Raw genomic sequence first — 56,349 nt, forward strand, 5'->3', positions numbered from 1 at the left:
ATATTCCCTGAGGACTTCAACACCCTGGCCGCGCTTGAAGCTGACATCTTGATCACGCATGAAGCACCATCGACCCATAAATATGGGCACGCTGAGATCGATGACCTCGCTGAGGTGCTGGGCGTGAAGACCATTGTGCATGGTCACCTTCACCAGGACTACCGCGCTACTCTTCCCAACGGCATCAAAGTGATCGGCTTGCCGAAAGCAGGCGTTCTCGTCACCTCGTTCTCAGAGCTGATCTGATCAGTTCGTTCGCGCAAGCACCCTTGAGGGTTCATCCGATCACATGCGGAATGCTACAACACATTGCGGCCGACTGAATAAGGAGCAAGAATCGGAGATTGAATTCTCAATCGGGTTAGGTGAATGGCCGCAGATATTACAGCTGACAGTCTCCTTGGGCGATTTCTCCAAAGAACTTTAAATCAAGTCATCGAGGAGGAAGTTGTAGGGAAAACCGGTTTTGTCTCTCAACACCTAAGATCAATTCAAGGGTTGCTTTTCGTCTACCTCACCCGAGGCACCACAACTTGGTCTGAAATCTCAGACTCGGTCTTTCTTCACGATTCTTCTAGCTTGCTCTCGGTTTCCAAGGTACTTGAGAAAACGGGCGACAGTCTGATCAACGTGTTCTTCACGATTGGGCCACCGTTGGCAAATGATCAAGACATCTGGGACATCGTCAACAGAACGACAGCGGCAAGATACAGGCTGCTTCCGCATATCCTGGCGCAGGTATCTGAAAGTTAACTTTCGTTTGAAATGAGTGGCGGCTCAGGAGAGCCTCTATGTCAGACGATGAAAAATGGCTTGCTGCAGAAAGCCGATACAAAGCGTTCCGAGAGAATCGTGATGGTGCCTATCTGCTGCAAATTGTCATGCACGAGTTTCAAGATACGGGTCGCATTAGCGCTCATTTTGGACGTCTAGCGAATCAAATCATGGCCGCCAAAAATGCCGGGGACGATTACACTGGTATTGTCGAGTTGGCTGATTACATTGACGAGCCGTATAACGCGGAGCCATCGGAATTCGAGAACGTCGCCAGGCAATACTGGCGCTTCGAACGCCTCGCTCATGAGTACCAACGCGCCACTCGGCTGCCAATCTTTTATGACGCGATCTACCTTGCAGACCCGGAACACTACGAAGAAATCTTGTCTCCGTTCGGGAAGCTTAGCAACCGAGCCGATCATGAGGATGGCGAACTGAACGCTGTCTTCCGTTTCCTTGCCGGTAGGTTCAAGTCGCATCCCCACATGGTCTACTGGTTTGAGCGGTTCCGAAATGCTGGTGAACCGGGCGAAGTCGCTGATGCGTGAAAACCGAGACGGGGCGGCGTTCGCATCTCCGCTATGCGTTCAGCTATGGCCAAAAAGTTTGTTTATTCAATTTCGAACTGCCCAGGCAGGAAAAGCGCGGCGTCGCGGGGGAAGACAAATCTATCGGAGCGGATCACCCACAGCAGCGGTCACAGCGACGAATCAACGGAGCGCAATCAGCAGGGGCAATCTTGAAAGATCAATAAATGATTGGTTTTATGGCGCACCCGACAGGATTCGAACCTGTGACCTTTGGAATCGGAATCCAACACTCTATCCAGCTGAGCTACGGGTGCAGCGGTCACGCTTGAATCGCGTGCAGCGGTTGGTTCATACCCCAGCTTTGTTTTTGCATCAATGTCTAAAAATCAAAGATTTGCGAAACCTTGCCTGATTTTGGGTAGGGCAGGCATGGGACACTCCTGTGGAGCGGTCGCAAACTTTTATGGCGCAATGCGGATGATGTGTCATTTGAGGCGTTGCTTTTTTAACGAAATCGCTTTTCTCTTATAAGTAGTATCTTATTGCCCGGCCCGTCTGCTGTTTTCTCCCTTTCGCTCAGGAGTGGTCGGATTGCTGGAATGCCTTTCAGGCCCGGTGCGGGAGGCGGTTTTATCCCCTTAAAATTGGCGGGTAAATAGTGTTACTTTTTTTGTTCGGCGTATACTGCGTTTGAGTTTCGGTTTGCATTGACGGCGTTTAACTGTCAAATTATTATACAATATTAGTATCATCTACATTTATTAGGGATACAGTTTCGCAGCGTTGTCGGTTATAATTTCGACTAGGTAAAGGAACGAATCAGGCGGGGGATCGGATGGCTTTGCGACTGGCAGATAGCAACGGGCCGCGGACGGAAAAGAGCGAACGCGGCAGCGCGGAAGCCGCGCATGATACGGCAATCGACTATGGATTGCTGACGACTGCCATCAGCTATCATTTGCGGCACTCTCAACTTGCCGTGGCAAACGGTTTTGCCGATGCGCTGGCGGAGCAGGGATTGAGACCGGCAGATTTTTCCGTTCTCGTCATCGTCGGCGGCAATCAGGGTCTCAAACAGAGCGATGTCGCGGAAGCGCTCGGCATACAGCGCGCCAATTTCGTCGCGATCGTCGACAACATGGAAGAGAAGGGGCTGCTTGTCCGCCGCAAATCGGAAGAGGACAGGCGTGTGCATTTCCTTGACATAACGGAGGAGGGCAGCAGCCTTCTCGACCGGCTTTCCGATACATGGCGGGACCGCGAAGAAAAGCTGATCGACAGGATCGGTGGCAAGAAGGCCCGCGATCAGCTTTTGGCTCTGCTGGGGCGCCTGCGGGACTGAAGCCTGAAGGGCAAATGGCAGCGAAGATTCTGGCGGCTGCCCGGTTGGGCCTGTGAGCGTTTTCGCGCCGTTTTCCGATCGCCTCCGATCGCGATGATGATATTCCCGCCCTGCTTTTCACGGTAGCCTGATCGGCGGCGGGGCTGAATTGCGTTGCAATTTGCCTGCGAAACCGCCAAGACGCATGGATATCTTCGCGCTGCGGCACAAAAGCTGCAACCATGCGATCGACTGGAAAGGCCCGGGACGGGAACGCCATGCTGAATATCGATACGAGTCACCCGCTTTATCGCCCGCTGTGGGTCCGGTTGCTCATCGTCGGCTTTTGCGCCGCATGGGCCGTCATCGAATTCGTCAATCGCGAGTTTTTCTGGGGAACCATTGTCGGTGGCATCGGCGCTTATGCGGCCTATGAATTGCTGCTGAAGTTCAAACCCGTAAACAACACCGCCGCGCCCAAGGATGAAGCCGGGGAGCCTGCTGCCGAAAGCACCTCCGCTGATAAAGATGATGCGGGCTGAAGCGGCTCCGATCTTCCGTTTGAAGCGTTTCCCGGATCAGTCTTGTTGCCCGCTTTCAGCGGAAATGGTCCCGGGTCCGCACCATGCGAAGCGCCTGATCGATCAGAAGGTTGGCCGCCGTCATGCGCAGTGTCGCATTGTGCCGGAATTGCGGTTTTACCCGGTCAGGATGGTTGAGACGGGCAAAGGCCCGGCGCTTTTCCGCAAGTGTTGCGGCTGTATCTGTTTCCTGGATCGCCAGTTCCGCAGACACATCGGCAAGCGTGGTTTTTTCGAGATAGGCCGGCATCCGTTCCGGTTCGGGCTCGGGTTGAGGTTCCGGCGGTGGCGCGGGATCGGCCAGGAAGGCGAGATAGGCATCGAGATTGCCATTCGTTGGCTGCGGCGCTTCGATATGTGTATCGACCACGAAACCGGAGCTGAAACCGGCAATGCGGTGGCCTGCGGATGTTGAAGGCTCCGCGCCTTCTTCTTCTTTTTCCTGTTTCAGTCGTTCGACGACCGACTGGAAGACGGATTGTCCGAAGAGCATGCGGCTGTTTCCTGCGCCGGCCTCAATGATCCGGCTTCTATAGAGGATGAAGGTGGTGTCGGGCTTGCCGTCGTCACTGGTTGGTCAGCTTGCGGCTCTCATCCAGCACCAGATCATAAAGCAGGCGGGCGCTGGGCGGCAAAACCCGGCCCTTGGTGGTGATGATGCTGTAGGGCTTGACCACGAGTTCGAAATCCGTCGGCAATATCCGGGTTCGGCCGATATCGGCCTGCTGGCCGGCGACGAATTCGGCCATGTCCTGGGCGATTGGCGCAATCGCATCGGTGTTGCAGATCAGGGCGAGCGTTAAAAGCATTGAGGGCGTGTTGATGATGTTGCGCGGCATGGCGACGCCGTGGGTGAGGAAGACATCCTCCATGGTTCTGCGCAAAAGCGCGCCGGGCGGTTGGAAGACCCAGTCATATCCGGAGAGATCCTGCAGGGTCACGGGCTCCCCGCGCAACAACAGCGGGTGCCCCTCGCGTACCACCAGACAGGCGCGCTCTATACCGATTTCGTGGATGGAGAAGAGGCCTGGATCGAAATCATCGGGAATGCGGCCGATGATGAAATCGTGACGCGCCGCCAGTAGTTCGCGCGCCAGCACGTTGCTGCTTTCCACCTGCACGTTGATTTCGATGCCGGGATAGGTGTCCATGGCGCGCCTTATGGCGGGAACGACGAGGCTGATCGCTGGTGCGGTGACGGCGCCGATGAAGACCGAGCCACCGCTGCCTGACTTCATCTGGTTCAGTTCACGGCTCGCTTCGCGCAGTTCCAGCAATATAGTGCGGGCCCGGCGCGCCAGCGCCTCGCCGAACTTCGTCAGCACCACGCCGCGCGAGGCTCTCTGACAAAGGGGTGATTTGACGATCGCCTCCATTTCCGCGAGCATGCGTGAGGCTGCCGGCTGCGTCATATTCATCGCCGCCGCGGCTGCGCTGACCTGTCCGTGCTCCTCGATCATGACCAGCATGCGCAGATGGCTCATCTTCAATCCGGCCCGCAGCAAAGGGTTGTCTTCGAAGACGAAAAGGGCCTCTGTTGTTTGCGCCTGCTCATACACTTTTTGGTTGCTCATTCGTCGTTTTATACCCCTCATCAGTTTTTGTATCGATTTAATATATCATAATTGATATATGGAAACTGATTTATTCTATTTGACAGTTATATGGATTCAGAACAATTTGCGGAATGCCGGGGAGGAGCGGCAGCTGTTCCATTTCGCAGGTGCGAAAGGGAACGAGCGCAACGCGGCTTCTTCCTCTGACGGCATGAATTTCGTGGTGCACCGCAGCATGCGGGCTCCATAGAAGGGCTCAAGGGAGAGAGTTAATGAAGTCCATTATTTCGCTGATGGCAGCTTGTGCCATCGGTGCTGCGTCTTTCGCAGTGCCGGCTTTCGCACAGGACAAGGGTTCTGTCGGTATCGCGATGCCGACCAAGTCGTCCGCACGCTGGATCGATGACGGCAACAACATCGTGAAGCAGCTTCAGGAAGCTGGTTACACGACCGACCTGCAGTATGCCGACGACGACATTCCGAACCAGCTTTCCCAGATCGAAAACATGGTCACCAAGGGCGTGAAGGTCCTCGTGATCGCTTCGATCGACGGCACGACGCTGTCGGACGTTCTGAAGCAGGCTGGCCAGCAGGGCATCAAGGTCATCGCTTATGACCGCCTGATCCGTAACAGCGGCGACGTCAGCTACTACGCGACCTTCGACAACTTCCAGGTTGGCGTTCTGCAGGCGACTTCGATCGTTGACAAGCTTGGTCTGAAGGACGGCAAGGGTCCGTTCAACATTGAGCTCTTCGGCGGCTCCCCTGATGATAACAACGCCTTCTTCTTCTATGACGGCGCAATGTCGGTCCTGAAGCCTTACATCGACAGCGGCAAGCTGGTTGTAAAGTCCGGCCAGATGGGCATGGACAAGGTCGGCACGCTGCGTTGGGATCCGGCAACGGCCCAGGCTCGTATGGACAACCTTCTCTCGGCTTACTACACCGACGCCAAGGTTGACGCCGTTCTGTCGCCTTACGACGGTCTTTCCATCGGCATCATCTCCTCGCTGAAGGGCGTTGGTTATGGCACGAAGGACCAGCCGCTGCCGGTCGTTTCCGGTCAGGATGCTGAAGTCCCCTCCGTCAAGTCGATCATTGCAGGCGAACAGTATTCCACCATCTTCAAGGATACCCGCGAACTGGCGAAGGTTACCGTGAACATGGTCAACGCTGTTCTGCAGGGCAAGGAGCCGGAAGTTAACGACACCAAGACCTATGAAAATGGCGTCAAGGTCGTTCCGTCCTACCTGCTGAAGCCGGTTGCAGTGACCAAGGAGAACTACAAGCAGGTTCTCGTTGACGGCGGTTACTACAAGGAAGACCAGCTGAAATAAGCTGAAGACACATGCGGGGATGACTTGGCGTCATCCCCGTTTTTCCATAAAAATAAAAACGCCTGAATTAATCGGGCGCTGGATTGCGATATGGCCAATACCATTCTCGAAATGCGGAACATCACCAAGACGTTTCCGGGCGTTAAAGCGCTTGAGAACGTTAACCTCAAGGTAAAAGAGGGTGAGATCCACGCACTCGTCGGTGAGAACGGCGCGGGGAAGTCGACCTTGATGAAGGTCCTTTCCGGTGTTTACCCCGCCGGCACCTATGAGGGCGAAATCCATTATGAAGGCGCCGTCAGAAACTTTCGCGCCATCAATGACAGCGAAGATATTGGTATCATCATCATTCACCAGGAGCTGGCGCTCGTGCCGCTTCTGTCGATTGCGGAAAATATTTTCCTCGGCAACGAGGTCGCCAAAAGCGGCGTGATCAACTGGCAGCAGACCTTCAACCGTACCCGCGAACTCCTGAAGAAAGTGGGCTTGAAGGAATCGCCGGAGACGCTGATCACCGATATTGGCGTGGGCAAGCAGCAGCTGGTCGAAATCGCCAAGGCGTTGTCGAAGAGCGTGAAACTGCTCATCCTCGACGAGCCGACGGCTTCGCTGAACGAAAGCGATTCCGAGGCGCTCTTGAACCTGTTGATGGAATTCCGCAAGCAGGGCATGACGTCGATCATCATCACCCACAAGCTCAACGAAGTGCGCAAGGTGGCCGACCAGATCACCGTTTTGCGCGACGGCATGACGGTGAAGACGCTCGACTGTCATAAGGAAGAAATCAGCGAGGATGTGATCATCCGCAACATGGTGGGCCGCGATCTCGAAGATCGTTATCCGCCGCGCGACGTGCCGATCGGCGAAACCATTCTCGAAGTGAAGAACTGGAACGCCTATCACCAGCAGCACCGCGACCGCCAGGTCCTGCATGATATCAACGTCACGGTCCGCAAGGGCGAAGTCGTTGGCATTGCCGGTCTGATGGGTGCCGGGCGCACCGAATTTGCGATGAGCGTGTTCGGCAAGTCCTATGGCCACAAGATCACCGGCGACGTGCTGATCGACGGCAAGGCCGTTGACGTCAGCACCGTGCGCAAGGCGATCGATGCCGGTCTTGCCTATGTCACCGAAGACCGCAAACATCTCGGTCTCGTGCTCAACGACAACATTCTGCACAACACCACGCTTGCCAATCTGGCCGGCGTGTCGAATGCCAGCATCATCGACGACATCAAGGAAATGAAGGTGGCGAGCGATTTTCGCACGCGTCTTCGCATCCGGTCTTCAGGCATTTTCCAGGAAACGGTCAATCTTTCGGGCGGCAACCAGCAGAAGGTTGTGCTCTCCAAGTGGCTGTTCTCCAACCCTGATGTCCTGATCCTCGATGAACCGACCCGCGGCATCGACGTTGGCGCGAAATACGAAATCTACACCATCATCAACCAGCTCGCTGCCGATGGTAAAGGCGTTCTGATGATCTCATCGGAAATGCCCGAACTGCTCGGCAATTGCGACCGCATCTACGTCATGAACGAAGGCCGCATCGTCGCTGAATTGCCGAAGGGAGAGGCGAGCCAGGAAAGCATCATGCGCGCTATCATGCGCTCAGGGGAGAAGAACTCATGAGTTCGGCAAACACCACAAACGAAGAAAGCAACGTCATCTCGGTCGGAACCTATATTCGCTCCAATATCCGCGAATACGGCATGCTGATCGCGCTCGTCGCCATCATGGTTTTCTTCCAGTTCTACACCGGCGGCATTCTGTTCCGCCCTGTGAACCTCACCAACCTCATCCTGCAGAACTCGTTCATCGTCATCATGGCGCTTGGCATGCTGCTGGTCATCGTGGCCGGTCATATTGACCTTTCGGTCGGCTCCATCGTTGCCTTCGTCGGCGCGATCGCGGCCATATTGACCGTGCAATGGGGCATGAACCCGTTCCTGGCGGCGCTGATTTGTCTCGTGATCGGCGGCATTATCGGTGCGGCTCAGGGTTACTGGATCGCCTATCACCGCATTCCGTCGTTCATCGTGACGCTGGCGGGCATGCTGGTGTTCCGCGGCCTGACGCTGTTCGTGCTCGGCGGCAAGAATATCGGTCCGTTCCCGACCGATTTCCAGATCATCAGCACCGGCTTCCTGCCTGATATTGGCGGTATCGAAGGTCTCAACACCACCTCGATGATCCTGACGGTGCTGATTACGGTCGTGCTGTTCTATCTCGCATGGCGTCGTCGCGTCGTGAACGTCAAGCACGGCATCGATGTCGAACCCTTCGGCTTCTTCATCGCCCAGAACCTTCTGATCGCCGCTGCCATTCTGTTCCTCGGCTACCAGCTGTCCACCTATCGCGGCCTGCCCAACGTGCTGATCGTGATGCTGGTGCTGATTGCTCTCTACAGCTTCGTGACGCGCCGCACGACCATTGGTCGCCGGGTCTACGCCATGGGCGGCAACGAGAAGGCAACCAAGCTTTCCGGTATCAACACCGAACGCCTGAGCTTCCTGACCTTCGTCAATATGGGCGTCCTGGCCGGTCTTGCCGGCATGATCATCGCGACCCGCCTCAACTCGGCAACGCCGAAGGCTGGCGTGGGCTTCGAGCTTGACGTTATCGCGGCCTGCTTCATCGGCGGTGCTTCGGCTTCCGGCGGCGTCGGCAAGATCACCGGCGCGGTCATCGGGGCGTTCATCATGGGCGTCATGAACAACGGCATGTCGATCGTCGGCCTCGGCATCGACTTCCAGCAGATGGTCAAGGGCCTTGTGCTGCTCGCCGCCGTGTTCTTCGACGTTTACAACAAGAACAAGGGCTGATCGGCTCACCCCCATCGCAGTCCAAAAAGTGGCCGGTTTCCGGCCACTTTCATAAGGTGCAGGCGCAAGGCGCTGCGTAGAAGAGATAAAGGCGCTTGGCGCCGGAGGAAGGAAATCCCGTGCTCATTTCACAGATCAAAGATGCCAGTGGCAACATCATCGTAGCGGTTCGCGAAGACGGCGGAGAGGCACGCGCGGTCAAGAGCGCAGAGTCCGTTTATGCGCTTGCCATGGAAGCAGCCAATGGCAGCAAGAGCCTCGCCGATGTCATTTCCGCGCATGGTCTGGGCGATGCCGTCGATCTTGAAAAGGCCTATGCCGAAGGTCGTTTCCTGCCGCCGATCACCCATCCCGATCCGGCGCATCTGCATCTGACCGGCACCGGCCTCACCCATCTGGGTTCGGCCGCGACCCGTGACAGCATGCACAAGAAGACCACGGAAGCGGCGGAAGAAAGCCTGACGGACTCCATGAAGATGTTCCGCATGGGTCTCGAAAACGGCAAGCCGAAGGCCGGTGAAAAGGGCGTTCAGCCCGAGTGGTTCTACAAGGGCAACGGCCATGTGGCGGCAGCACCGGGTGCTGCGCTCACCTCTCCGTCCTTTGCGCTCGACGGCGGTGAAGAGCCTGAGATGGCCGGTATCTACGTGATTTCTGACAAGGGCGAAGCCGTGCGTATCGGCTTTGCCGTGTCGAACGAGTTTTCCGATCACGTTACCGAGCGGATCAACTATCTGTACCTCGCCCATTCCAAGCTCCGCCCGGCAAGCTTCGGCCCGGAAATCCGCATCGGCGCTCCGCCGTCCGATATTCGCGGCACCTCACGCATCCGCCGCGGCGATAAGGTCATCTTCGAAAAGCCGTTCGTTTCGGGTGAAGACAACATGTCCCACACCTTCGCGAACCTCGAATATCACCACTTCAAATACGGCCTGTTCCGTGCGCCTGGCGATGTGCATGTGCACATGTTCGGCACGGCAACGCTTTCCTTCGCCGAAGGTATCAAGCCGGAAGAGGGCGACGTCTTCGAAATCGAGGCCGCCGGTTTCGGTCTGCCGCTGAAGAACCCGCTTGCTGTGGATGCGGAAGAAGAGATCGTGGTTCGCCAGATCTGATCTGCGGGCGATCTTTGAGAATGATAGAGGGAGCAATTGCTCCCTCTATTCGTCATACCGACCTTGAGCCGGTATCCAGCCAGCCCGGGTCTTTGGGGTGAGAAGAGCCTTTTCTCCGCGCAGACGCGCGGCGGCTGGTTTCCGGCTGAAGGCCGGAATGACGCAGGTCATATTGTCTGCGTCAGCTGATCACGCGCAACTGTCGCTATCGTTATCGCGAGGCAAGATCCTGCAGATGCGAAACATCCGCCAGTGAAACGACGGCGCGGTTCTGCCAGTAATCGTCTTCCTTCAAATGGGTGATGCTGCCGGAGCGGGCCGGGAAGCTGACATAGCCGGCGCTGTCGATCGGCATCTTGATCCACGCCGCGATGACGAAGGTCAGGGCAAAACCATGGGTTACGATGATCTGCGTGGCACATGGCCGCGCGACGATCATGTCCACGGCCCGATACACCCTTTCGGCAAATTCGCGTCTTGTCTCGCCATCAGCAATACCGGCGCGATGGTCAAGGCGATTATGATGCGGTGCCGGGATTTGACGTTCATCGAGCCATTGCTGCGGCATGCCTTCGGCCTCACCGTAACTCATTTCCCTGAGGTCGCGCATGGTCTCCATTGGCTGCCCGAAGCGTTCCGCGATGATTTCTGCGGTCTGGGAGGCGCGAAGCAGGTCGGAGCTGAAGATTTCCAATGGCTCACCACCGACAAGCGTCGTCAGCCTGGCAGCCGCCGCCCTGGCATCGGTTCTGCCGTGCGGCGTCAGTCCAGTATCATACCAGCCGCCAACCCGGTTCTCGATATGATGGACCGACTGGGGGTGCGTTACGACGTAGATGTTTCTCACGGTTGTATCCTGCTTCCTTGCGGTCAGCCCTGTGTAAATCCCCAGAGCTTGCCTTCGCCCACTTCCACCGAGTTCCCGGAGGGATCGCGGATATAGACGGAATAGCTATCATTCGGCCAGCGGTGATAGTGCTCGATAGGAATCCCGAGCGTTTCGAAGTGTGCTTTCCAGCCGTCTACCTCCGATCTGTCCCTTGCGTAAAAGCAGAAGTGGCCTTCACCTGCCGTGCCATGGCGAGGTATGGGATTATCGGGATCGGCCTTGCGTGACTTCTCGGGGTCGAAAACCAGCAATACCTGCTGCCCGCATTTGAAAAAGACGAAGCTTCCGGGCACCTTGCCGATGATCTCCAGCCCGAAGACCTCGCGGTAAAAAGCCTCGGCGGCTTCGAGATCATTCACATAGATCGCGGTTTCCATGATGGCTGTGGGCGGGCGCATGATGCCTCCTATGGGTCCAGACGTGGCGACGAATGATGGGAAAGGGCCGGCTGCGTCACGTCTTGTAGGTCAGCACCGTCAGATCGTGCTTGCCGACGCCCCGTTCGAGGATGGTCCAGCCGCAGTTGATGTAATAGTCCTCAAGGCCTGCCTCGCAGCAGAGGTAGGTCGTGTCGTAACCGAATTCGGCGGCTCTCTTTGTTGCGGCCTGCATCAGGGCGCGCGCGACGCCTGATCGCCGGCGGCCTTCTTCCACCCAGAGCGCTGCGACCCAGGGAAGATATTGTGGGCGCTCCTCAAGATCGCAATGAATGAGAAAGGCGGAGCCGACATAGGCGTCGCCATCATGGGCGACGAAGCCCGTGGGGAGGGCTTGGGGATCGGTCATCTCTTTGAGGTGCTCGAGGACATCGCCCACCTTGAGGCCGCTATCCTGCCACCAGGCGGTCCAGACCCTTTCTGCTACGATGGGTCCATGCGACTGGCAGTCGCGATAGTCGGAAATGCTGTACAATGCCGTCTCCCGGCCGGTTTTGTCCTAAAAGGATAAACCGGATCATGCTTTTGAATTGAGAGCGGCGATTAAAACGGGTGCTGCACCTTTTTGCAACCGTCAACTTGTCGCGGTGGTCAGCGCTTTTTGCGCTGTAACATGCAGCCAGTCTGTCGGCAGCTTGTCGTAACCGCTTCCCTGCCGGGCTTCGATCTCTACGCCCGTCCAGTCATATTGCCCATAAAGCTCCTCCAGCCACGACCTGGAAGGATAATTGTAATAACGGCCGAACGTGTCGCGACCCTCCGCTTCTCCGGCCTTGAAGCTCGCATAAAAGACGCCGCCCGGTTTCAGCGCGGTGTGGATGCGGCCGATGATGCCGGGCAAGGCAGGGCGGGGCACGTGCAGCAGGCAGGCATTGGCCCAGATGCCGTGATAGCGCCCGACCTCATCGATATCTTCGAACAGCAACGTTCTGACAGGAATGCCGAGCCGGGTTTGCGCCGCTTTGGCGATGTCGGGTGTTCCATCGGTCGGGTGCACGTCGAACCCGGCTGCCAGCATATATTCGCTGTCCTGCCCACCGCCGCATCCCAGCTCCAGGATGCTGGTGCCCTTTTCCAACTGCGAGAGGAATGTCTCCAGATGCGGGCGGTCTGCCGCCTGTCCGCGGGTGGCGTAGGCGGTCGCGTTGTCGGTATAGAAACCGATCGTGTCGTCGTCTTTGGCGACCATGATCTCAGCTTTGCGACTGGCTCTGGCTCTGCGATTGCTGCACGGTGACCGAGACATTCAAGGTCTCACCGGCCGGGCCGATGCGCATGCCGGATATAGGCGCGCAATCGCGGTAGCAGAGGCCAGATGCGATGCGGACGTAACGGTCATCGGGGCAGATATTGTTGGCGGCGTCGAAGCCGACCCAGCCAAGACCCGGAAGATGCACCTCCGCCCAGGCGTGAGTGGCCGTCTGCTCTTCCACCTCTTCCATCATCAGATAACCGGAAACATAACGCGCCGGAAGGCCCATTAGCCGGGCTGCGGAAATCAGGATATGGGCGTGGTCCTGGCAGACGCCCTTGCCTGCCTCCAGCGCCGCTTCCGCCGTGGTTTCAATGTCGGTTGCACCCGGCACATAGTCCACCTTGCGGTGAATATTTTCCATGAGATCGTGCAGACGGGAGAGTTCGGTGTCGCCAGTGCTTACCTTTACCAGTTCGCGGACGAGCTTTCCCGGCTTGGTGCGCGGCGTCTCGCGCTGGAAGAGCCACAGCGGCGCATTGCCGACATGAGGGCCGACCACGCCCGCCTTGTCTTCTGTGGTGACGAGACCGCTTGCCACAACCTTGACCTTGCGTTGCGGGCCCTCCGTTTCCACCAGCGCGACCTGGTTGCCGAAATGGTCGTCATAGGTCACTTCGACGGTAGCGCCATCGACCGAGACATCCCAGTCCTCAACCGTCTGGCATGGGCCGGTCTGCGGTGTCAGTCGCAGCCGTTGCAACGCATAGGGCATCGGCTCGTCATAGACATATTCCGTCGTATGGGTGATTTTCAGACGCATCAGCTGTCCCCGTCCACGCGCTTATTGATAGAAGCGGTAGCCTTCCGTGATTTCCTGTCCCAGTTGGCCGTTGCGGTTGACGAACCTCTCCAGAAATTCGTGCAGACCTTCGTCCATCACCCGGCCGATGGTGGTTGCGCGCAAGCTGTCGCGAATGCTCTCGGCCGTATCATGCGCCTTGTGCCTATCGCCGTAATCTTCCGCTATGTAGTTGAGGTTGCTGGCAATCTTTTCATAGCAATAGGCCAGCGAACGCGGCATGCGGCCGTTGAGAATAAGGAAGTCGGCAATATTGGCCGGCTTGTATTCCGCATCATAGACCCAGCCATAGGAACGGTGCGCCGAGACCGAGCGCAGGATGGATTCCCATTGCGCATTGTCGAGCGACGAGCCCACATGCGCCACGGCCGGCAGCAGCACGTAATATTTGACGTCGAGGATGCGCGCCGTGTTGTCCGCCCGCTCGATGAAGGTACCGATGCGGGAGAAATTATAGAGATCGTTGCGCAGCATCGAGCCGTGGAAAGCGCCGCGCACCAGACCGGCGCGATGTTTGATGACATCGATGGTCTGCGGCAGCTCGGCGTGGCTAAGCTTGCGGCCGAGGATGTTCTTCAGCTCGATCCAGAATTCGTTGGTGGCTTCCCACGTCTCCCGGGTCAGCGCCGTGCGCACCATGCGGGCATTGTTGCGGCCCGCTTCGATGCAGGACATGACGCTGGAAGGGTTCGATTTTTCGCGAAGAAGATAATCGATAGCATTTGCCGCCGTCACCTTTTCGCGTGTTTCGAGGAATTCCTCGTGCACGCCCGCGCTTTGCAGCACGCCGTCCCAGTCCTCATCACCGCTGCCGGAACGCGTCAGTGAAACGCGCAGGCCCGCGTCGATGAGCCGGGCGATGTTTTCAGCGCGCTCGATGTACCGGAACATCCAGTAGAGCCCGTTTGCCGTTCTGCCCAGCATGGCTTAATCCTCCAGTACCCAGGTATCCTTGGTGCCGCCGCCCTGGCTGGAATTGACCACCAGCGAGCCCTGCTTGAGCGCAACGCGGGTCAGGCCGCCGGGGATGATCTTCACCTTGTCCGACACCAGCACATAAGGACGCAGATCGACATGGCGCGGCGCGATGCCGTTCTTGACCATGATCGGCACGGTGGAAAGCGACAGCGTCGGCTGCGCAATATAGTTGGAGGGGCGGGCTTTCAGCTTTTCGGCAAACAGCGCCCGTTCCTTTTTCGATGCGGTGGGACCGACCAGCATGCCGTAACCGCCCGAACCGTGGACTTCCTTGACAACGAGCTCGGCGAGGTTGTCGAGAACGTATTTCAGGCTGTCCGGCTCGGAACAGCGCCAGGTTGGCACATTTTCCAGGAGCGGCTTGCGGCCCGTATAAAATTCGACGATCTCGGGCATGTATGAATAGATCGCCTTGTCATCGGAAATGCCGGTGCCGGGGGCATTGGCGATGGTGATGTTGCCGGCGCGGTAGACATCCATGATGCCGGGAACGCCAAGCGCCGAATCCGGCCGGAACGTCAGCGGGTCGAGGAAATCGTCGTCGACACGGCGGTAGAGAACGTCGATGGCTTCGTAGCCACGTGTCGTGCGCATCTTTACCTTGCCGTCCATGACGCGAAGGTCGGAACCTTCCACCAGCTCCACGCCCATCATGTCGGCGAGGAAGGAATGTTCGTAATAGGCGGAATTATAGATGCCGGGGGTCAGCACCGCGACGCGTGGTTTGCCGGTGCAGCCGGGAGGCGCGAGCGAGGCAAGCGACTGGCGCAGCAGATAGGGGTAATCCTCCACACGGCGCACGCGGTTTTCGTGGAAGAGTTCCGGGAACATCTGCATCATCGTCTCGCGGTTTTCCAGCATGTAGCTGACACCTGACGGCGTGCGGGCATTGTCTTCCAGAACGTAGAACTGATCTTCGCCGGTGCGGACGATATCCGTGCCGACAATATGGGTGTAGACACCGCCGGGCGGGGTGAAGCCGATCATTTCCGGCAGGAAGGCTTCGTTCTTCTCGATGATCTCCCGGGGGATGCGACCGGCGCGGATGATTTCCTGCTTATGGTAGATATCGTCGAGGAAAGCATTGAGGGCGAGGACACGCTGTTCGATGCCCTGAGCCAGTTTGCGCCACTCACGGCCGGAGATGATGCGCGGGATAATATCGAAGGGTATCAGTTTTTCTGAACTATCGGCATGGCCATAGACTGCGAAAGTAATACCGGTTTTTCGAAAGATGTTTTCCGCGTCTTTTGATTTCTGGATCAGGTGCGCCCTGTCCTGCCGGCTGTACCACTCGTTATAGTTTTCGTATGGGCTTCGCGGCGTTTCGTCCGCATTTATCATTTCGTCAAATGCCAACTTCGATGTCCCCTTTTTTGCCATTTGAATACAACGAGAAATGCAATGCAAGAACTATGCAGGCCTCCCCGAGAAGATTTTTTGTCGCCCTAGAGTTTTAAAAAAGAAGCGTTTTTTGGGTTTCAGCCTATAAATGCGGCATTCGCAAATTGGTTGCGCGACGGCGAGGGGTGTAACGAGGTGGCTGTGCTGTGTACGCCGTGGGCGAATGCACAAAATTCGTTCGATCGCTTTCGATTGAAGAAGATCGGATATTGCATCAGAAAATCTGAAAGATGCGATCACCAAAACACTTTTGACCTTTCGTCGGGATGCGGATACCGCCTTCCTAATACTCAGCTCGATCACGCGCGGGTTTTGCGTAAAGTCGCAGAAGTGCCAATTCGCCGCCTTTCCTGCACCGCGTTCGGTTACGGGCATCATGCGGCACAAGGGATGTTCCCATGTCGCTCGACCGTCTGGCTCCGGCCATCTTCGTCTTTCTCTGGTCGACCGGCTGGGTCACCGCCAAATATGCCGTCTATTATACCGGGCCGCTGACCTTTCTGTGTCTTCGCTATCTTCTGGCGGGGGTGTTGCTGTGGGCGATCTGCCGCTTTTCCTCCATCCAGTGGCCAGAAAGGCGTGTCGATGTTTTCCGGGCCATCTTCTCGGGCGTGTTCCTGCACGGTCTTTATCTCGGCATGATCTGGTGGGCGATCGGACAGGGTGTGCCGGCGGCGATCGGCGGCATCATTGCCGGTTTGCAGCCGCTGATGACGGCGGTCGCCGCCCGCTTCATGATCGGCGAAAAAATATCGCCCCTACAGCGCGCCGGCCTGCTCATCGGCTTTGCCGGCATCGCCATTGCCGTGCTGCCGAAGGTCATGGCCGTCGGCGCTGCGGGCCTGTCGGTGCCACTCTATGCCGTGGCGGTGAATGTTCTCGGCATGACATCGGTCACCTTCGCGACCCTCTATCAAAAGAAATATGTGCAGGGCGGAAACATCATGGCGATTGCCACGCTGCAATATGTCGGGGCGCTTCTGGTGACTGTTCCCTTCGCCCTGCTACTGGAGGACGGCCACATTGACTGGAGTCTCGGTCTTGCCGCGACGCTTGCCTGGTCGGTTGGTGCCATTTCCATTGGCGCGGTTGCGCTCCTTCTTTATCTGATCAGGCGTGGACAGGTGTCGCGTGCCGCATCGCTGATCTATCTCGTGCCACCGCTTGCGGCGGTAGAGGCAGCACTTCTGTTCGGAGAGACGCTGACACCCGCGATGATCGCGGGGACGGTTCTTGCGGTCACGGGAGTTTACCTGACGAACCGTAAGACATCGCAAGGGGTTGCAACGCGTTAATTTCCACAACCTCATATTAGAGGTTTGTTAACCATAAAATTATACCTCTCGTTAATCACATGATTTGGCGGGGGTTATATGTCTATTTCACGTCGTGGTGTTCTGTTCGGATTGCCGCTGTTTCTGGCCGGCTGCGCACACACCGGTATTGGCGAGCAGAGGCTCAATTATGCGGCGAAGCCGGAAGAAAAGTTTCCGCTTCCCGCCATGCATCTCGATAAGGTCAAGCCGGAGCTTCGCCGGCAGGAAGTCGCCTATGACACCAGCCATCCCGCTGGAACGGTGGTGGTGGATACGCCAGCACGGCGGCTCTATTACGTTCTGGGCGATGGTCGCGCCATGCGTTATGGCGTGGGTGTCGGACGGCAGGGCCTTGCATTGAAGGGCGACGCCTATATCGGCCGCAAATCCGAGTGGCCCTCCTGGACGCCGACAGCGAACATGATGCGCCGTGATCCGCGCAACCTGAAATTCGCCGGCGGTATGCCTGGTGGCCCGAACAATCCGCTCGGTGCGCGTGCGCTTTATCTCTATCGCGGCGGAAACGACACCATGTTCCGGCTGCATGGCACTAACCAGCCGCAATCCATCGGCCACGCCATGTCGAGCGGCTGCATCCGTATGCTGAACCACGACATTATCGATCTTTATAGCCGTGTGCCTGTTGGCTCTCGGGTCGTCGTGTTGCAGGCGTGAGTGAGAGGCGGATTTTTCCGCCTTTGCCACGCAAAGAAATGCCTGTACCCTTGAGTTGATTTTTTCGGCAGAAGGTCAATTTTGTGCTGGAAAATCAACCATGTGTAGAATGCCTCCCTTTCTGTATTTAAGGGAGTTCTGCTATATCGGAAACGTGATTTCCAGTGTTCGAGACGTGTATCCATAAAGGGTTGAATGCACTGTATCGAGCGCGGCATCACTTCAACGGGGACACATGAACATGGCAATTTTCGACAATCTTTCTCGCTATCGCCCGCAGGCGCTCGGCGCGCTGCGCATCATGACGGCGCTGCTTTTCATTTCGCATGGAACGCAGAAGCTTTTCGGTTTTCCGGCATCGCAGATGGACGGCTCTTTGCCGACGATGCTGCTGGTGGCGGCGCTTCTGGAGTTCGTCGGCGGCATTCTCGTGCTGATCGGCCTGTTCACGCGTCCGGTCGCCTTCATCCTGTCCGGTCAGATGGCTGTCGCCTATTTCATCGCGCATGGGCCGAAGAGCTTCTTCCCGGCGCTCAACGGGGGCGATGCCGCCATCCTGTTCTGCTTCATCTTCCTTTATCTGTTCGTTGCCGGTCCGGGCGCTTTCTCGGTGGATGAACGCCGCGCCTGATTGGCCGGTACGGTCACTGATCTTTATCGAGGCCCCGTATGGTTGGAACCATGCGGGGCCTCGTGTTTTGAAGTGGCGGAAACTTCGGTCGTCGCCGAAGCATTGGCGCTTGTTTTCGGGTTAGGAACGGGTCATCCCGAACGACGTTGGAAAATCGATCCGTGACCCCCCAGAACACCATAGCTCGCGAATTGCTGCTTCTCGCCCTGCTGTCCACGCTGTGGGCCGCATCCTACACCTTCATCAAGATCGGGGTGGAGACCATCCCGCCCATCACCTTCATCGCATCGCGCACGCTGATTGCCGGTCTGTTGCTTCTCGCGGTCATCCGGCTGCGCGGGCTGCGCCTGCCCACGGATTTTGCGACGTGGCGGCTGTTCTTCATCCAGGCCTGCATCAACAGCGTGCTGCCCTTCACGCTGATCGCCTGGGCCGAACAGAGCATTGATGCCGGGCTTGCCGTCATTCTCAATGCAACGACGCCGATCTTTACCTTTCTTCTCACCGCGCTGGTCATCCGGCACGAGGCGGTGAGCGGGCGCAAGCTGTTCGGCACCATTGCCGGCATGACGGGCGTTTGCCTCATCATCGGCATGGAGGCGCTGGATGGTGCGGGCGAGGCGATATGGAGCCAGGTCGCCGTGCTGACGGCGGCGTTTTCCTATGCCTGCGCGGCCATTTTCAGTAAAAATTTCAAAGGGCTCGATCCGATCATGCCGGCTGCCGGCTCGCTGATCTGCGGTGCGGTGCTGCTGTTGCCCGTCAGCCTGGTCGTTGACCGACCCTGGACCTTGTCGCCTTCGGCGGCCTCTTTGACGTCGCTTGTGTGCCTGAGCGTCTTTTCAACGGCGCTCGCCTTCATGATCTATTTCCGGCTGATGCAGACGCTGGGCTCGGTGGGCACCACCTCGCAGGCTTATCTCCGGGTGCCGGTTGGCGTCGCCATCGGTATGGCGTTTCTCGGGGAGGTACCGACATCGGCCATGTGGGTGGGGCTCGTCTGCGTGATCGCCGGCGTGCTGGCGATGACCTTGCCGCGCCGGCGTCGATCGGTCGAGCAGGGCGGTTGACGGCAAAGAAAAACCCCGCTGGCCGTGATGGCTGCGGGGCTTGATTGGCGAGCGGTGGCCGCTTGTTTCTTCTCCCCGGCGGGGAAAAGAAAGGCCGCGGCGTCCTCAATCCATTCAGATGGTCTTAACGGTTACGGCCGCGATTGCCGTTGCCGGAGGCGCGCTTTTCCTGGCCGTTGCCGCCAGCAGGGGCGTGGCGGTTGGCGCCGCTGCCACCGGGCTTGCGGGCCGGGCGGCGGTGCTTGCGGGGGCCGGCCGGGCGGCCTGCGTCGCCTTCAGCCTGCTTCACACGCTTGAAGTCGGAGGTGACTTCCAGATCATTGTCCGCCTCGCGCGGCGCATGGTTGCGGGACGGGCGGGATTCGCCGTTATGGCGGCCGCCTTCGCGGGGACCACGCTGCTGGCCGCCATTATTGTTGCGGCCGCCACGGTTGTTATTGGGGCGTGTCGGGCTGGCAAGCACGGACGGACGTTCGCCCGAGGCAACCGGAATATCGATTTTCATCAGCTTTTCGATGTCGTGCAGCAGGCGGGTTTCGTCCGGTGCACAGAAAGCGATGGCGATGCCGTCGCGACCGGCGCGGGCGGTACGACCGATGCGGTGAACGTAGGCGTCAGGCACTTCCGGCAGGTCGTAGTTGAAGACATGCGTCACAGCCGGGATGTCGATGCCGCGGGCGGCAACGTCGGTTGCGACCAGAACCTTGATATCACCGTCCTTGAAGCCCTTCAGGGCGCGCTCGCGCTGGCCCTGGCTCTTGTTGCCATGGATGGAGGCGACCTTGAAGCCGATATGTTCGAGATGCTTGTAGAGCTTTTCCGCGCCATGCTTGGTGCGCAGGAAAACGATGGCGCGGCCATCCGGGTTTTCGTTCAGCGACTTTTTCAGCAGGTCGGTCTTGTCGTTCTTGCCGGCAACGAAATGCACGTATTGCTCGACCTTGTCGGCAGCCTTGCCCGGAGGCGTGACTTCGACCTTGACCGGATCGGTCAGGTAGCTGTGCGACAGATCGGCGATTGCCTTCGGCATGGTGGCCGAGAACAGAAGCGTCTGGCGCTTGGCCGGAACCATTCTGGAAATCTTGCGCAGATCGTGAATGAAGCCGAGGTCGAGCATCTGGTCGGCTTCATCAAGCACCAGATAGGTGACCTTGGACAGCGAGATCGCATTGCGGGCGATGAGATCAAGCAGGCGGCCGGGGGTCGCCACGAGAATATCGGTGCCCTTTTCGAGCTGAAGCTGCTGCTTGTTGATCGACGCGCCGCCGACAACCTGGTTGATGCGCAGCGGCGTCTTCTTCACGAAGGAACGCAGGTTGTCGCCGATCTGGTTCACGAGTTCGCGGGTCGGTGCGAGAATGAGGGTACGGGTGGTACGGTTTGCCGGCCGGTCGGCCTGCTTCATCAGCATTTCGATGATCGGCAGGCCGAAAGCGGCGGTCTTGCCGGTGCCGGTCTGTGCGAGGCCGATGAGATCGCGGCCTTCAAGCAGCAGCGGAATGGCCTTTGCCTGAATAGGAGTAGGAGCGGTGTAGCCAAGCTGGGTAACGCTGGCCACAATCTTTTCAGAGAGGCCGAGTTCGCTAAAACTGGTCAATAGTATAGCCTTTCGGGGCGCCAAAAACCAATCGTCCGGAACAGGGCTGCTGTCCGGCGGTTTCGGCGTCAAGAACCCCGCGTGAATTGGGAACTTGTGGGTTGGAATAACTTTCTGCGCATCAGTGCGGCAAATGCCGTCTTCTGTATTCGTTGCGCTTTTCCTTCATGCGGTCCAGGTGATCCTGGTTCATACGCTGCAGCTCACGCGGCTGCCGAAGGTGAAAGCTTGACGGGGATGTGGGCGTTTTGTCGATCAAAGTCAAGCGATAGTTTTGTAACGATCCCGCCGGAAGGCGCATGGCAGCCATGCGCATCGGTTGCCGGCTACTATCGGAACGCACGCGCGCAAGCGAAGAATTATGGTTAAAAAAGGGTGACGCGACCCGCGGATACATAGCAAAGATCGATTTTCTAACATAACGTTTTTTGTGACGGCATCCGGAAATATTTGATTCGACAGGGATGGACTGCAGGGTGTGGAGTATCGATTGACCGAGGGCTGCGGGTTGCTGGATAAAGCGTGCAGGGCCGTTGCCGCCTTGGACCTGCCCGCGTGCATCAAGGACAGCGAGCTGCGCTATGTCGTGGTCAATGCCGCCTATGGCCGGGTGATGGGGCGTGCGCCTGCGGCATTCGAAGGCCGCACCGGCCTTTCCCTTTCCGGCGATATTCGTGACGCCGAGCGCGAGGACAGGGAGCGCCGCTCGCTGGTCTTCGCCACCGAGGAGATGATTGCCTGCCATGTCGCGGGTTCCCCGGTGCCGCACACGCTGCGCTGCGAGCGTTTTATCGGCGATGACGGCAATATTTTCCTCTTCGAGGTGTTCGAAGACATGCCGTCTGCCGTGGTGGCGGAGTTTCCGGATGCCACGGGTACATCGGATCTGTTGTTCGGCAGTGGCGTGATCGATCTCGTGGACGCGGGTATCGTCATTTATGACGGCGAAAACCGGCTGGTTTATTGCAACGCGCGCTTCCGTGAGTTCTATGGCGCCTTCGGCGTCCAACTGATGCCCGGTGTCCGGCTCGAAACGTTGATGGAAGCTCTCTATTTTTCGAGTGGCTATCGCGACACGAAGAAGGATGATCCTGCCTTTGAAAGGTGGATGCAGGCGCAGCTCAAGGATTTTTCCCTACCCTATTTCGAAAGGGTGGAGCAATTCGCCGATGGCCGCTGGGTACGCGTCGTTAACAAGCGGCTGGAAAATGGCATGCTGGTCGGGCTGCGCGTCGATGTGACCGAGTTCAAGGCGCATGAAACGCTTCTGAGCACCCAGATCCGCGAGACCTGGCTGCTGCGCGCCGCGCTGGAACAATTGCCTGTCGGCGTGTTTCTGAGGGATCAGGAGAGGCGGCTGACCTTTGCCAATGCGGCCTATGAGAAATTTCTGGACGGCAATCTTGCTGATCAAATCGGCAAGACGGAATGCGAGATGTTTTTGGAGGAAGGGCCGCAGTTCCGGCGGGAAAACGAGCATATTCTGCAAACCGGGGAGTCGTTTGAAAAGACGGCAAGTGTTCTCCTGCCGGATGGCAGCACCGTTCCCATCATCACCCGGCTCGGCCGGGTTGCGACGCCTGACGACGAATATTATCTGGTGGGTTCGGTCACTGATGTCAGCCTGCTACAGGACCGGGAAAACGCGCTGATCGCCGCGCAGGCCGAAGCCGAGGCGCTGCACCGGCAGCTCCAGGCGGTTCTCCACGCCCTGCCGGTGGGCGTGCTGCTGCTCAACGCCGATCTTGTCATCGAATATGTCAATCCGTTCTTCTACCAGGTCTGGGGCGAGATCGGCGGCGAGAAGTCGCTGGTCGGCAAGAGCTATCGCGAATTCATGACGATGAATTTCGACAGCGGCCTTTACGACTATGGCGACCGGTCCTTCGACGAGGTCTATCAGGAGCGGGCGCAGCGGTTGGCCGAAGATGCGGTGTTCGCTCCCCGCGAAGTGCGCAGCAAAAGCGGCAAGGTGACCGTTATCTCGAAAACCCGCCTCGAAGGCGGTAAAATCCTCAGTACCTATGCCGATGTCACCGATGTGCGCATGCGGGACGCCGAGATCAGCAAGGCGAAGGCTGAACTGGAACGCGTCGGCGAATATATGCAGGGCGCCACACGCGCCATGGCGCAGGGGCTGGTGCTGGTCGAGCAGGGCACGATCATCATGTCCAATGAGGCGATGGCGCGGATGTTCGACGTGCCGCCGCATCTCCTGGAAAAGGGCCGCAACTGGTCGGGCTTCTTCGCTCACTGCGCCGGGCGCGGCGATTTCGGGAGTGCTGACGAGGCTGCCGTGACGCTTGCTGCCTGGAAAGAGAACATTGCCGCCAACCGGCCGTTTTCCTGGCTCATCCATGTCGCGGGCAAAACCTGGCTCAATCTGGAAGCCACCAATAGTTCCGGCAATTACTGGCTCATCATCGTCACAGACGTGACCGAGATGAAGATGCGCGAGGAAGAGTTGCAACGATTGCTCGCCCGCGCAGAAACGGCCGATCGGGCGAAGTCGGAGTTTCTGGCCAATATGAGCCATGAAATCCGCACGCCGATGAATGGCGTGCTCGGCATGGCGGAGCTTCTGGCCAAGTCCAAGCTCGATACGCGCCAGAAGACTTTTACAGACATCATCGTCAAGTCAGGCAATGCGCTCTTGACGATCATCAACGACATTCTCGATTTCTCCAGGATCGAGGCCGGGCAGATGAAGCTGCGCAGCGTGCCTTTCGATCCTGCTGAAGCGGTGGAGGATGTGGTCTCGCTCCTGTCTTCGGCAGCGCTGGAAAAGGACATCGAGTTGATCGTCCGCATCGATGCGTCGGTTTCCGGCAAGGTCATCGGCGATGCCGGCCGTTTCCGCCAGATCGTCACCAATATTGTCGGGAATGCCGTCAAGTTCACCGAAACCGGGCATGTCCTGGTCGAGCTTTCGGCGCATCCGGCGGAGGCGTCGGAAAGTATGTTTTCGCTGCGCGTCGAAGACAGCGGCGTCGGTATTCCGGCCGACAAGCTCGAGACCATCTTCGACAAGTTCAGCCAGGTCGACGGTTCGGCGACGCGGCGGCACGAGGGAACGGGGCTCGGCCTTGCGATCACGGTCGGCCTTGTCGGCCTGTTCGACGGCAAGATCGATGTCGTCAGCGACGTCGGCAGGGGCTCGGCCTTCGAGGTCAATATTCCGTTTCAGGTGATGGAGCAACGGCGGGACGTGCCGCTGTTTTCCGTGGCGATCGACGATATCCGGGTGCTGGTCATCGACGATAACGACGTTAACCGCCGTATCCTGACGGAGCAGCTTCGAAGCTGGGGCATAGACGGCCATGCGGTGGAGGATGGGCCCTCCGGCATTGCCGTGCTGGAGGAAGCGATGTCGCTTGGTTTTGCAATCGACGCCATTATCCTCGATTACCATATGCCCGTCATGAACGGGCTCGACGTGGTGCAACGGATCCGGGCGGACAAACGCTTTGACGATATCGCCATTGTTTTCCTGACCTCGATGGATATCGTGGGCGACGAGACGCTGTTTACCGATCTCAACGTGCAGGCGCATCTGATGAAACCGGCGCGGGCGCGGCTGCTGCGCGCCACCCTGTTCGACGTGGTGCGCGATGTGCGGAAGGGCCGCCGGCAGCATCCACTGACGCAAGGGACAGGTGGGGAGAATGTCCCGCCGGAGAGCCGCCCCGCCGAAAGGAAACAACGGACCGAACCTGCGGCCGCTATTCCCGAACGCAGCCGCCCGTGCCTTCTCGATGTGCTGGTGGCCGAGGATAACGATGTCAACCAGATTGTCTTCAGCCAGATCTTGCAGCAGGCGGGCCTGCGCTTCCTGATCGTCGGCAATGGCAAGAGGGCCGTTCAGGCGTGGGAGGAGTATAATCCCGCCCTCATCCTGATGGATGTTTCCATGCCTGTCATGAACGGTCACCAGGCGACGCTGGCGATCCGCGCTGCTGAAAAATCCGCAGCCGACGGCCGGCATGTGCCCATTATCGGCGTCACCGCCCATACGCAGGAGGCGGACCGGGAACGCTGCCTGGAAGTGGGCATGGATGATTATCTGTCGAAGCCGATCAGCCCCGAAAGTCTCGAGGACAAGATCGCGCAATGGCTGGGCCAAGACAGGCTGCGGCGGGATGCTCCGGGCATCTGAATATCCGGCCTCACAATTGTTTTCCCAATGGTTTTCCGCGTTGCCTCAGGCGGAGGGTTTGGTGCCGCAGAGCATTTCCCGCTTTCCGGCAAATCCCTTTCTGCGCTCCAGGTCAAAACCGGCGGCGATGAGATTGCGGCGGACGAAGCCGGCGGCGGCGTAAGTGGCGAATGTGCCCCCCGGCGCCGTTTTCGCAAACAGCGCCTGCATGATCTCCAGTGACCACATGTCCGGGTTACGCGCTGGCGCAAAGCCATCGAGAAACCAGGCGTCGAAACTCTCATCGCTCCTGGAAATGCCGGCAAGTGCCTCTCCGCAGACCACCGTGAGGCGGGTTGCATCGTCCAGTTCGATATCGATGCGGCCTTGCGGCTCGGCCGGCCAGCGGGCGACAAGCGCCTTGCGTTCGGCGTCCACTTCGGGCCAGCGGGAGAGCGCCCGGTCGATCTCGTCCGCTTTCATAGGGTAAAGTTCAAAGGAGATGAAATGCAGCGTGGAGCGGCCGTTGTGGACCTCTTTCCACTGGCGCCAGGTCTCGCAGAGATTGAGGCCGGTGCCGAAGCCCAGCTCGCCGATGCGGAAAACGCCGTCGCGTTCGAGCCAGCGTTGCGGCAACCCGTTTCCGGACAGGAAGACATGGCCGCATTCCAGCCTGCCATCCGTCTGGCAATAAAAATGATCGTCAAAGGCCAGCGAATAGGGCATATCCCCGTTACGCCAGTCGAGCGCCGTCTGGCTTTTTCCGGCTGCCGAACCGGTTTCTGCGCCAGTCTCTCTGCCAGTCTCTTTGATAGTGTCGTTGGAATTTTTCATGGCTAAAGCCGATAATCCCGCTTTCGAACAGGGTCAATCACCAAGAACACCTTTGCCGGGTTCGGTGCCGCTCCTCATCGTCGGCGGCGGCATCATGGGCCTGTGGGCTGCGGTGAAGGCGGAACGGCTCGGTATCGATAGCCTGCTGGTGGAGGCGGGTCGTTTTGGTGGCGGCGCGAGCGGCGGGCTTCTGGGCGCCCTGATGCCGCATATGCCGGACCGCTGGTCAGACAAAAAACAGTTTCAGTTCGATGCTCTTGTCGCGCTGGAAGAGGAGATCGCCGGGCTGGAGGCGCAAACCGGACTTTCCGGCGGTTATCGACGCTGCGGCCGTATCATTCCGCTGCCCAAGCCGCATCTGCGCAGCATTGCCGAGCGCCATGAGCGGGATGCGGAAGAGAACTGGCGATCGGGCGAACGCCGGTTCCATTGGCATGTGGACGAGAGGCCGTCGGTCTCAGGCTGGGTGGGTGATGCGGCGGGCGAGGCGGGCTTTGTCTTCGACACGCTGGCGGCAAGGGTCTCGCCACGCGCCATGATCGCGCTGCTCTCGGCTTTTCTCCGCAAGGCGCGGCATGTGCAGGTGGCGGAAGGCTGCCGGGTTGTGTCCCTTGATGCGGATGTCGGGCGGGCGGCGTTGTCTTCGGGAGAGGAGCTAAGCTTCGGCCATGTCGTGGTCGCCAACGGCCATGATTCCTTTCCCCTGATCCGTGACGCTCTCGGTCTGGAAGCGGGGGTTGCACTCGGGCAGGCGGTAAAGGGGCAGGCGGCGCTGCTTGATGCCGCCGCTGATCCGGCCATGCCGGTCGTGTTCCTCAATGGTCTTTACATCGTGCCGCACGAGGATGGCACCGTTGCGATCGGCAGTACCAGCGAAGATTGTTTTTCGGAGCCCTTCAGTACCGATGAGAAGCTTGAAAAGCTGCTTGCCGACGCCTGCGCCATCGTGCCTTCGCTTGCCGGCGCCCCGGTGCTCGAACGCTGGGCCGGGCTGCGCCCGAAGGCGGTAGGGAGAGACCCGATGGTGGGTGCAATGACCGGCACTCCGAAACTCGTTGCACTCTCTGGCGGTTTCAAGGTGAGCTTTGGTCTGGCACATTTTCTGGCGGATGCGGCGTTACAAACCGTGTGCGGTCACACGCCTGTCATCCCTTCGGGCTTTCGCCTTCGAGAACACGTGAGTATTGCCTCAGCAGACTTTAGAAAGTTCTGATCAGGCCTTTCACGTCGTTAATCTGTCACGCAAATCACTTATCTGCTGGCCTGCAAAGAGGCCGGTTTGTCCGCATTCGCGGCGAGGTGACAGCGCATGCGATACGCCATTCATTTCACGCCTTCCCCCAATGACCCGCTGACGCTGGCTGCCGCCGCGTGGCTGGGGCGCGATGCCTATTCCGGTCATGCGGTGGAGCCGCCGGGCATGATCGATCTCGGCATGCAGGAGATTTCCTACCATACCGCCTTGCCACGCCGTTATGGTTTCCATGGCACGATAAAGGCCCCTTTCCGTCTTGCGGAGGGCCAGTCCGAGGCGGCGTTGCTGCGCGACCTGATGTATTTTTCCGGCAGGCAGGATCCCTTTATGCTGCCGCAACTGGTGGTGGCAAGACACGACAATGTCTTCAGCCTCGTTCCCGAGCGTCCCTGTGAAGTGCTGCATTTCTTTGCGGCCCGCGTGGTGCAGGAATTCGACCGCTATCGGGCGCCGCTCTCTGAGGCGGAAATCGAGCGTGCCGATCCGGATCGGCTGTCGGCCTCGCAACTCACCAATCTGCATCGTTGGGGCAGCCCGCATGTTATGGATGAGTTCCGTTTCCAGATGTCGCTGACGGGTGGCGTGGAACCTTCCAGCAGCCAGAGGATCGAGCGGGCCGTACGCAAGGTTTTCGAGCCGTTGTTGACCCGGACGCTGCCATTTTCCAGCCTGGCGCTTTTCATCGAGGATGAGCCGGGTGCGCCTTTCCGCGTGCATTCGCTGCACCCCATGGGCCGCGTTTCTGCCCGCAAGATCGCCTGAGGGGCGGTCGCCTATAATCGTATACAAAAAAGCATCGAAATGTCGGCAAGATTGTCTCGACATTCCGGATGCGAATGCTACCGTTCGGCATCGCATATCCGAAACGCGCCTGCCTGTCCGGTCCGGCAAGGTTCGGAGGTTTGTCTCATCTCCCGGAACCGGCTTGCGCCCCGGGAGAGATGTTCTGGGTGGCTGAATGATTTCTGAAAACTATTCCCGCAATCTGGTGGGCTATGGCCGCAATGTTCCCGATCCAAAATGGCCGGGCGGCGCGCGCATCGCCGTGCAATTCGTCATCAATTACGAGGAAGGCGGCGAGAGCTGCATTCTCGACAATGACAAGGCGTCGGAATCGCTGCTGTCGGAAATCGTCGGCGCGCAGCCCTGGCCCGGCCAGCGCAACCTGAACATGGAATCGATCTATGAATATGGCTCGCGCGCCGGATTCTGGCGGCTGTGGCGCATGTTCACCGGGCTTGGCGTCACCACCACCGTTTACGGCGTGACCGCCGCCATGGCCCGCAACCCCGAGGCCGTAGCGGCCATGAAGGAAGCGGGCTGGGAAATCGCCAGCCACGGTTACCGCTGGCTGGAATATAAGGATTTTTCTGAAGAGGAAGAGCGCAAACATATAGTCGAGGCGGTGCGCCTGCATACGGAACTGACGGGTGAACGTCCCTATGGCCTGTATCAGGGCAAGCCATCCGACAACACGCTGCGCCTCGTCATGGAGGAGGGCGGCTTCCTGTATTCTTCCGATTCCTATGCCGATGATCTGCCCTATTGGGTGAAGGGTGTGAAAGACGAACCTTTCCTGATTATTCCCTATACGCTCGAAACCAACGACATGCGTTTCGCCACGCCGCAGGGGTTCAATTCCGGCGACCAGTTCTTCACTTATCTGAAGGATGCCTTCGATGTGCTTTACCAAGAGGGTGTCGAAGGCGCTCCGAAGATGATGAGCATCGGCCTGCATTGCCGTCTTGTCGGCCGACCCGGTCGTGCGGCGGCACTTCGCCGTTTCATCGAATATGTACTCGGCCATGAGAAAGTTTGGATCCCGCAGCGCATCGAGATTGCCCGTCACTGGCATGAACATCACAAGCCGGAGACGCTCTGATGGTGACGCGTGATGACTTCGTCACCCGTTTCGGCGGCGTTTTCGAGCATTCGCCTTTTATCGCCGAACGGGCCTATGATGCCGGCGGAGCGGGCCTGGAGCTAACGGCGAAGGCGATTCACGCCGTGTTGAGCGCTCAGTTTCGCGCGGCTTCGGAGGCGGAAAGGCTCGGCGTATTGCGGGCGCATCCCGATCTGGCCGGCAAGCTGGCGATTGCAGGCGAGTTGACGGCGGACAGCCGCAACGAGCAGGCAGGTGCGGGGCTGGACCGGCTTACCCCTGAAGAACATGCCCGTTTTACCCAATTGAATGGCGCCTATACCCAGAAATTCGGTTTCCCCTTCATCATCGCGGTCAAGGGACTGAACAGGCACGATATTCTCTCGGCCTTCGAGACCCGCATCGGCAACGACGCGGCGCAAGAATTCGCGACCGCGACGGCGCAGGTGGAAAAGATCGCCTGGCTGCGCCTTTCGGCGATGCTGCCGGAAGGCTGAATTGGCGAGTGGTGGCCGTTCTGCTAGAATCGCGTCATCTGGAGATCGAGAGAATGAGACCTTCCGAGGTACTGGAAAAGAACAGGGAAGCGATCCGCGAAGCGACGAAGCGCTTCAACGCGGCAAACCCGCGCGTGTTCGGCTCCGTCGCCCGTGGCGAGGACCGGCCGGATAGCGATCTCGATATTCTGGTGGATGCGCTGCCGGGCACGACGCTGTTTGATCTCGGGGGATTATTGGAAGAGCTATCGACCATCATGCGCGGCACAGACATTCATCTGTTAACGCCGGGGGACTTTCCCGAGCGCGTCCGTGTGAAGGTTCTGCAGGAAGCGAAGCCTGTATGAGTGTCGAGCGGCTGCACGTTTATCTTCAGGATATCAGGCAAGTTGCTTTAGAAACCATCGACTTCGTCCGGTCGAACACAAAGGATGAGTTTCTGGCTGATCTTGTCCGTCAACGCGCCGTCGCGATGAACCTTCTGATTATCGGGGAAACGACCGCGCGAATAATGGAAGAGTTTCCCGCTTTCGTGGCCGATTTCCCCGATATTCCATGGGTGAAAATGCGCGGAATGCGAAACAGGATCGCGCATGGCTATATGAGCATCAATCTGGAAACCGTGTGGGATACAACACAGACGGCAATACCTGATCTTCTGGACAAACTCTCCCTTCTCCGAAACTGGCATGCCCAAGGTGAATGACATTTGACTGATTTTCTCGACATAAAGCCCCTTACCAAGCAAGCATTCGCATCCTTCGGCGATGTGATCGAAAGCACACCTTCGTCCATGCGCTACATCAATGGTGGCCAGACCGAGCGGCATCACGCGCTTGCAGCGCCGGAGGCTGCGGGCGAGGGGGGGCGTGTCATTCTCAATATCTTTCGTGGGCAGCCGCGCGCCTTTCCGCATGAAATCGAAATGATGGAGCGGCATCCCCTCGGCAGTCAGAGTTTTTCACCGCTCTCGGGCCGGCCTTTCCTCGTTGTCGTGGCGGAGGATGAGGGCGGCAAGCCCTCCCGGCCGCAGGTGTTTCTGGCGCGGGGCGATCAGGGCGTAAATTACCGCCGCAATGTCTGGCATTATCCGCTGATGCCGTTGCAGGCGGTTTCGGATTTTCTGGTTGCCGATCGCGAGGGGCCGGGTAACAATCTGGAAGAGTATTTTTTCGATGAGCCCTTTATGATCGCGGAGCCCAGCCTATGACCGGTTTGACCACCCATGTCCTCGATGCCGCCCATGGCACGCCGGCGCAAGGGTTGACGATCGAGCTCTACCGGCTCTCCGGTGATCGCCGCGAGAAGCTGAGGACGGTGCAGACCAATAGCGACGGCCGTGTCGATGGCGGGCCGCTGCTTGCCGACGACAGTTTCAAGGCCGGGGAATATGAGCTGGTTTTCCATGCTGGCGATTATCTGCGCGGCAAGGGCGTTGTGCTGCCGGAACCGGCCTTTCTCGATATTATCCCGATCCGTTTCGGCATTGCCGATGAGAGCGGCCACTATCACGTGCCGCTTCTGCTTTCGCCCTATAGCTATTCCACCTATCGAGGAAGCTGACGCTTATGATCTTTGCCGCCATTGCTGATATTCATGGAAACTGCGCAGCACTGGAAGCCGTGCTGGAGGATATTGCGAAGCTAGGCATTACGGATATCGTCAATCTCGGAGATTGTTTCAGTGGTCCGCTGGAGGCGGGGTTTACCGGTGACGTGCTTGTTGGCAAATGGATACCCAGCATTCGCGGCAACCATGATCGCGAACTGATCGAGCGCGCGCCGGAAGAGATGGGCAGCTGGGAACGGCCGGCACATGCGCAGCTGACCGCCGCGCATCTGGACTGGCTGCATACCCTGCCGTTCAGTATGGTGTTCAAGGATATCGCCTATTGCTGCCATGGTTCGCCGCTCGGCGATCTTGACTACTGGCTGGAAACGCTGTCGCCGGAAGGTGTGCTGAGACTGCGGCCACTTGCCGAAATAGAGGAGAGGGCGGAAGGTATCACACAGCCGCTGATGCTGTGTGGCCATACGCATATCCCCCGCGCGGTGCAGCTTTCCGATGGCCGCCTGATCGTCAATCCCGGCAGCGTCGGCTGCCCCGGCTGGAAGGATGACACGCCTTTTGACCATCATGTCGAGGCCGGGCATCCGCTTGCCACCTATGCCGTGCTGGAAGAGACCGGGCGTGGCTGGCAGGTTCATTTTCGGAATATCCGCTACGACAATCTTGCCATGTCGGAAATGGCGCGGGTCAACGGCATTCCCTATCTCGCCGATGCGCTGACGGGCGGGTGGCTCAAGCGCTGAATCACCCCTCGCTCGTCATCACCACGCAGGCATAGGACTGAGCCTTCAGTTCCTTGCAGGCCGAGACCGCTGAAGACTGGTCTTCGAAGCCGGTGAAACGGGCGCGGTAAAGCGTTGCCGAGCCGCTTTGCACGGCTTCGGTATAGGGGGCGATCCCGCCATAGCTGCCGATATTGGAACGGGCACTGGCAAGCAGTGAGCGCGCCGCAGCTTCGCTGTCGGTTGCGGCAATCTGCACTTCCCAGCGGCTTCTCTGGCCGGTCGTAGCGGCGGCGGGGGCAGGCCTTGGAATGGCGGAGACCTGCATCATATCGGCCATCTGGCTGTTGGCCGTGGCGATTTGCATGGCAACGGGGTCGGCGCGGCGTTCGGCAAACATGGGGAGCGGTACGGCCGCGGGCGGCACGGCGGCGGCGGCGACATCGAAGGTGCGGCTGACATTGGCGCTGGCGACGAGCTGTTCGCTGTTGCGGCTTCTCGATGCCTGCGGCATGGCCTTGTCGAGAAGGGCGGCCATCTGCGCATCGCGGCTGCGCGCAGTCTTGCCCCCCAGCACGACGCCGACGACGCGGCGGCCATTGTGATTGATGGCGCTGACGAGGTTGAAGCCGGAGGCATTGGTGTAACCGGTCTTGATGCCGTCCATGCCCTGATAACGATACATCAGATTGTTGTGGCCGCGGATGCGTTTGCCCCGGAAGCTGAAGGATTCCATGGCAAAGAGGCCGTACTCCTTGGGAAAGTCGCGCTGCAGCGCCAGGCCGAGCTTTGCCATGTCACGCGCTGTCGTCACCTGCGACTTGTTGGGCAGGCCGGACGCGTTGCGGAACACCGTTTTGGTCATGCCGAGCTGGCGGGCCTTGCGGGTCATCATCTCGGCGAACCGTGCCTCGGAGCCACCGAGGTGATCGCCCATACCTTCGGCCATGTCATTGGCGGATTTGACGATCATGCCGTAAACGGCCTCGCGCACGGTGAAGGTCTGGCCCTGGCGCACGTAAAGCTTCGAGGGGATGACCGATGCGCCGTTCTTGGACATGGTTATCTTCTGGTCCCAACGAAGCCGGCCGGCGTGCAGCGCCTCGAAGGTCATATACAGCGTCATCATTTTGGTGAGCGAGGCGGGGTGGTTCAGCACATCCGCATTGCGGGCGGCCAGAACCTTGCCGGTATTGGCATCCATGATGAAATGGGCATAGCCCGCCTGCGCAGGCGATGCCTGCAATGAGAGGATCGCGCAAAAGAAGGCGAGTGCGAAAACCCATGCACCCGCCATTCCCCGTTTGATCGTTCCCAACATAATACACCCCTTTTTGTTCGATCGCCGCGATGGGCGAAGTTTTACTGACACTTTCCGGCAACAAAACCGCTAAAACTTTAGAGATCGCTTTCATGCTTAATTAAGTATGAATTTCAAGCCGGCCGTAGCCCTCACAATTTCCTTGCAAAGAAACCAACCATCCGGTATGTTTATGCCCATGAAAAATGCACATGAGCGAAAAAAGCAGCCTGAAATCGTTCGCCGCAATCTTCTCGATTGCGCGGCGAAACTCGCTGCGGAGCAGGGTGTTGCGGCGCTTTCCGTGCAGGCGGTGGCCGATGCCGCCGGGGTGACGAAGGGTGGGTTGTTTCATCATTTTCCCTCCAAGCAGGCACTGCTGGAAGCCGTGATGACTGACCTTCTGTCGGCTCTGGACGCTGAGATTGACGACCTCGTCTCACAGGATTGTGAAGCTTTTGGGAGCTTCACAAGGGCCTATGTGAACGCGGTTTTCTCGGATCGGGGCAGGGATTCGGGCAGGCAATGGGCAGCGATCTCGGTTTCCATGGTCGGTGAACCGTCGCTTCGGCGCATGTGGAACAGCTGGATTGAGGGACGTCTTGCCCGTCATAAAGATACGGATGACGGGGTGGTACTGGAGATGGTGCGGCTTGCAGCTGACGGCATCTGGTTTGCCGATCTACTGGCCGATGATGGCAAAGCGGGTGGCGACAGGGCGCCTCTGAGGGCCAGGATGATCGCCCAGACGAAAAAGGAAGCGGAACGATGAACGCGGCTGTTTTGACCTATGGGGCGCTTGTCGCGGCCATCGTCTGCGAGGTCATCGCAACTTCCTTTCTGCAGCAATCGCAGCAGTTCACCAGGTTGTTGCCAACGGTGCTGATGGCGCTGTTTTACGGCGCAGCCTTTTATCTCCTGTCGTTCACGTTGCGGGCGCTGCCGGTCGGTGTGGCCTATGCGATCTGGAGTGGGCTCGGCATCGTGCTGATTTCGGCCATCGGTTATTTCGTTTTCCGCCAGACGCTGGATATCGCCGCCGTCATCGGCCTCGGCTTCATCATCACCGGTGTGGTGATCGTGAATGTGTTTTCGAAGACGGTGGGGCACTAGGCTCTCTTGTCCTCATCCCTGTGCCTGTCATAGGGATGAGGGAGGCAGCGTATAATGCACTTTCTGGCACGGTCGGCTCTGAGGCTCCGCCCCATCCACTCCACATCACCATCACCATCACGCCAGAATGCTGCGATCCACGTCCGTAATCAGCCTTTTGCCGCATAGCGCCATGCTGACATCCATTTCCTTGCGGATGATCTCGAGCGCGGTCGTCACGCCCTGCTTGCCATCCGCACCGAGACCATAAAGGAAGGGTCGGCCGATATAGGTGCCCTTGGCGCCGAGTGCTACCGCCTTCAGCACGTCCTGGCCGGAGCGAATGCCGCCGTCCATATGTACCTCGACCCTGTCGCCGACAGCATCGACGATCTTCGGCAGCATGGCGATAGAGGAGTGTGCGCCGTCGAGCTGGCGACCGCCGTGGTTGGAGACGATGATGGCGTCCGCGCCGGTATCGAGCGAGGCGCGTGCATCTTCCTCGTCGAGAATGCCCTTGAGGATAAGCTTGCCGCCCCAACGCTCCTTGATCCATTGGACATCCTTCCACGACAGGCGCGGATCGAATTGCTCGGCCGTCCAAGAGGAGAGCGACGAGAGGTCGGAGACGTTCTTGGCGTGGCCGACGATGTTACCGAAGCTGCGGCGCTTGGTGCGCGCCATGTCCAGGCACCATTTGGGCCGGGTCGCCATCTGCCAGATGTGTTTCGGGGTGAATTTCGGCGGGGCCGAGAGGCCGTTGCGCAGATCCTTGTGGCGCTGGCCGAGAATTTGCAGGTCGAGCGTCAGCACCAGCGCCGAGCAACCGGCTGCCTTGGCGCGGTCGATTAGATTATTGACGAAGTCGCGGTCCTTCATCACGTAAAGCTGGAACCAGAAGGGTTTCGAGGTGACGGAAGCGACATCCTCGATGGAGCAGATGCTCATGGTCGACAGCGTAAAGGGCACGCCGAATTCCTCAGCGGCCTTGGCGGCCAGCATTTCGCCATCGGCATGCTGCATGCCCGTAAGGCCGGTGGGGGAGAGTGCGACCGGCATAGACACCTTCTCGCCGACCATTTCGGTGGCGAGCGACCTGTCGGTCATATCCACCAGAACGCGCTGGCGGAGCTTTATCTTCGCAAAATCGTCCTCATTGGCGCGATAGGTGCTTTCTGTCCACGCGCCGCTATCGGCGTAGTCGAAAAACATCTTTGGCACACGTCGTTGCGCCCGGTTTTTCAGGTCCGCTATGGTCAGGATTTTGCCCATGGATAAAGCCTTCACATTTGAATGATGGCTTCACCTAGCATATTCTATTTGGATGCGCGAGTTCGTCGATCGCAGTTTTAGGTTTTTTTGGATCGCTTGCATCTAGAAATCAGAGTTGAGTTTTCATTGGAAACCGGCAATCTGTAGTTATCTTATCTCCGTGGAATTGTTGCTCATGTCATCTTCCTTTTTTAAAATTCTTGCAGCCGCTCTTATATCTCCAAATATTGCTCTCGCAGCAGAGTGCCCTACGATTAAGAGCGACAAGAATGGATTTGTACTCAGTCACAGTGGCGTGCAAAGCGCGTTCAAAACAGCGGGGCCTGTCGTTTCCGTAGAACATGGCTTTGCTGACGGCGGAAAACAAAAGGCATTTCTTTATCAAGGCCTTATAGAAATTTCTCGTTCAGGAAGTGACGACGATTACAATGCTTATTTTACATCGAATCTTTCTTCGTTCTGGCCTCTGAAAGTTGGTGCTCGCCGGACTTTCGACTTCATTCCGCTGAAGGCTGATGCCTTTAAGGAGAAGTGGACTCTGAGTCTTAACGTTACAAAACGGCGATCTTTTTCTATTGGCTATTGCAGTTATGATGTTTTTAACGTGGTTTACGACGTCAGGAGAAACGACGAGGAAGTCGAGCGGTGGACCGCGGTCTATGCGCCTGATCTGCTTGCAACGGTTGCAAAGATCTACGACGAAGGTACCAATAACGAAGAAACTGTGAGCTACACTGCGATCAAGCCGCTAAAATAAGGTTCTTGCCGGTTTGGCCACAGCACGGGTTAACTCCAGAAAGCTCGAAAGAATAATTCAGCGCCCAACACGAGCAGGCAGATAAGGAACCAGCGCCGGAACGTTGTCGGGCTGACGATATGGCGTATTTTCTGACCGAGCCACATGCCGGCAAGTGCTGGCAGGACGGCCAGTGCAGAAAGTGACAGATGCTCGACGTGAAAAGCATTCTGAGAAGCAAGGCCAGCGGCGAGCGCGATGGTTGAGACCGTAAAGGAAAGGCCAAGCGCCTGCACCAGATCATCGCGGCTAAAACCAAGCGACTGGATATAGGGCACGGCGGGTACGACGAAAATTCCGGTGCCGCCTGTCAGAAGGCCCGTCACCAGCCCCATGACGGGGGAGAGTTTTGGTTCCAGCCTTGCCGGAACCGAGACGGGTTTAGCAAGCAGGCTATAGGCGGCGTAGGCCGCAAGGCACAGGCCGAGCGCCGAGGTGGTCCAGACGCCGGTGCCTGATGTCATCAGCCGGATGCCGATGAGGGTGCCGAGGGTGATAGCGATCATCATCGGCCACAGCCGCTTCACAATGGCCCGGAAATCAGGCCCAGCCAGCAATTGCCAGATATTGGTGATGAAGGAGGGCAGGATAAGCAATCCGGCGGCGATGACCGGAGGCATGAAAAGGCCGAGCACGCCCATGGCGACGGTGGGCAGTCCCATGCCGGTCACCCCCTTGACGATGCCTGCGATGATGAAGGTCGCGAGAACCATGAGCATGGTGGTTGTGTCTAGGTTCGGCACCGGGCACTCCAGAGGTCATTCGCACTCGGCCGAAATGGCGTCAGGCAATCATCTGGAGCGAGCGAGTGCCGCTTGTTTCTTCTCCCCGCCGGGGAGAAGGTCGCGGCAGCGGGATGAGGGGGCAAGCTCTCCGAAATCCGGCAACGTTGCCCCCTCATCCGACCCTTCGGGCCACCTTCTCCCCGGCGGGGAGAAGAAAGACGCGGCACCCGCTCGATCCAGTATGTGACGGATGTAAACGAGTTAGCAGCTTTATGTTTCGGCCGCAGCCGAACTATGCCAGCACGCTCTTCATCGGCTGGCCGGCCACATAGGTCTCCACCACCGTGCGGTCGTCGCCCATGGTTAGCATCAGGAACAGTTCTTCCGTGAGGCTGTTCACCACTTCCATCTTCAGGGCCATGGCTGACGTCGAGGAGGCGTTCAGCACGGTGATGTCGGCATCCGTGCCGGCCTCCAGCGTGCCGATGCGGTCGACCATGGAGAGTGCTTCGGCATTGCCGCGGGTCATCAGATACCAGCTTTCCAGCGGGTTGAGACGTTCGCCCAGCAATTGCTGGATTTTGTACGCCTCGTCCATGGTGCGCAGCATGGAATAACTCGATCCGCCGCCGATGTCGGTGGCGACGGCGATGCGAACAGGCTTTTCGCGCCGCTGCAGCTTTTTCATCGGGAAGAGGCCGGAGCCGATGAAGAGGTTCGAGGTGGGGCAATGCACGGCTACCGCGCCGGTTTCCGACAACACATCCGCCTCGCGGTCAGAGAGGTGGATGGCGTGGCCGAGCAGGGTCTTTTTGCCCATCAGGCCGTAACGCACATAGATGTCGGTATAGTCGGTCGCTTCGCGGTAGAGCTCGCAGGTATATTTTATCTCGTCCAGATTTTCGGACAGATGCGTCTGGATGAAGAGATCGGGAAATTCCTGCGCCAGCGCCTGTGCGGCTTCCATCTGCTTCGGTGTGGAGGTGATGGCGAAGCGTGGGGTGATGGCGACGTGGTTGCGGCCCTTGCCGTGCCAGTCGGCGATGACGGCGCGCGTCTCGTCATAGGAGGTTTCCGGTGTGTCCAGCAGGCCCTGCGGGGCGTTGCGGTCCATCATCACCTTGCCGCCGACCATCAGCATGTTGCGCTTCATCGCTTCAGCGAAGAAGGCGTCGGCGGAGGTCTTGTGTACGGAGCAATAGGCGGCGGCCGTGGTGGTGCCGTGGCGCAGAAGCTCGTCATAGAAGTGTGTGGCGATGCGTTGAGCGTGTGCACTTTCAACGAAACGGCATTCTTCCGGGAAGGTATAGGTGTTCAGCCATTCCAGCAGGTTGGCGGCATAGGAGCCGATGACCTGCATTTGCGGGAAATGCAGGTGCATGTCGATGAGGCCGGGCACGATGAGATGCGGGCGGTGGTCCTTTTCCTCGACGTCTTCGGGTGCTGTCTTACGGATATCGGCGTATTCGCCGATGGCGGCGATCTTGCCGTTTTCGAGAAGCAGGCCGCCATCTTCGATATAGAGATAGCTTTGCGTATCGTCGATTGCGAGCGGCGCGCGGCGGAAGCTCAGCAGGCGGCCACGCAGCAGAACCAGGCTCATTCAGTCTTTCCTTCGGCTTTTCCAGCCCCGGAGACCGCACTCTCATACCAGGCGGTCAGCACCTTGCGCTCATCCGGGGTGATGGCGGTGATGTTGCCCGGAGGCATGGCATGGCTGCGGCCGGCTTGCAAATAGATTTCGCGCGCATGGGCGGCGATCTGTTCGTCGGTTTCGAGCTTTACGGATTTCGGTGTGAAGGGCACGCCTTCCCACACCGGCTCGACCGCATGGCACATGGAACAGCGGCCCTGAACCACTTCACGCGCCTTGGCGAAATGGGCGTCGACGACGAATTGCTGCTGCATCGGCGACAGTGTCGCGGCCTTCTGTTCTTCTTCGCCGGTCAGCACCTTCGGCACAGTGGAAAGCCACATGATGACGATGAAGATCAGCGCGGTCAGCAGCCAGGTCCAAGTCGGCTTGCCCTTGCGGGCATGGGTGGTGTTGAACCAGTGGCGGATGGTGACGCCCATCAGGAAGACCAGTGCGGCGATGATCCAATTAAACTGCGTGGCAAAGGCCAGCGGATAATGGTTCGACAGCATGAAGAAGATGACGGGCAGCGTCAGGTAGTTGTTGTGCAGCGAGCGCTGCTTGGCGATGCGGCCATATTTCGGGTCCGGCGTGCGCCCGGCGACGAGGTCGGCCACGACGATCTTCTGGTTCGGAATGATGATGAAGAACACGTTCGCCGACATGATGGTGGCGGTGAAGGCACCGAGATGCAGGAACGCGGCGCGGCCGGTGAAGACCTGCGTATAACCCCATGCCATCGCCACCAGCGCGACATAGAGCACGATCATCAGGCCCCAGGTATTGTTGCCAAGCGGCGATTTGCAGAGGAAATCGTAAAACAACCAGCCAATGGCAAGCGAGGCGAGCGACAGACAGATGGCCTGGAACTGGGTAAGCGCCAGCACCGAATGATCGATGAGGAAGAGATCCGCGCCGCCATAATAAACGATGCAGAGCATGGCGAAGCCGGAAAGCCAGGTGACATAGCTTTCCCATTTGAACCATGTCAGGTGCTCGGGCATCTGGGCAGGCGCGACCAGATATTTCTGGATGTGATAAAAGCCGCCGCCATGCACCTGCCATTCCTCGCCATAGGCCCCCGGCGGCAGATGCGGCCGTTTGACCAGCCCGAGATCGAGCGCGATGAAATAAAAGGATGAGCCGATCCAGGCGATGGCGGTGATGACGTGGAGCCAGCGGACGGCAAAGGCCATCCATTCCCACGCAATGGCATATTCGTACATGCGGTTCCCCTGATCCTTGTGCAGCGCACCTTGCGAGAAATTTGACCTTTAGGAAAGGGAAAAGCAGAGGGCGGGAGGTGATTGTTCACAATCCGGTTCGCTTGTGTCCACAACATCGGCCGAAGTGGCTCGCCTCTGGCTGCAAGCCCGGTAAAGTTGCAGCGGAGGTTTGCTGTCGCATAGTTTGTGCTTAGCTGGCTAACGCGACTCAGCTATTATCCTTTGTGCAGCCTGCCAATGTGCTAAAATAAAAGGCTGCGGAGCTTTGGAGTGCCCTGTGTCCGAAAGGACCCGGCAGAGGACGCTCTAACTTTTTAAGTGGCGCATCGTCCCTGTCGAAAATCTGTCTCGATTTTCGGGGTGATGCGCAGGGCTCCCATGACATGTTTCGCTGGCGGTTCATGCCGAAAGCGGGTGCTGCGAACCCTGGGGCGGGGGCAGTTCAGGGGGCAGTGTCGCAGTTCCCGGTGCCATCGCGTCCGGGTGCGTGTTGATGTGTGGAATTTGAATAAAGGGACGCAATGACCTTCCGGCAACCGCCGTTGTTTCAACGGAGACCATGCCGATGCGCCTTGTTCTGACGGTTCTCTTCCTGCTTTTGGCGTTCACCGCCACAGCGCTTGCCCATGAATCCCACAAGGGGTTCAAATATGAAAGCTATTGCTGCAACGGCGATGCCCAGACGGGAGATTGCCAGATGATCCCCACGCGAAGCGTTCGTGTCACGCCGGATGGTTATGAGGTGTCGCTGGCCCCCGGCGATCATCGCATGGTCACGCGGCGGCATGTCTTCAACTGGTCGCAACGCGAGGCGAGACGGTCTGAGGACGGCGAATATCATCTCTGCCTCTTCCCGGATGAAGACACGCCGCGCTGTTTTTATGCGCCGGACATGGGGTATTGAGATGGCCGCGGCCGGCTTTCCTCGATCCGCTGCAATATCCAGTCGCGAAACAGCCTTATCTTGCGGATATTCCTGCGATTTTCAGGGTAGACCAGCCAATAGTTCTGTCCTTCGCTGCTAAGATGCTCGAAGGGTTGATACAGCCGGCCGAGTGCAATTTCGTCCGCATAAAGTTCAGGGGTGAGCATGGCCACGCCCTGGCTGGCGATGGCCGCCGCGGCTTCGAATGCCTGGACGTTAAGGCGGCTGCGCGGATAACGGTCGAGGCCCGGATTTTCGACACCTACTTCCTGAAACCATTGGCTCCACCAGATGTCGCCGGGATCGATGATGCGCAGGCGCAGAAGATCCTCCGGCTTTTTCAATCCGCCGATGGTTTCGGCAAGGTCGGGATGCAGCATCGGCGTATAAACGCCCCTGACAAGCCGGTGATAAATCAACCCCTTGCCATCGTCGTTGCTCCAGCGGATGGCGACATCGCAGTCGGACTGCGCAAAATCGATCAAGGCGTTGGAGGTCTCCAGCCGGACGGCGATCGAAGGATGTTCAAGCTGGAAGGCACCCAAATGTCGTGAAAGCCAGCGTGATGCGAAAGTGGCGGTGGAATGAATGGTCAGCGTCGTGTCTGACGTGTCACGCACATTGTCGACGGCTTCCCGCAGGCTGTTAAAGGCCTCGGCCACTCTTGGCGCCAGCTTCTGCCCGGCCTCGGTCAGCTGAACCTGGCGCGCTTTGCGTATGAACAGCGGCTCGCCGATATTCTCTTCCAGCAGCTTCACCTGATAGCTGACCGCCGTCTGCGTCATGCCCAGTTCCTCGCCAGCCCTGGTGAAACTCAAATGCCTGGCAGCGGCTTCGAACACGCGCAAGGCATTCAGCGGGAACTGGCGAGACATTTTCATGGATAAGTTCTCTTTATGCTAATCGCCAAAGGTTTCATTGGTTTTTACTCATAAATCAGAGCATTTTTAGCCCAGCTCATCAACTAAGCTTCTGACATTTTTGAATGGAGACGAACATGCGCACAGCACTCTTGCGCGCGTGGTCCCGCCTGCGTGCGGGCCTGCGGACAGCGGAACGGTTTGCCCTTGAAAGCATTGCGCCGGACAATCTGGCGGATGAAAGCCTGCCCGACGGGCTCAGGCGTGATCTTGGCCTTGAGGATGGCCGTGTCGATTTTCGTTGCGACGGATTTCGGCAGCGGAAAATGCTTGCAACAACTCGGCTGCCACAAGGGCCGCTATGACGGCGGGGCGCTTGTCCCTGACGCTATTGCCACCGATCGGCAAAGTGAGTTTTGCAAAGCGGGAAGGCGCTTCGCCCTCCCGCTCCAGCCAATGGGAGAAGGTGGCGCGTTTGGTCTTTGAACCGATCATGCCGACATAGACGAGATCGTCGCGGGCAAGCGCTTCCTTGGCTATGAGGAAATCGAGCGCGTGATCATGGGTGACGATGATCGCTGCCCCGTTTGCCGGGATTTTCGCGACGAGCGCCTCCGGCATGGGAGTGAGCACGGATGTGGCATCGGCTGGAAGATCGTGCAACTCCGTTTCCCGCGTCTCCACCACTGTCAGCGTCAGGGGCAGCAGCGACAGCGCTTCGGCCAGCGCCTTGCCGACATGACCCGCCCCGAAAATGAAGACGGCGGGCTGCTGTTCGGCTTCGCCTTTCAGCCGCGTCTCAAGAGCGACCGCGATCTCCTTCGTCACCCGCCGGAAGCGGATGAGGGTGCGGCCGCCGCAGCATTGGCCGATTTCCGGGCCGAGCGGAATATCCATGCGGTCCTCGGCCGCACCATTCCTCAACATGGCGCGGGCATGGTCCATCGCCATATATTCGAACTGTCCGCCACCGATTGTTGCCCACAGCGCATCCTGACTCACCAGCATGAAGGTTCCGGCTTCACGCGGCGAGGAGCCCTTGACGGCCTCGATTTCCACGAGGATCGCGGCGGGGAAGCGGGCGAGGAAGTTGGAAAGGGAGGTGTCAGGCATTTGTTGGCCCCCTCACACCTTCTTCAGCCGTTCCACCGCCATCAGAACCCGTTCGGGCGTTGCCGGCGCATCGAGGCGCGGGCAGACCTTGTAATCGGCGACGGAGGCGACCGCCATGGAGAGGGCTTCGAGAACCGAGATCGCCAGCATGAAGGGCGGTTCGCCCACGGCCTTGGAGCGGCCGATGGTGGGTTCGGCATTTTCCGCCCATTCCGCCAGCTTGACGTTGAAACTCTTCGGCCGGTCGGAGGCGAGCGGTATCTTGTAGGTGGAGGGAGCATGGGTGCGCAGCCGTCCCTTGCCATCCCACCACAATTCTTCCGTCGTCAGCCAGCCCATGCCCTGCACGAAGGCGCCCTCGATCTGGCCGATATCGATGGCCGGGTTGAGCGATTTGCCGACATCGTGGAGGATATCGGTGCGTTCCGTCAGATATTCGCCGGTCAGCGTATCGATGGATACTTCCGAGCAGGCCGCGCCATAGGCGAAATAATAAAACGGCGTGCCTCGTCCCGCAGCACGGTCCCAGTGGATTTTTGGCGTCTTGTAAAAACCGGCGGCGGAAAGCTGCACGCGGGCGAAATAGGCCTTTTTGATGAAGTCGTTAAAGGCGATTTCTTCGAGGCCGATGCGCACACGGTTCGGCAGGAAGACGACTTCTTCTTCCGGCACGTTCCAGTTCTCGGCAGCGAATTTGATCAGGCGTTCGCGAATCTGGCGGGCGGCGTCATAGGCAGCCATGCCGTTAAGGTCGGTGCCTGACGAGGCGGCGGTGGCTGACGTGTTCGGCACCTTGCCCGTGGTCGTGGCGGTAATCTTCACCCTGTTGATATCCACCTGGAAGGCATCGGCCACCACCTGCGCCACCTTGGTGTAGAGTCCCTGGCCCATTTCGGTGCCGCCATGGTTCAGGTGAATCGAGCCGTCATTATAGATATGCACCAGCGCACCCGCCTGGTTGAAGGCGGTCATGGTGAAGGAGATGCCGAATTTGACAGGGGTGAGCGCGATGCCTTTGCGGATGATCGGACTGGTCTTGTTGAACTCGACAATGGCCTGCCTGCGTGCGCGATAATCGCTGGAGCTTTCCAGCTCCTCGACAACGCGGGCGATGATGTTGTCCTCGACTTCCTGATGATAGGGCGTCGTGGTGCGGCCGGAGCCGGTCTCGCCATAGAAATTCAGCTTGCGGATATCGAGCGGGTCCTTGCCGACGGCATAGGCGATTTCTTCGATGAACCGTTCCGCCCCCAGCATGCCCTGCGGGCCGCCGAAACCGCGAAAGGCGGTGTTGGAGACGGTGTGGGTTTTCAGCGGCCGCGAGGTGAGGTGCACATGCGGATAGAAATAGCTGGAATCGGCATGGAAAAGCGCGCGATCGGTGACCGGGCCGGAAAGGTCAGAGGAAAAACCGCAGCGGGCGGCATAGGTGGCGTCGACGGCGTGGATGCGGCCTTCCTCATCAAAGCCCAACTCGTAGTCGACGCGGAAATCGTGGCGTTTGCCTGTTGCCGTCATGTCCTCGTCGCGGTCGGGGCGGATTTTCACGGCCCGGTTCAGCTTCTTGGCGGCGATGGCGCAGAGAGCGGCGAACTGGTTGCCCTGCGTTTCCTTGCCACCGAAGCCGCCGCCCATGCGGCGCACCTGAACCGTCACGGCATTAGACGGCACTTGCAATATGTGGCTGACAATGTGCTGGATTTCGCTCGGATGCTGGGTGGAACTCCACACCGTCACCTCGTCATCCTCTCCCGGCACGGCCATGGCGATGTGGCTCTCGAGATAAAAATGCTCCTGCCCGCCAATGCGCATCGTGCCGGTCAGGTGGCGTGGAGCGACATCCATTTCGATCTTGGCATCGCCGCGCTTCAGCGTCATTGGGTCGATGACGAGCGCGCCGCCATTTTCAATCGCCGTATCGATGTCGGTGAAATGCGGCAGATCCTTATAGGTGATCTTGGCCTTGCGGGCCGCCTTTCTGGCGATATCGCGGGTTTCGGCGAAAACCGCGAAGATCGGCTGACCGTGGAATTCGACCTTTGTCTCGGCAAGCAAAGGTTCGTCGTGACGACCGCCGGACGAGACGTCGTTTTCGCCGGGCACGTCCTTACCGGTCATGACCCAGAGCACGCCCGGCGTGGCTTCCACCTCGGAAAGGTCCATCGAGAGGATTTCCGCATGGGCGCGGTCGGCAAGGCCGAGTGCCCCGTGGATCAGTCCGGCGGGTTCGGGAATATCGTCGATATATTCGGCGCTGCCGGTCACATGCTTATGGGCGGAATCGTGCCGGAGCGAGGTGTGCGTCGGACCGTCGATTTCTGTTTTGGTCTTTTCGAAGCTTGTGGTGTCCATGGTTCAAGCTCCTTCTTGGTGAATTATGGCATATGACAGCGATAATAGTCCCTCATTCCTGTGCTTGTCACAGGAATCCAGCCAGCCCAAGTCCTTGGGCTGAAAAGAGTCTTTCGCCACGCAGACGCGCGTCTGCTGGATTCCTGTGACAAGCACAGGAATGAGGGAGGATGCGGGTGTCGCCATCGCCATCGTCACGCCTCCTCCAGCAAGAAACGGCTGAGTTCCTGCGTCTCCCCGGAGGTCTCCAGAAAGAACCTCGTCAGCAGGTTCTTGGCGGTCAGTTGCCGATATTCGGCGGTCGCGCGCCAGTCGGTCAGCGGTGTGAAATCCTCGTCCAGCGCATCGCGCGCCGCATCGATTGTTTCCTGGCGCCACGCCTTACCGAGAAGCGCGGCCTCCAGATGTGCCGCGCGTTTCGGCGTGCCGGCCATGCCACCAAAGGCGATGCGGATGTCTTCGACTGCGCCATCGGCATCAAGCGCCAGATTGAAAGCCCCGCAGAGCGCGGAAATATCCTCGTCGCGGCGCTTGGAAATCTTGTAGACGGCGTAGTGACTTTCCGGCTTCTGGAACGGAATGAAAAGCTTTTCGACGAATTCGCCGCTCAGCCGGTCCTGTTTGCCATAGTCGATGAAATAGCTTTCGAGCGGCACGGTGCGGCTGCCGGACGACGAGCGCAGGGTGAGTGTGGCCCCGAGCGCGATCAGCGCCGGTGGTGTGTCGCCGATGGGCGAGCCATTGGCGATGTTGCCGCCGATGGTGCCCATATTGCGCACCTGCGCGCCGCCGAGGCGATCGAACAACCGGGCAAGCGGCGGGAAATGCTCTGCCATGGTCTTGAACGCCTGGCTGTAGGTGACGCCGGCGCCCAGCGTGATGCCGTCTTCATCCACGGTGATTGTCTGCAAATCCCCGAGATTGTTGATGAAGATAACGGGGTTCAGCGCCCGCATCTGCTTCGTCACCCACAGGCCGACATCGGTCGAGCCGGCGACGATGGTAGCCTTCGGCTCGGCGGCGTAAATCTCCGTCAGGTCGGAAAGCGTCACCGGAATGATAGTGCGATCCTCGCCTTTGACGACGGTAATCGTCTCGTTTTCACTGACGGCCCATAGCCTTGCCATGATGTCGGTGCGGTCGCGTTGCAGCGGGTCGAAGAGCGCGCTCGGGCGGGCGGCGGCGATTTTTTCGGCGGCCTTCACGATCGGCTCGTAACCCGTGCATCGACAGAGATTGCCTTGCAGCGCCTTTTCAATATCGGCGCGGCCGGGGTTTTCGCTGGTCAGCCACAGGCCGTAAAGCGACATGATGAAACCCGGCGTGCAGAAACCGCATTGCGAGCCGTGGAAATCCACCATGGCCTGCTGCACGGGGTGCAATGTGCCGTCGCGGGCGGCCAGATGCTCCACCGTGACGACATGGGTGCCGTGCAGCGAGCCCAGAAAACGGATGCAGGCATTGACACTTTCATATCGCAGCGAACCGTCCAGCAGCCGCCCGACCAGCACCGTGCAGGCGCCACAGTCGCCTTCCGCGCAGCCTTCCTTTGTCCCGGTCAACCGCCTGCTGATGCGGAGGTAATCGAGAAGCGTATCCGTCGGTCCGAAATCCCTAAGCGAGATGGTTTCGCTGTTGAGGATGAAGCTGATCGCGTCTTTCATGTAATGCCTTGCTGTTCTGACCGGCTGCCGAGCCGGTTTCTTGTCATTATCCCGATACATCTATGCACGCCCTTGCGCGCATATCGATTTCCGTTTTGGCAATTCATTGTTTCCATAACGGAAAGAAAATCTGGCAATTATTGCGCCGTCCAGCCGCCATCCACGGAAATATGCGTGCCTGTGATATTGCTTGCCGCGTCACTTGCCAGAAATAGGGCCGCGGCGGCCACATCATCGACGGTGACGAATTGCTTGGTTGCCTGCAACTCCAGCATCACGTCGTTCTTTACCGCCTCTTCGCTGATGCCGCGCACCTTGGCCATCTCAGGTATCTGCTTTTCGACGAGCGGTGTCAGCACATAGCCGGGACAGATGGCGTTGACGGTGACGCCGGTCTGCGCCAGCTCCAGCGCCGCCGTCTTCGTCAGGCCCATGATGCCATGCTTGGCCGCCACATAGGCCGATTTGAACGGCGAGGCGACGAGGCCGTGGGCTGAGGAAATGTTGATGATGCGGCCTTTACCGGCCTTCTTCATCAGCGGTATCGCAGCGCGCATCGTATGGAAGGAACTGGTCAGATTGATGGCGATGATCCAGTCCCATTTTTCCGTCGGAAATTCCTCGATGGGCGCGATATGCTGAATGCCGGCATTGTTGATGAGGACATCCACAGAGCCAAGCTTTTCATGGGAGGAATTGATGAGGTCGGCAATCTCGTCCGGTTTCGTCATATCGGCGGGGTGGTAAAGCACGCGCCCACCGCTTTCTGCTTCCAGCAAAAGGCGCAGTTTTTCAATCTCGTCTTCGTCGCCGAAACCGTTCAGCACGATATTGGCGCCTTCCCTTGCAAATCTCTGGGCAATGCCAAGGCCGATGCCGCTTGTAGAGCCTGTGACGATAACTGTCCGATGCATGCTTTCCCCTTTTTGCATTACTTCGCACATATTTAAGCAGCCTATGCCCAAAGGGGGCGGGCTGGCAATCGCCATTTAGGATTGAGGGTGCAAGGCGCTTCGTGTGGTCGCGGTCATCGATTTTTTCGACGCTAAACTTCCAGATTTTAGGTTTGTCTGAATGACCCTCCGTGCCTATCTCTCATGCAAGCAAACAGAGGTATCGTTTATGGAACTCGGTCTTTACACATTCGCGGATGTCAATCCCAATCCCGTCGATGGCCGCGGGCCGGAAGGCGCACGCCGTCTGAAGGATCTTCTGGAGGAAATAGAGCTTGCCGACCAGGTCGGGCTCGATGTTTTCGGGCTGGGCGAGCATCACCGCCCTGACTATGTCGCCTCCTCGCCCTCAACGGTGTTGGCCGCGGCAGCGGTAAAGACAAAGAACATTCGGCTGACGAGCGCCGTCTCGGTGCTGAGCTCGGATGATCCGGTGCGGGTGTTCCAGCAATTTTCGACTGTCGATCTTCTGTCGAACGGCCGTGCCGAGATCATGGCCGGACGCGGTTCCTTCATCGAATCCTATCCGCTGTTCGGTTACGATCTCGAAGATTACGACGTTCTCTTCGCCGAAAAGCTCGATCTGCTTCTGGCGCTGCGCGAACAGGAAATCGTTACCTGGTCCGGAACCAAACACCCGGCCATCAATGGTCGCGGCGTCTATCCGCGTCCGTTGCAGGAGCGTCTGCCCGTCTGGATCGCCGTTGGCGGCACGCCGCAATCGGTGGCGCGGGCTGGCGCCATGGGCCTGCCGGTGGCGCTAGCCATCATCGGCGGGGAATATCGCCGCTTCGCACCGCTGTTCGATCTCTACCACGAGGCAGCACGACGGGCGGGTCAGGAGAAAACGAAACTGCGCACCAGCATCAATGTGCACGGCTTCATCGCTGACACCACCGACAAGGCGGCCGACCAGTTTTACGGGCCGCAGGCGGAAGTGATGAACCGCATTGGCCGCGAGCGCGGCTGGGGGCCAACGAATCGCGCCCATTTCGATGCGGCGCGTGGACCCGAGGGCAATCTCTTCCTTGGCGAACCGGAACTGGTGGCGGAAAAGATCATCAAGGCGCATGGCGTCTTCAAAAACGATCGCTTCCTGCTGCAGATGGCCATCGGCCTGATGCCGCATGGCCAGATCATGCGTGGCATCGAGCTTTATGGTACGAAAGTCGCCCCGATCGTCAGAAAAGAATTGACGGGGAGTGCCGATCCGGTGAAAGCCACGGCCTGATGATTACCAAGGCGGGCGTTTTCAGACCCGCCGGACAGAATAATGGACAGAGACATGGTCATTTCCACCGAAGAAGAACTTGATCTGCTGAAGGACATCGGACGTCTTTGTGCCGTGGCCATGCAGACCATGGCGGACGCGCTGGAACCCGGCATCACCACGGCCGAGCTGGATGCGATCGGTCGCAAGGTTCTGGAAGATAATGGTGCACAGTCTGCTCCGGAGTTCTGCTACAAGTTTCCCGGCGCGACCTGCATCAGCGTCAATGAGGAAGTGGCCCACGGTATTCCGGGACCGCGCATCATCAAGGCGGGCGATCTCGTCAATATCGATGTTTCGGCCGTGAAGAATGGTTTCTTCGGTGACACGGGTTCGTCTTTCGCCGTGCCGCCGGTGAAAAAGGAAATCGAGCGGCTTTGCCGCGATGGCAAACGCGCCATGTGGACGGGCCTCCAGCAGGTGAAAACCGGCCGGCCTTTTGCCGATATCGGCAATGCCATTGGCGCTTTTGCCAAAAAGAACCGCTACACGCTGATTACCAATCTCGCCAGCCACGGCATTGGCCGTTCGTTGCATGAAGAGCCGAAGGAGCTGGCGACGTGGCCGGACAAGGACGAGCGGCGCATCATGCAGGAAGGCATGGTGTTCACTGTCGAGCCGTTTCTTTCGACGGGGGCTTACTGGGCGGAAGACGGCGATGACGATCCGTGGACGCTCTATAGCGATCCGAGCGCGCCGACGGTGCAGTATGAACACACCGTGGTTGCGACCAAGAACGGACCGCTGGTGCTGACGCTCGCGGAGTAAGGGTGGACCGAGGCTACAGGGATCTTCCGTCAAGCACCGATAACGACCGCTTATAACGCTGATCAAAATAACTCGCTTGTCGAGTATCCACCGCGTTGCGATAAGCCAGACATGAGCATCGACAAGCCACTTTCCATCAGACATCTGACCGCACTCGGCCTTGCCGGCGCGCTGATGATGGCCTCCGCCATGGGTTTCGGCCGTTTTTCCTTCACGCCCATCCTGCCCGGCATGATGGCGGATGTCCCGCTTTCGGCGGGGGATGCGGGGATCGTGGCTGCTGGCAACTTCGCCGGATATTTGGCGGGTGCGGTTCTCGCCGCCTCTTCGTGGGGATCGGGACGGGAGCGGCTGGTTGCCCTTTGCGGCCTGTTCTCCACGGCTGCGCTGCTGCTTGCCATGGCCGCCTTCAACTCGGTTGCGGCCTTCACCACCATCCGGTTTCTGGCGGGCGTCGCCAGTGCGATGACCATGATCTTCACCTCGCAGATCGTTATCGGCCACGCCGCAAAAGCTAGCAGGGACAGTGTGCAGTCGCTGCATTATGGCGGAGTTGGCGCCGGTATCGCGATTTCCTCGCTTGCGGTCTATCTGATCGGTGTGGTCTTTGATGGCGGCGGGTCCTCGTGGAGAGAGGAGTGGATTGCCGGTGCCGTCTTTTCCTTCGTTACGTTTCTTCTCGTTTTCCGAGTGCTGCCCGCGGGCCCGCCGCGGCATGCGTCTTCAGCGGCGGAGCCGCCGCTCGTCTGGACCCGGCCACTGTTCCTGACGACGCTGGCTTATGGGCTGTTCGGTTTCGGTTACGTCATCACCGCCACCTTCATTGTGGCGATTGCGCGCATGGCGGCGGCAGGTGCTTTCGTGGAATTCCTGGCCTGGTTCGTTACCGGCTGTGCCGCGGCCGTTTCGCTCTTCATCTGGAAACCGGTTTTGAGGTCACAGGGGCTAAAGCGCGCTTTCGTGATCGTTCTCGCCGTCGAGGCCGTGGGTGTCTTTGCCTCGGTGATGTTGCCGCCGGTGGCTGGTGTGCTGACCGGTGGCCTGCTTCTCGGGCTCACCTTCATGGTCATCACCGCCTATGGCCTGCAGCTTGGCCGGGAATTTGCGGGCCCAAGCCCGCGCCGCGCCTTCGCGCTGATGACGGCTGCCTTTGGCACTGGCCAAATCATCGGGCCGCTCGCCGCCGGCTGGATTGCCGAGGTGACGGGTAGTTTCACCGCACCCAGCATTCTCGCCTCCGCCGTGCTTGTCGTCAGCATTCTTCTGATGCTGCCGGTGCTCAAGCGCGACCGGCGGTCTTGAACGGCGCTTATTTCCAAGGTTTTACGATATCTACCAGCTATCCGCGCCTTACATCTTGTTAAGGTCCAAGCTTCTTCATTGCTGTGCACAAATTTCTGCCCTAGGTTCGGGCCATTAAGTGCTTTGCCAATAATGGCTGATTTCAAACGCGCGTGAGTTCGAAACGTGTTTCATTCCTTCTTTCCCAAACCGAAAATCTTCTTCACGTCGGCCATCATCTGGGCTTTTTTCGCCATTCTTGGATGGTACTTCATCGTTGAAGGACTAGGTCGGTCTTGGGGCTACGTGATGCCTGAACAGGAACCCTACGACCTAAGCTACTTCCTGGTCCCGGCTAACCTGTTCTTTTACGGTTATCTCGCCTTGTGTCTGGCGGCGTTCGGCGGGGTATGGACCGTTATCGCCAAGGATCACCCCTGGAAGTACTGGTCCATCTGGGGATCGTTGCTGATTATCGCGGTGACCTATTTCGGCGTGCAGATTTCCGTCGTGATCAACAATTTCCGTCGGCCTTTCGGCGATCTTCTGCAAAATGCCCTTTCCAAACAGCCGGGTATTGAAGTCTGGGATTTTTACAGCCTCCAGATCGTCTTCGCCAAGATCGCCTTTCTCAGCATGGCCGTTTCGATCCTGACGGATTTCTTCACCAGCCATTATATCTTCCGCTGGCGCACCGCGATGAACGACTTCTACATGTCCAAGTGGGAAAAGCTGCGCCACATCGAAGGTGCTTCCCAGCGCGTCCAGGAAGATACGATGCGGTTCTCCTCGACACTCGAGGCACTGGGCATCACTTTGATCAATTCGGTGATGACCCTTGTCGTTTTCCTGCCCATCCTGTTTGCGCTGTCTTCCTATGTTTCGGAATTGCCGATTATTGGCGAATTGCCGCATGCACTGTTCTGGCTGGCGATCGTCTGGTCCATATTCGGTACGGTGCTTCTGGCAACGGTCGGTATCAAGCTGCCCGGCCTGAACTTCCGCAACCAGCGTGTGGAAGCCGCCTATCGTAAGGAATTGGTATACGGCGAGGACCACGCCGACCGTGCCCAGCCGCCGACAGTGAAGGAGCTCTATTCCAATGTGCGGAAGAACTATTTCCGCATGTACTGGCACTATCTCTATTTCAACGTGGCGCGATATTTCTACATTCAGGCCGATGCGGTATTCCTGCTTCTGATGCTGGTTCCCACCATTGTGGCCGGCAAGATCACCTATGGTATCTACCAGCAAATCGCCACGGCCTTCGGTCAGGTCAGCAATTCGTTCCAGTATCTGGTCAATTCCTGGACCACGATCATCGAGCTGCTGTCTATCCACAAACGTCTTGTGGCCTTCGAGGCCGCGATCGACGACAAGCCCCTGCCGGATATTGACGAGCGCTATCTTCAGCGGGAAGCGGAAGCCGGCGAGCTGGCGGCCAACAAGCCTTGATGGAGAACAAAAAGGCGGCCGATTGGCCGCCTTTTTCATAAGCTGAGAAGATTCAGCCCTCGGTCTTCTGCTTCTTCCGCGCCTCGATCATCGGCATCGCGTCGGCGTAACTCACACAGGCGACATCCTGCCTGCCGCAGACTTCACGCAGCAGCCGTTCATAGGCGTTCCAATAGGCGCCGCCATTCATCTTCACGAAGTGAAAGCCCATCTGCAGCGGGATGCGCTCGCCATTGTACTGTTTGTCGAAGGCGTTGCGGAAGGCGGTATAGGCGCGCTCCTCGAATTCTTTCGCGCGATCCGGCGTTTCGACGCCGATGGAGTGGCGGATGAAGAGATTGTAGTCCATGGCGATGATCGGGCGGTTGCCTGGGCCTTCGGGTATCAGCGGCAGGCCGAAATGCTGGATACCTTCGCGTTCCACCGGCCATTCCGGTCCCTTGGTGATGCTGGTGGCGTCGTAAACGAAGCCGTGCTTTTTCTGCGCGGCGGTCAATGCCGGACCCTGCGACAGATAGGGCGCGCGGAAACCATTGATTTTTTTCACCATGTCCCGCCAGCCTTCGGGCTCCTCGCCCTTTTTGCCGATCATCTGCCAGGCATTTTCCAGCGTGCTGGTGAAGGTGGTGAATTCGCCATCCCATTGTTCGGACGTCCACGCACCACCATCGAAATGGCCGCAGGTGTGGTTGGCGATCTCGTGACCTTCGCGATAGGCCGCCCAGATGTTTCTGAGCCTTGCCTCTACCTCTTCCGGTGACTGGCCGAAGCCGACATTGGAACGGCCAGCCTTCTGGCCAGGTCCCTGATAGGTCTTGGCGCTGGTCTTCCTGTCCATCACCAGCGTGCAGGCGAGGAAATAGGTGAAATGCGCGCCGACCTGCTTGCCCGTCGCCCGGCTTCTTTCCCACAGCATATTGTCGCCAGCGCCGTCGAAGGAGACGATGACGAGCTGCTTCGGCTTCTCAGCCTCTTGCGCAAAAGCGGGAAGGGCGGCGAGAAGCGACAGGGAAAAAGCAGCAAATGGGCGAAACATCAGTCATCCGTCATATGAAACACCGTGGCCTTTTGCGGGTGGAATAAGGCGAAGCTTTGAATAGTCTGGCGTTTTCATGACTTTCAGCCTAATTCCTGTTCTTAACCGCGGTGATCGGGCCGCTTCGTTCCACCGGGGGACCGTGTTCCATGCTTTTTCTCGTACTCTGTCTTGCCTTGTTCCTGCTGACCCATCTTTTGAAGGTGGTTGCACCGCAATTTCGTGCCCGCATGATTGCGACGATGGGGGAGGGGCCTTTCAAGGGCGTTTATTCCCTCGTCAGCCTTATCACGCTTGGCCTCGTCATCTATGCCTTCGGCGAAGCGCGGCAGGAGACGGGCATGCTCTGGTATCCGCCGGTCTGGATGAGCCACATCGCCATCACCCTGATGCTGCTGGCGATGATCTGTCTGGTGGCCAGCCTCATCCCGGCTGGCCATATCGCCACGAAAACGAAACATCCGCTGGTTCTTTCGGTCAAGATCTGGGCGCTTGCGCATCTTCTGGCCAATGGCGAGACCTCTTCGATCCTGCTCTTCGCATCGTTCCTCGCCTGGGGTGTGGTGATGCGGATTTCGCTGAAGCGCCGGGAACGCGCAGGCGAAAAAGTGGTCCGCGACTTCGTTTCAAGCCGCTATGATCTGGTCGCCGTTGTCGGCGGCATCGTTCTCTGGGGCGCTTTCATCCTGAAACTGCACGAATGGTTGATCGGCGTTCAGCCCATCGCCCTGTAGGAAATCGACGTTTCCCCCTTACATATGAGGCAAAATAGGCTAGAAGGCCGACCATGACCCGGTCGGCCGCTTTTTGCTGATCCGGGTAAGCGGCTTGGTATGTCCGCGGACGGATGGATCGGAAACGATCTCCGCGCGGGTAACGGAGAATTTGATGGCAAACGAAAATGATACCTTTATCCGCGAAGTAAACGAGCAGATCCGCTCCGAGCAACTGTCGCGCTTCTGGGGCCGTTACGGTATCGTGGTTGTGGGTGCGGCCATTCTCGTGGTTGTCGGTGCCGCCGGCGCCGGCATCTATGAATATTGGAACAGCAGCCGTGCTTCCAACTCCGGCGACCAGTTCCTGGCGGCGTTGAAGCTCGCTTCCGAAAACAAGACGGATGATGCGCTGAAGGCATTCTCCGATCTCGAAACGTCCGGTCATGGCAATTATCCTGTTCTCGCGAAGTTCCGCGCGGCCACGCTGCTGTCGCAGAAGGGTGATGCGGCCGGCGCGATTGCCGCCTTCACCGCCATCGGCAACGACAGCTCCGCACCGCAGGTCTTCCGCGATACCGCCAAGGTGCGCGCCGCCTGGCTGCTGGTGGATAACGGCACCTACGATCAGGTCGTTGCACTTGCAGAGCCGCTCAGCACTGACGGCCAGACCATGCGGGCGTCGGCCCGTGAGGCCCTGGGTCTCGCGGCCTACAAGGCTGGCGATTTCGTCAAGGCCAAACAATGGTTCGAGCAGATCATCAGCGACACGCAGGCGCCACGCAATGTGACGAACCGCGCGCAGATCATGCTCGACAATATCACCGCTTCGGGCAAAGCTGCTTAAAGCCGCTTTTCCGAGCCAGATCGCCCCGGCATATCTTCGCATTGCCAAAGCGATCCAACTCATTATTTTACGCATGTCCTTTGCCCAAAACAGGTAACGTTTTGGGCAGACGTGCTTTAAGGAACCAGGATCAATGAGCTTCACCGTCGCCATAGTAGGGCGCCCCAATGTCGGCAAGTCCACGCTTTTCAACCGTCTGGTTGGAAAGAAGCTGGCGCTGGTGGACGATACGCCGGGCGTGACCCGTGACCGTCGCCCCGGCGATGCGAAGCTCGTCGATCTGCGTTTCACCATCATTGATACCGCCGGTCTGGAGCAATCCGGACCGGAAACGCTTCAGGGCCGGATGTGGGCGCAGACGGAAGCGGCGATCGACGATGCCGATGTGACGCTTTTCGTGGTTGATGCCAAGGCCGGGCTCACCCCCGCCGACGAGACGCTGGGCGAAATGCTGCGCCGTCGCGGCAAGCCGGTCGTGCTGGTGGCCAATAAATCCGAAGCGCGCGGTTCTGACGCCGGTTTCTACGATGCCTTCACGCTCGGTCTGGGCGATCCCTGCCCGATTTCGGCCGAGCACGGCCAGGGCATGATCGACCTGCGTGACGCCATCGTCGCGGCAATCGGGGAAGACGTGGCCTTCCCGCCAGAAGTCGACGAGGCCGAGACTGACATCGTACTTCCGCGTGCCGAGCCCGGCAGCGAGGACGAGGAAGACGAAGAGCCTGTCTATGACGAGACCAAACCGCTGCGTGTCGCCATTATCGGCCGGCCGAATGCGGGCAAGTCGACGCTCATCAACCGTTTTCTCGGTGAAGACCGGCTTTTGACCGGCCCGGAAGCCGGCATTACGCGCGACAGTATTTCCGTCGAATGGGACTGGCGTGGTCGCACCATCAAGATGTTCGATACGGCCGGCATGCGCCGCAAGGCCAAGGTGACGGAGAAGCTGGAGAAGCTCTCGGTGGCGGATTCGCTGCGCTCCATTCGTTTTGCCGAAACGGTCGTGATCGTGTTCGACAGCACCATCCCGTTTGAGAAGCAGGATTTGCAGCTGGTCGATCTCGTCATCCGCGAAGGCCGC

At 58.7% G+C, this 56,349-nt stretch carries 56 protein-coding genes and 1 tRNA gene (2 of these 57 cut by a window edge); 34 read left to right on the forward strand and 23 right to left on the reverse strand.

The window, feature by feature from the left end; all coding sequences use genetic code 11:
* The 3 genes from ACFVTJ_RS01130 to ACFVTJ_RS01140 all read left to right on the forward strand — a co-directional run.
* Nucleotides 1–246, forward strand: the final stretch of a protein-coding gene (locus ACFVTJ_RS01130; RefSeq protein ID WP_386903892.1) for a metallophosphoesterase. Its footprint begins 432 nt before the window's first position; 246 of the gene's 678 nt are visible here — the last part of the coding sequence; its start codon lies beyond the left edge, outside the window; its stop codon occupies nt 244–246.
* 123 nt (nt 247–369) lie between these two features.
* On the forward strand, nt 370–753 hold the full coding sequence (locus ACFVTJ_RS01135) for a hypothetical protein (RefSeq protein WP_386903894.1): 384 nt from the start codon (nt 370–372) through the stop codon (nt 751–753).
* A 38-nt stretch (nt 754–791) separates the two neighbouring features.
* Nucleotides 792–1,325 carry a hypothetical protein gene (locus ACFVTJ_RS01140; RefSeq protein ID WP_386903895.1) on the forward strand — a complete coding sequence of 178 codons (534 nt, stop codon included), beginning with the start codon at nt 792–794 and terminating at the stop codon, nt 1,323–1,325.
* A gap of 219 nt (nt 1,326–1,544) precedes the next feature.
* Here ACFVTJ_RS01140 and ACFVTJ_RS01145 read toward each other — a convergent pair.
* Nucleotides 1,545–1,621: transfer RNA gene (locus ACFVTJ_RS01145), tRNA-Arg, on the reverse strand.
* Nucleotides 1,622–2,142: 521 nt separating this feature from the next.
* On the opposite strand from ACFVTJ_RS01145, the gene ACFVTJ_RS01150 reads away from it, so the two are divergent.
* Nucleotides 2,143–2,649, forward strand: a complete 507-nt coding sequence (locus ACFVTJ_RS01150) for a MarR family winged helix-turn-helix transcriptional regulator (RefSeq protein WP_386903897.1) — start codon at nt 2,143–2,145, stop codon at nt 2,647–2,649.
* A 257-nt stretch (nt 2,650–2,906) separates the two neighbouring features.
* Nucleotides 2,907–3,170 (forward strand): hypothetical protein, encoded by a 264-nt coding sequence (locus ACFVTJ_RS01155; RefSeq protein WP_386903899.1) that lies wholly within the window; start codon nt 2,907–2,909, stop codon nt 3,168–3,170.
* Between the two features lie 55 nt (nt 3,171–3,225).
* On the opposite strand, the gene ACFVTJ_RS01160 is transcribed toward ACFVTJ_RS01155, so the two are convergent.
* Both ACFVTJ_RS01160 and ACFVTJ_RS01165 read right to left on the reverse strand, forming a co-directional pair.
* Nucleotides 3,226–3,702: a hypothetical protein gene (locus ACFVTJ_RS01160; protein WP_386903901.1), complete on the reverse strand. Its 477-nt coding sequence runs from the start codon at nt 3,700–3,702 to the stop codon at nt 3,226–3,228.
* 73 nt (nt 3,703–3,775) lie between these two features.
* Complete coding sequence (locus ACFVTJ_RS01165; RefSeq protein ID WP_386903903.1) at nt 3,776–4,783, reverse strand: LysR family transcriptional regulator; 1,008 nt, start codon at nt 4,781–4,783, stop codon at nt 3,776–3,778.
* 254 nt (nt 4,784–5,037) lie between these two features.
* Here ACFVTJ_RS01165 and chvE point away from each other — a divergent pair, with 254 nt between their 5' ends.
* The 4 genes from chvE (at nt 5,038) to araD1 (ending at nt 10,039) form a co-directional block, all read left to right on the forward strand.
* Entirely contained in the window at nt 5,038–6,102 is a 1,065-nt protein-coding gene (gene chvE / locus ACFVTJ_RS01170; RefSeq protein ID WP_386903905.1) for a sugar ABC transporter substrate-binding protein ChvE, read from the forward strand.
* Between the two features lie 90 nt (nt 6,103–6,192).
* Nucleotides 6,193–7,731, forward strand: coding sequence for a sugar ABC transporter ATP-binding protein GguA (gene gguA, locus ACFVTJ_RS01175; RefSeq protein ID WP_386903907.1), 1,539 nt, complete (start codon nt 6,193–6,195; stop codon nt 7,729–7,731).
* On the forward strand, nt 7,728–8,924 hold the full coding sequence (gguB, locus tag ACFVTJ_RS01180) for a sugar ABC transporter permease GguB (RefSeq protein ID WP_386903909.1): 1,197 nt from the start codon (nt 7,728–7,730) through the stop codon (nt 8,922–8,924). Before gguA ends, gguB begins: the two co-directional genes overlap by 4 nt.
* 119 nt (nt 8,925–9,043) lie before the next feature.
* On the forward strand, nt 9,044–10,039 hold the full coding sequence (araD1, locus tag ACFVTJ_RS01185) for a 2-keto-3-deoxy-L-arabinonate dehydratase AraD1 (protein WP_386903911.1): 996 nt from the start codon (nt 9,044–9,046) through the stop codon (nt 10,037–10,039).
* Between the two features lie 211 nt (nt 10,040–10,250).
* Here the strand turns inward: araD1 and ACFVTJ_RS01190 are convergent, their stop codons facing one another.
* From ACFVTJ_RS01190 to ACFVTJ_RS01220, 7 genes are all read right to left on the reverse strand, one after another.
* Nucleotides 10,251–10,886 carry a histidine phosphatase family protein gene (locus ACFVTJ_RS01190; RefSeq protein WP_386903913.1) on the reverse strand — a complete coding sequence of 212 codons (636 nt, stop codon included), beginning with the start codon at nt 10,884–10,886 and terminating at the stop codon, nt 10,251–10,253.
* 23 nt (nt 10,887–10,909) lie between these two features.
* Nucleotides 10,910–11,326: a VOC family protein gene (locus tag ACFVTJ_RS01195; protein WP_386903915.1), complete on the reverse strand. Its 417-nt coding sequence runs from the start codon at nt 11,324–11,326 to the stop codon at nt 10,910–10,912.
* Nucleotides 11,327–11,381: 55 nt separating this feature from the next.
* On the reverse strand, nt 11,382–11,840 hold the full coding sequence (locus ACFVTJ_RS01200) for a GNAT family N-acetyltransferase (protein ID WP_386903917.1): 459 nt from the start codon (nt 11,838–11,840) through the stop codon (nt 11,382–11,384).
* A gap of 99 nt (nt 11,841–11,939) precedes the next feature.
* Nucleotides 11,940–12,554 carry a class I SAM-dependent methyltransferase gene (locus tag ACFVTJ_RS01205; protein ID WP_386903918.1) on the reverse strand — a complete coding sequence of 205 codons (615 nt, stop codon included), beginning with the start codon at nt 12,552–12,554 and terminating at the stop codon, nt 11,940–11,942.
* 4 nt (nt 12,555–12,558) lie between these two features.
* Complete coding sequence (locus tag ACFVTJ_RS01210; protein WP_386903920.1) at nt 12,559–13,380, reverse strand: transglutaminase domain-containing protein; 822 nt, start codon at nt 13,378–13,380, stop codon at nt 12,559–12,561.
* Between the two features lie 21 nt (nt 13,381–13,401).
* Nucleotides 13,402–14,343: an alpha-E domain-containing protein gene (locus tag ACFVTJ_RS01215; RefSeq protein WP_386903922.1), complete on the reverse strand. Its 942-nt coding sequence runs from the start codon at nt 14,341–14,343 to the stop codon at nt 13,402–13,404.
* A 3-nt stretch (nt 14,344–14,346) separates the two neighbouring features.
* Nucleotides 14,347–15,756: a circularly permuted type 2 ATP-grasp protein gene (locus ACFVTJ_RS01220; protein ID WP_386903924.1), complete on the reverse strand. Its 1,410-nt coding sequence runs from the start codon at nt 15,754–15,756 to the stop codon at nt 14,347–14,349.
* Between the two features lie 443 nt (nt 15,757–16,199).
* Between ACFVTJ_RS01220 and ACFVTJ_RS01225 the strand changes: the two genes are divergently transcribed.
* The 4 genes from ACFVTJ_RS01225 (at nt 16,200) to ACFVTJ_RS01240 (ending at nt 19,493) form a co-directional block, all read left to right on the forward strand.
* Complete coding sequence (locus ACFVTJ_RS01225) at nt 16,200–17,096, forward strand: DMT family transporter (protein ID WP_386903926.1); 897 nt, start codon at nt 16,200–16,202, stop codon at nt 17,094–17,096.
* Between the two features lie 78 nt (nt 17,097–17,174).
* The gene (locus tag ACFVTJ_RS01230; protein ID WP_386903927.1) at nt 17,175–17,792 is read left to right on the forward strand and encodes a L,D-transpeptidase; all 618 of its coding nucleotides are present in this window, start codon (nt 17,175–17,177) and stop codon (nt 17,790–17,792) included.
* Nucleotides 17,793–18,033: 241 nt separating this feature from the next.
* Nucleotides 18,034–18,423 (forward strand): DoxX family protein, encoded by a 390-nt coding sequence (locus ACFVTJ_RS01235; RefSeq protein WP_386903929.1) that lies wholly within the window; start codon nt 18,034–18,036, stop codon nt 18,421–18,423.
* Nucleotides 18,424–18,584: 161 nt separating this feature from the next.
* Entirely contained in the window at nt 18,585–19,493 is a 909-nt protein-coding gene (locus ACFVTJ_RS01240; RefSeq protein ID WP_386903931.1) for a DMT family transporter, read from the forward strand.
* 124 nt (nt 19,494–19,617) lie between these two features.
* Here the strand turns inward: ACFVTJ_RS01240 and ACFVTJ_RS01245 are convergent, their stop codons facing one another.
* Entirely contained in the window at nt 19,618–21,090 is a 1,473-nt protein-coding gene (locus ACFVTJ_RS01245; RefSeq protein ID WP_386903933.1) for a DEAD/DEAH box helicase, read from the reverse strand.
* A gap of 490 nt (nt 21,091–21,580) precedes the next feature.
* On the opposite strand from ACFVTJ_RS01245, the gene ACFVTJ_RS01250 reads away from it, so the two are divergent.
* Nucleotides 21,581–25,246 (forward strand): response regulator, encoded by a 3,666-nt coding sequence (locus ACFVTJ_RS01250; protein WP_386903935.1) that lies wholly within the window; start codon nt 21,581–21,583, stop codon nt 25,244–25,246.
* A 45-nt stretch (nt 25,247–25,291) separates the two neighbouring features.
* Here ACFVTJ_RS01250 and mnmD read toward each other — a convergent pair whose 3' ends face one another.
* Nucleotides 25,292–26,059: a tRNA (5-methylaminomethyl-2-thiouridine)(34)-methyltransferase MnmD gene (gene mnmD / locus ACFVTJ_RS01255; RefSeq protein WP_386903937.1), complete on the reverse strand. Its 768-nt coding sequence runs from the start codon at nt 26,057–26,059 to the stop codon at nt 25,292–25,294.
* Between mnmD and ACFVTJ_RS01260 the strand changes: the two genes are divergently transcribed.
* The 9 genes from ACFVTJ_RS01260 to ACFVTJ_RS01300 all read left to right on the forward strand — a co-directional run bounded on the left by ACFVTJ_RS01260 (nt 26,058) and on the right by ACFVTJ_RS01300 (nt 32,005).
* Entirely contained in the window at nt 26,058–27,272 is a 1,215-nt protein-coding gene (locus ACFVTJ_RS01260) for an NAD(P)/FAD-dependent oxidoreductase (RefSeq protein ID WP_386903939.1), read from the forward strand. The genes mnmD and ACFVTJ_RS01260 overlap by 2 nt on opposite strands.
* A gap of 96 nt (nt 27,273–27,368) precedes the next feature.
* Entirely contained in the window at nt 27,369–28,076 is a 708-nt protein-coding gene (locus ACFVTJ_RS01265) for a DUF1045 domain-containing protein (RefSeq protein WP_386903941.1), read from the forward strand.
* Nucleotides 28,077–28,272: 196 nt separating this feature from the next.
* Entirely contained in the window at nt 28,273–29,196 is a 924-nt protein-coding gene (gene puuE / locus ACFVTJ_RS01270; protein WP_386903943.1) for an allantoinase PuuE, read from the forward strand.
* Entirely contained in the window at nt 29,196–29,693 is a 498-nt protein-coding gene (gene uraD, locus ACFVTJ_RS01275) for a 2-oxo-4-hydroxy-4-carboxy-5-ureidoimidazoline decarboxylase (protein WP_386903945.1), read from the forward strand. The genes puuE and uraD overlap by 1 nt, the downstream gene beginning before the upstream one ends.
* A 53-nt stretch (nt 29,694–29,746) precedes the next feature.
* A complete protein-coding gene (locus tag ACFVTJ_RS01280; protein ID WP_386903946.1) occupies nt 29,747–30,040 on the forward strand; it encodes a nucleotidyltransferase family protein in 294 nt (97 codons plus the stop codon).
* Complete coding sequence (locus tag ACFVTJ_RS01285; protein WP_386903948.1) at nt 30,037–30,399, forward strand: DUF86 domain-containing protein; 363 nt, start codon at nt 30,037–30,039, stop codon at nt 30,397–30,399. The genes ACFVTJ_RS01280 and ACFVTJ_RS01285 overlap by 4 nt, the downstream gene beginning before the upstream one ends.
* Nucleotides 30,400–30,402: 3 nt before the next feature.
* On the forward strand, nt 30,403–30,903 hold the full coding sequence (locus tag ACFVTJ_RS01290; protein ID WP_386903950.1) for an ureidoglycolate lyase: 501 nt from the start codon (nt 30,403–30,405) through the stop codon (nt 30,901–30,903).
* Nucleotides 30,900–31,256 (forward strand): hydroxyisourate hydrolase, encoded by a 357-nt coding sequence (gene uraH / locus ACFVTJ_RS01295; protein ID WP_386903951.1) that lies wholly within the window; start codon nt 30,900–30,902, stop codon nt 31,254–31,256. Before ACFVTJ_RS01290 ends, uraH begins: the two co-directional genes overlap by 4 nt.
* Before the next feature lie 5 nt (nt 31,257–31,261).
* Nucleotides 31,262–32,005 (forward strand): metallophosphoesterase family protein, encoded by a 744-nt coding sequence (locus ACFVTJ_RS01300; RefSeq protein WP_386903953.1) that lies wholly within the window; start codon nt 31,262–31,264, stop codon nt 32,003–32,005.
* 1 nt (nt 32,006) lies between these two features.
* On the opposite strand, the gene ACFVTJ_RS01305 is transcribed toward ACFVTJ_RS01300, so the two are convergent.
* Nucleotides 32,007–33,281 (reverse strand): serine hydrolase, encoded by a 1,275-nt coding sequence (locus ACFVTJ_RS01305; protein ID WP_386905231.1) that lies wholly within the window; start codon nt 33,279–33,281, stop codon nt 32,007–32,009.
* Nucleotides 33,282–33,471: 190 nt separating this feature from the next.
* Between ACFVTJ_RS01305 and ACFVTJ_RS01310 the strand changes: the two genes are divergently transcribed.
* Nucleotides 33,472–34,056, forward strand: coding sequence for a TetR/AcrR family transcriptional regulator (locus ACFVTJ_RS01310; protein WP_386903955.1), 585 nt, complete (start codon nt 33,472–33,474; stop codon nt 34,054–34,056).
* Nucleotides 34,053–34,397 (forward strand): DMT family transporter, encoded by a 345-nt coding sequence (locus ACFVTJ_RS01315; RefSeq protein ID WP_386903956.1) that lies wholly within the window; start codon nt 34,053–34,055, stop codon nt 34,395–34,397. Before ACFVTJ_RS01310 ends, ACFVTJ_RS01315 begins: the two co-directional genes overlap by 4 nt.
* Before the next feature lie 117 nt (nt 34,398–34,514).
* On the opposite strand, the gene ACFVTJ_RS01320 is transcribed toward ACFVTJ_RS01315, so the two are convergent.
* The gene (locus ACFVTJ_RS01320; protein WP_386903958.1) at nt 34,515–35,648 is read right to left on the reverse strand and encodes an L-lactate dehydrogenase; all 1,134 of its coding nucleotides are present in this window, start codon (nt 35,646–35,648) and stop codon (nt 34,515–34,517) included.
* Between the two features lie 175 nt (nt 35,649–35,823).
* Between ACFVTJ_RS01320 and ACFVTJ_RS01325 the strand changes: the two genes are divergently transcribed.
* Nucleotides 35,824–36,405: a hypothetical protein gene (locus tag ACFVTJ_RS01325; protein WP_386903960.1), complete on the forward strand. Its 582-nt coding sequence runs from the start codon at nt 35,824–35,826 to the stop codon at nt 36,403–36,405.
* A gap of 29 nt (nt 36,406–36,434) precedes the next feature.
* Here ACFVTJ_RS01325 and ACFVTJ_RS01330 read toward each other — a convergent pair whose 3' ends face one another.
* From ACFVTJ_RS01330 to puuD, 3 genes are all read right to left on the reverse strand, one after another.
* Nucleotides 36,435–37,157, reverse strand: a complete 723-nt coding sequence (locus ACFVTJ_RS01330; protein WP_386905233.1) for a sulfite exporter TauE/SafE family protein — start codon at nt 37,155–37,157, stop codon at nt 36,435–36,437.
* 304 nt (nt 37,158–37,461) lie between these two features.
* Nucleotides 37,462–38,772: a guanine deaminase gene (gene guaD, locus ACFVTJ_RS01335; protein ID WP_386903962.1), complete on the reverse strand. Its 1,311-nt coding sequence runs from the start codon at nt 38,770–38,772 to the stop codon at nt 37,462–37,464.
* On the reverse strand, nt 38,769–40,031 hold the full coding sequence (gene puuD / locus ACFVTJ_RS01340; protein ID WP_386903964.1) for a urate hydroxylase PuuD: 1,263 nt from the start codon (nt 40,029–40,031) through the stop codon (nt 38,769–38,771). The genes guaD and puuD overlap by 4 nt, the downstream gene beginning before the upstream one ends.
* 565 nt (nt 40,032–40,596) lie before the next feature.
* Between puuD and ACFVTJ_RS01345 the strand changes: the two genes are divergently transcribed.
* Entirely contained in the window at nt 40,597–40,935 is a 339-nt protein-coding gene (locus tag ACFVTJ_RS01345) for a hypothetical protein (RefSeq protein ID WP_035220103.1), read from the forward strand.
* Here ACFVTJ_RS01345 and ACFVTJ_RS01350 read toward each other — a convergent pair.
* The 5 genes from ACFVTJ_RS01350 to ACFVTJ_RS01370 form a co-directional block, all read right to left on the reverse strand.
* The gene (locus ACFVTJ_RS01350; protein ID WP_386903967.1) at nt 40,911–41,837 is read right to left on the reverse strand and encodes a LysR substrate-binding domain-containing protein; all 927 of its coding nucleotides are present in this window, start codon (nt 41,835–41,837) and stop codon (nt 40,911–40,913) included. The two genes, ACFVTJ_RS01345 and ACFVTJ_RS01350, sit on opposite strands and share 25 nt — an antisense overlap.
* Nucleotides 41,838–42,074: 237 nt before the next feature.
* Complete coding sequence (gene xdhC / locus ACFVTJ_RS01355; RefSeq protein WP_386903968.1) at nt 42,075–42,929, reverse strand: xanthine dehydrogenase accessory protein XdhC; 855 nt, start codon at nt 42,927–42,929, stop codon at nt 42,075–42,077.
* A gap of 12 nt (nt 42,930–42,941) precedes the next feature.
* Nucleotides 42,942–45,281 carry a xanthine dehydrogenase molybdopterin binding subunit gene (gene xdhB / locus ACFVTJ_RS01360; RefSeq protein ID WP_386903970.1) on the reverse strand — a complete coding sequence of 780 codons (2,340 nt, stop codon included), beginning with the start codon at nt 45,279–45,281 and terminating at the stop codon, nt 42,942–42,944.
* Nucleotides 45,282–45,475: 194 nt separating this feature from the next.
* Nucleotides 45,476–46,945, reverse strand: a complete 1,470-nt coding sequence (gene xdhA / locus ACFVTJ_RS01365; protein WP_386903971.1) for a xanthine dehydrogenase small subunit — start codon at nt 46,943–46,945, stop codon at nt 45,476–45,478.
* A 137-nt stretch (nt 46,946–47,082) separates the two neighbouring features.
* Complete coding sequence (locus ACFVTJ_RS01370; protein WP_386903973.1) at nt 47,083–47,859, reverse strand: 3-hydroxybutyrate dehydrogenase; 777 nt, start codon at nt 47,857–47,859, stop codon at nt 47,083–47,085.
* Between the two features lie 208 nt (nt 47,860–48,067).
* Here ACFVTJ_RS01370 and ACFVTJ_RS01375 point away from each other — a divergent pair, with 208 nt between their 5' ends.
* From ACFVTJ_RS01375 to sbmA, 4 genes are all read left to right on the forward strand, one after another.
* Nucleotides 48,068–49,129, forward strand: coding sequence for an LLM class flavin-dependent oxidoreductase (locus ACFVTJ_RS01375; protein WP_386903974.1), 1,062 nt, complete (start codon nt 48,068–48,070; stop codon nt 49,127–49,129).
* 54 nt (nt 49,130–49,183) lie between these two features.
* On the forward strand, nt 49,184–49,936 hold the full coding sequence (map, locus tag ACFVTJ_RS01380) for a type I methionyl aminopeptidase (protein WP_077981520.1): 753 nt from the start codon (nt 49,184–49,186) through the stop codon (nt 49,934–49,936).
* A 111-nt stretch (nt 49,937–50,047) separates the two neighbouring features.
* On the forward strand, nt 50,048–51,238 hold the full coding sequence (locus tag ACFVTJ_RS01385; RefSeq protein WP_386903976.1) for an MFS transporter: 1,191 nt from the start codon (nt 50,048–50,050) through the stop codon (nt 51,236–51,238).
* 165 nt (nt 51,239–51,403) lie between these two features.
* On the forward strand, nt 51,404–52,672 hold the full coding sequence (gene sbmA, locus ACFVTJ_RS01390; RefSeq protein WP_386903978.1) for a peptide antibiotic transporter SbmA: 1,269 nt from the start codon (nt 51,404–51,406) through the stop codon (nt 52,670–52,672).
* Between the two features lie 52 nt (nt 52,673–52,724).
* Here sbmA and ACFVTJ_RS01395 read toward each other — a convergent pair whose 3' ends face one another.
* Nucleotides 52,725–53,708, reverse strand: a complete 984-nt coding sequence (locus ACFVTJ_RS01395; RefSeq protein WP_386903980.1) for a polysaccharide deacetylase — start codon at nt 53,706–53,708, stop codon at nt 52,725–52,727.
* A gap of 149 nt (nt 53,709–53,857) precedes the next feature.
* On the opposite strand from ACFVTJ_RS01395, the gene ACFVTJ_RS01400 reads away from it, so the two are divergent.
* From ACFVTJ_RS01400 to der, 3 genes are all read left to right on the forward strand, one after another.
* Complete coding sequence (locus ACFVTJ_RS01400; RefSeq protein WP_386903982.1) at nt 53,858–54,442, forward strand: NnrU family protein; 585 nt, start codon at nt 53,858–53,860, stop codon at nt 54,440–54,442.
* A 154-nt stretch (nt 54,443–54,596) separates the two neighbouring features.
* Nucleotides 54,597–55,268, forward strand: a complete 672-nt coding sequence (locus ACFVTJ_RS01405; protein ID WP_386903984.1) for a tetratricopeptide repeat protein — start codon at nt 54,597–54,599, stop codon at nt 55,266–55,268.
* Nucleotides 55,269–55,401: 133 nt separating this feature from the next.
* A protein-coding gene (gene der / locus ACFVTJ_RS01410; protein ID WP_386903986.1) for a ribosome biogenesis GTPase Der crosses the window boundary here: on the forward strand, nt 55,402–56,349 show its 5' portion. It continues 483 nt past the right edge of the window; only the first 948 of its 1,431 coding nucleotides appear in the window; the start codon lies at nt 55,402–55,404; its stop codon lies off the right edge, out of view.

It is taken from the genome of Agrobacterium sp. NPDC058088, assembly GCF_042885035.1.
Taxonomy (GTDB): Bacteria; Pseudomonadota; Alphaproteobacteria; order Rhizobiales; family Rhizobiaceae; genus Agrobacterium.

Coding starts and splice junctions, on each gene's coding strand:
- ACFVTJ_RS01135 (WP_386903894.1), top strand. CDS start 370: ATGGCCGCAGATATTACAGCTGACAGTCTCCTTGGGCGATTTCTCCAA.
- ACFVTJ_RS01140 (WP_386903895.1), top strand. CDS start 792: ATGTCAGACGATGAAAAATGGCTTGCTGCAGAAAGCCGATACAAAGCG.
- ACFVTJ_RS01150 (WP_386903897.1), top strand. CDS start 2,143: ATGGCTTTGCGACTGGCAGATAGCAACGGGCCGCGGACGGAAAAGAGC.
- ACFVTJ_RS01155 (WP_386903899.1), top strand. CDS start 2,907: ATGCTGAATATCGATACGAGTCACCCGCTTTATCGCCCGCTGTGGGTC.
- ACFVTJ_RS01160 (WP_386903901.1), bottom strand. CDS start 3,702: ATGCTCTTCGGACAATCCGTCTTCCAGTCGGTCGTCGAACGACTGAAA.
- ACFVTJ_RS01165 (WP_386903903.1), bottom strand. CDS start 4,783: ATGAGCAACCAAAAAGTGTATGAGCAGGCGCAAACAACAGAGGCCCTT.
- chvE (WP_386903905.1), top strand. CDS start 5,038: ATGAAGTCCATTATTTCGCTGATGGCAGCTTGTGCCATCGGTGCTGCG.
- gguA (WP_386903907.1), top strand. CDS start 6,193: ATGGCCAATACCATTCTCGAAATGCGGAACATCACCAAGACGTTTCCG.
- gguB (WP_386903909.1), top strand. CDS start 7,728: ATGAGTTCGGCAAACACCACAAACGAAGAAAGCAACGTCATCTCGGTC.
- ACFVTJ_RS01195 (WP_386903915.1), bottom strand. CDS start 11,326: ATGCGCCCGCCCACAGCCATCATGGAAACCGCGATCTATGTGAATGAT.
- ACFVTJ_RS01205 (WP_386903918.1), bottom strand. CDS start 12,554: ATGGTCGCCAAAGACGACGACACGATCGGTTTCTATACCGACAACGCG.
- ACFVTJ_RS01210 (WP_386903920.1), bottom strand. CDS start 13,380: ATGCGTCTGAAAATCACCCATACGACGGAATATGTCTATGACGAGCCG.
- ACFVTJ_RS01215 (WP_386903922.1), bottom strand. CDS start 14,343: ATGCTGGGCAGAACGGCAAACGGGCTCTACTGGATGTTCCGGTACATC.
- ACFVTJ_RS01225 (WP_386903926.1), top strand. CDS start 16,200: ATGTCGCTCGACCGTCTGGCTCCGGCCATCTTCGTCTTTCTCTGGTCG.
- ACFVTJ_RS01230 (WP_386903927.1), top strand. CDS start 17,175: ATGTCTATTTCACGTCGTGGTGTTCTGTTCGGATTGCCGCTGTTTCTG.
- ACFVTJ_RS01235 (WP_386903929.1), top strand. CDS start 18,034: ATGGCAATTTTCGACAATCTTTCTCGCTATCGCCCGCAGGCGCTCGGC.
- ACFVTJ_RS01260 (WP_386903939.1), top strand. CDS start 26,058: ATGGCTAAAGCCGATAATCCCGCTTTCGAACAGGGTCAATCACCAAGA.
- mnmD (WP_386903937.1), bottom strand. CDS start 26,059: ATGAAAAATTCCAACGACACTATCAAAGAGACTGGCAGAGAGACTGGC.
- ACFVTJ_RS01265 (WP_386903941.1), top strand. CDS start 27,369: ATGCGATACGCCATTCATTTCACGCCTTCCCCCAATGACCCGCTGACG.
- puuE (WP_386903943.1), top strand. CDS start 28,273: ATGATTTCTGAAAACTATTCCCGCAATCTGGTGGGCTATGGCCGCAAT.
- uraD (WP_386903945.1), top strand. CDS start 29,196: ATGGTGACGCGTGATGACTTCGTCACCCGTTTCGGCGGCGTTTTCGAG.
- ACFVTJ_RS01280 (WP_386903946.1), top strand. CDS start 29,747: ATGAGACCTTCCGAGGTACTGGAAAAGAACAGGGAAGCGATCCGCGAA.
- ACFVTJ_RS01285 (WP_386903948.1), top strand. CDS start 30,037: ATGAGTGTCGAGCGGCTGCACGTTTATCTTCAGGATATCAGGCAAGTT.
- uraH (WP_386903951.1), top strand. CDS start 30,900: ATGACCGGTTTGACCACCCATGTCCTCGATGCCGCCCATGGCACGCCG.
- ACFVTJ_RS01300 (WP_386903953.1), top strand. CDS start 31,262: ATGATCTTTGCCGCCATTGCTGATATTCATGGAAACTGCGCAGCACTG.
- ACFVTJ_RS01305 (WP_386905231.1), bottom strand. CDS start 33,281: ATGGCGGGTGCATGGGTTTTCGCACTCGCCTTCTTTTGCGCGATCCTC.
- ACFVTJ_RS01310 (WP_386903955.1), top strand. CDS start 33,472: ATGTTTATGCCCATGAAAAATGCACATGAGCGAAAAAAGCAGCCTGAA.
- ACFVTJ_RS01315 (WP_386903956.1), top strand. CDS start 34,053: ATGAACGCGGCTGTTTTGACCTATGGGGCGCTTGTCGCGGCCATCGTC.
- ACFVTJ_RS01320 (WP_386903958.1), bottom strand. CDS start 35,648: ATGGGCAAAATCCTGACCATAGCGGACCTGAAAAACCGGGCGCAACGA.
- ACFVTJ_RS01325 (WP_386903960.1), top strand. CDS start 35,824: ATGTCATCTTCCTTTTTTAAAATTCTTGCAGCCGCTCTTATATCTCCA.
- ACFVTJ_RS01330 (WP_386905233.1), bottom strand. CDS start 37,157: ATGGTTCTCGCGACCTTCATCATCGCAGGCATCGTCAAGGGGGTGACC.
- guaD (WP_386903962.1), bottom strand. CDS start 38,772: ATGAGCCTGGTTCTGCTGCGTGGCCGCCTGCTGAGCTTCCGCCGCGCG.
- puuD (WP_386903964.1), bottom strand. CDS start 40,031: ATGTACGAATATGCCATTGCGTGGGAATGGATGGCCTTTGCCGTCCGC.
- ACFVTJ_RS01345 (WP_035220103.1), top strand. CDS start 40,597: ATGCGCCTTGTTCTGACGGTTCTCTTCCTGCTTTTGGCGTTCACCGCC.
- ACFVTJ_RS01350 (WP_386903967.1), bottom strand. CDS start 41,837: ATGAAAATGTCTCGCCAGTTCCCGCTGAATGCCTTGCGCGTGTTCGAA.
- xdhC (WP_386903968.1), bottom strand. CDS start 42,929: ATGCCTGACACCTCCCTTTCCAACTTCCTCGCCCGCTTCCCCGCCGCG.
- xdhB (WP_386903970.1), bottom strand. CDS start 45,281: ATGGACACCACAAGCTTCGAAAAGACCAAAACAGAAATCGACGGTCCG.
- xdhA (WP_386903971.1), bottom strand. CDS start 46,945: ATGAAAGACGCGATCAGCTTCATCCTCAACAGCGAAACCATCTCGCTT.
- ACFVTJ_RS01370 (WP_386903973.1), bottom strand. CDS start 47,859: ATGCATCGGACAGTTATCGTCACAGGCTCTACAAGCGGCATCGGCCTT.
- ACFVTJ_RS01375 (WP_386903974.1), top strand. CDS start 48,068: ATGGAACTCGGTCTTTACACATTCGCGGATGTCAATCCCAATCCCGTC.
- map (WP_077981520.1), top strand. CDS start 49,184: ATGGTCATTTCCACCGAAGAAGAACTTGATCTGCTGAAGGACATCGGA.
- ACFVTJ_RS01385 (WP_386903976.1), top strand. CDS start 50,048: ATGAGCATCGACAAGCCACTTTCCATCAGACATCTGACCGCACTCGGC.
- ACFVTJ_RS01395 (WP_386903980.1), bottom strand. CDS start 53,708: ATGTTTCGCCCATTTGCTGCTTTTTCCCTGTCGCTTCTCGCCGCCCTT.
- ACFVTJ_RS01400 (WP_386903982.1), top strand. CDS start 53,858: ATGCTTTTTCTCGTACTCTGTCTTGCCTTGTTCCTGCTGACCCATCTT.
- ACFVTJ_RS01405 (WP_386903984.1), top strand. CDS start 54,597: ATGGCAAACGAAAATGATACCTTTATCCGCGAAGTAAACGAGCAGATC.